Origin of the sequence: Mucilaginibacter hurinus (genome assembly GCF_003324525.1) — a bacterium.
Classification (GTDB): Bacteria; Bacteroidota; Bacteroidia; order Sphingobacteriales; family Sphingobacteriaceae; genus Mucilaginibacter; species Mucilaginibacter hurinus.
In genome coordinates, this window is record NZ_QGDC01000005.1 from 287,405 (window position 1) to 345,075 (window position 57,671).

Sequence of the window (57,671 nt, forward strand, 5' to 3'; positions counted from 1 at the left end):
CTACCGCCGTAAACGCGCTTGCGCTTACCAAGCTTGACGGTACTGCTAAGGGTGGCGTAGTTATAGGTATATCAGACCAGTTTAAAATACCGGTAAAATATATTGGCGTTGGCGAGGGGGTTGACCATTTGCAACTCTTTGATAGGAAAGGGTTTGTAGACTCGCTCTTTAAAAACTAAAGTAATAAGAATCGTCATTGCGAACGATAGTGCGGCAATCTCTTTAGTAAGGTCGAATACGCTTAGCTTAAAAACTTGTCTCGTGCCTTCGCAATGACTTTGGGGAAATAATAGATGCGTACAAAAGAAGTTGATATTATCAAAAAAACGGTAAAACCACGTGTTAACGTGGTAACCCTTGGCTGCTCAAAAAACGTTTATGATTCAGAGGTTTTGGCGGGCCAGCTAAAAGGGAATTTTTTTGATGTTGTGCACGAGAGCGACAAGGTAAAAAGTGATGATATCATTGTAATAAATACCTGTGGGTTTATTGATAACGCCAAGCAGGAATCCATAGACACCATATTGCAATATAGTGAACTAAAGGAACAGGGTAAGGTAGGCAAGGTGATTGTTACAGGTTGCCTGTCTGAACGCTATAAGCCCGAACTTGAAGCAGAGATTACCAACGTTGATGCTTATTTTGGAACTAACGAGCTGCAAAACGTACTAACCAGCATTGGTGCTAACTACCGGCATGAATTGTTGGGCGAACGATTGCTGACCACACCTACCCATTTCGCTTATTTTAAAATAGCCGAGGGGTGCAATCGGCCGTGTTCATTCTGTGCCATACCGCTTATGCGTGGTAAGCATTTAAGCGAACCCATGGAGCAGTTGGTAAAAAACGCTCAAAATCTGGCAAAAAACGGCACAAAGGAGTTGATACTGGTAGCCCAGGATCTCACTTATTACGGACTTGACCTATACGGTAAACGTAACCTGGATGAATTGCTGCGCCGTTTGAGCGATGTACAGGGGATTGAGTGGATTCGTCTGCAATACGCTTATCCATCGGGTTTCCCCATGGAAATACTTGACGTGATGAACGAGCGGGACAATATTTGTAAATATATGGATATGCCGCTGCAACATATAACAGACAATATGCTGAAATCAATGCGCCGCGGCATCACCAAGCAAAAAACTATCGACGTGGTGAACGAGATACGTGATAGGGTGCCGGGTATAGCTATGCGCACAACGCTTATTACTGGTTACCCGGGCGAAACTGAGCAGGATTTTTACGAGATGCAGCGTTGGGTTGAGGATACACGTTTTGATCGTTTAGGTTGTTTCACATATTCGCACGAAGAAAAAACGCACGCGCATACCTTAGTAGACAGTGTGCCTGAAGAGGTAAAGCAGGCACGTGCCGATGCTATTATGGAAATTCAACAGGGTATATCATTTGAAAAGAACCAGGAAAAGATAGGCAACACCTATAAAGTACTGATTGACAAAAACGATGGCGAATACTTTGTGGGCCGTACCGAATATGATTCGCCGGAAGTTGACAACGAGGTGTTAATAGACGCAAGCCTTAACTATGCCGCCATTGGCCGTTTTGTTGACGTAAAAATTGACAATGCCGAAGACTTTGACCTTTATGGACGGATTGTAAAATAATTGAAACCTGCCAAACTTTTAGGTTAATGCTTTACTTTTGAGCAGATGGAAGTCAATTGTATAAGCTACAAGGATACCGGATTTTTCAGTGAAACGGTTAGCAATTACCTGGACGACGCGCCGGGTCTACGCCCTTTTTATAGCTACCGCCCCACTATCGAAGGCTTCAGGCAGATCCTTCAAACCAAAAATGTTATTGCCGATCGCAAGCTATTGGTTGATATTTTGATTGAGCAGTACGAGCGTAATGGAATAGCCTTTGATCAACTGCCGCTTCAGGGTGCCCGGGGGCTTGGTGAAGCAAACACTTATACCATAACTACAGGCCACCAACTTAATATTTTTGCCGGCCCGCTTTACTTCATTTATAAAATTGTAACCGCAATTAAGTTATCGCGGCAATTGAAGGAAGAATTCCCTGATAAAAATTTTGTACCCGTTTATTGGATGGCCAGTGAAGACCATGACTTTGCTGAAATAAACTATACCAATATAGGGGGTAAAAAAGTGCATTGGTGGTATGAAGCACAAGGGGCTACCGGCCGCATCAATCCGGACAGTATGCGCCAGGCGCTAAACCAGTATAAAGGGGTGCTGGGTATGGAAGGGCACGCTAATGAGTTGGCCGAAATTGTAGAAACAGCCTATACCAAATTTGACAAGCTTGCAGATGCTACGCGTTACCTTGTAAACGCCTTGTTTGGCCAGTATGGGTTAATAGTAATTGATGCCGATGACAAACGTTTTAAAAAACACTTTGCTAAAATAATTGAGCAGGATATTATTGAACAGCAAAGTTTTAAAAATATTGAGGCTACCAATAAGAAGCTACAGCATCAGGGCGTTGATATACAGGTAAATCCACGAGAAATAAACTTTTTTTACTTATTGGATGGTTTGCGTGAGCGAATAACATTTGATGGAGGCCGGTACAAGGTGCTCAACACTGAAATTGATTTTTCGGAAGAAGAGATTAAGCAGGAAATAATGGCCAACCCCGAGCGGTTTAGCCCCAACGTAGTAATGAGGCCGGTATACCAGGAGTGCATTTTGCCCAATATAGCGTACGTAGGCGGCGGCGCCGAGATTGTATATTGGCTTGAACTAAAATCGACATTTGACCACTACCATGTTGATTTTCCGATTTTGATACTTCGGAATTCGGCACTTATAATTCCTGAAAGAACGGCCGGTAAAATAGGGCGGATGAAACTAAGCCCTGTCAACTTGTTTAGGAGTACCGATGAGATAAAAAAATTATGGGTAAAAGCCCATAGCGAACACCGGCTGTCGCTTAATGACGAATGGCAGGAACTGCAAAGTGTATTTGAAAAGATAAAATCGCGTTTAGGTAATATAGATCCCACGCTAAAGCCCTCTGCCGAAGCTGCACAAGCACGGTTAAAACATGCTATTGATAACCTGGAAAAGAAACTTGTTAAGGCGGAAAAATTGAACTATAAGACGCGCCTTGAACAAATAGAGCAGATTAAGGCTGAACTTTTTCCGAAAAATAGTTTACAGGAACGTGCCGAGAATTTTGGCTTATTTTATGTTAAATGGGGACACGTTTTTATCGGCGAGTTGGTTAAACATTTTGAACCGCTCGACTTTAAATTCACGGTGCTCACCGAAAGTAATTAAAAGAAATTACTTATGCCATATACCCTCCAACAACTTACCGAGTTTACGCGGGATATTTTTAAAGCAATCGGCTGTAACCAAAAAGACGCCGCGTTGGCAGCTGATGTATTACTTAGATCAGATCTGCGTGGTATTGATTCGCATGGGATTGCACGGCTAAGCGGTTATGTGCGGTTATGGGAAAAAGGCCGTATTAATGTAATGCCGAATATTAAAATTGTGCATGAAACCCCTACTACGGCCACGGTTGACGGCGATGCAGGCCTTGGGCTGGTGGTTGCTCCTTTTGCCATGCAGGTAGCTATAGATAAAGCTGAAAAATACGGTTCGGGCTGGGTATCGGTACGCAACTCAAATCATTTTGGTATTGCAGGCTACCATGCATTGATGGCTGTGGAAAAAGACATGATAGGCTTCGCGATGACCAATGCCAGCCCGCTGGTTGCACCAACATATTCAAGTGAGCGCTTGTTGGGAACAAACCCCATGTGCTACGCATTTCCGGCGGGCGACTATCCACCGGTGGTAGTGGATATGGCAACGTCTGCAGCAGCTAACGGCAAACTGGAAATAGCGCAGCGGTTAGGCAAACAGGTGCCCGAAGGCTGGATACAGGATAAAACAGGCGCTATTACAACTGATCCGCATGCGTTAAAAAGCGGCGGTTCGTTATTACCCCTTGGGAGTGATGCAGAACACGGCAGCCACAAAGGTTTTGCGTTAAGTGCAACCGTTGATATCTTATCGGCGGTGCTGTCGGGCGCTAATTACGGGCCATGGGTGCCTCCATTTGTAGCCTTCCTGGAACCCCCGTCTGACCCCGTTGGTTTAGGTATCGGTCATTTTGTAGGCGCTATGCGTGTAGACGGTTTCAGGCCGGTAAATGAATTTAAAGCCGATATGGATAACTGGATAAAACGCTTTAAGACTTCGCAAACAATCAACCCTTTACAAAAGGTTATCATACCCGGCGAACCTGAACTTGCTGCGGAAATCGACAGAACAAAAAACGGCATCCCGTTAGTGGACGCCGTTGTGAAAGATTTAAATGATTTAGCTTTAAAGTTTAAAATCAACCCTCTGCGGTAGCATTAGTCTATTCCCTGGAATAACCTGCTCCATCGTATTTTGTTAAAGAACGAGCCATTGGTGTCCCAACTCATCCAGATGAAAAGGGCTTTACCTACTATATGGTCTTCAGGCACAAAACCCCAGTAACGGGAGTCGGCTGAATCATGACGGTTATCGCCCATCATCCAATAGTAGTTCATTTTAAACGTATAAGTGTCAGCTTTTTTACCATTGATAGTTATTTGATTGCCGGTAACCTGTACCTGGTTGTTTTCATACACGGCTATTGCACGCTGATAAATAAGTATATTGGTGCTGTCTAACTTAACAGTCCATCCCTTTTTCGGTATAATAACCGGGCCGTAATTATCAGCGTTCCACGGGAAATTGTTATCGTCAGGAAAAAGGGTATAATAAGGCTCTACCAACCCTTTTGGCGCGATAACCTCACTTACAGATTTTATACCGGTATATCCACGGAGCTTTTTTGCGCTAGCAGCTGTCATGGCCAGATAACCATTTTCTTTAACGGTTATATTTAATTCATCAATTATCTTAGGATTGAACGGCCCGCCGTCATCTGTGGTAACCACATAGTCCGTTTGCGCTTCAGGCGGGTTCTCAGCAGCTTTTCCATTGATAAACACCTGTGCATCAATTACGCTGAGCGTGTCGCCAGGCTCGCCCTGGCAGCGTTTAATGTAGTTTTCACGTTTATCTACCGGCCGGTAATAAGGTGAGTCGGCCTCAATAGGATAGTTAAACACCACCACATCACCCCGCTTAACATCCTGGAAACCCGGCAAACGGTAATAAGGAAGCTTAATCAGTTCTGAATAAGCTTTAGTACCTATAACCGGCATGGTATGATGCGCGAAGGGGAAGGCTAACGGCGTCATAGGCATCCTCGGCCCATAATTAACTTTACTCACAAACAAGAAGTCGCCAACCAGCAATGAGCGTTCCATTGATGGAGTTGGTATGGTGTAGGCTTCAATAAAAAGCGTGCGTATTAACGTAGCCGCTATAACCGCAAAAATAATGGCATCAGTCCACTCGCGGGCGGCGCTTTTCTTTGTCTTTTTTGTATTTCTTTTCTTCCAGAATCTCCAGTTCATTCTATGTAATATAACTGTTTAGATATCAAAGTTAAACATGTCGGCTGCCGTATAAAACCCCTTTTTATCTTTTATCCACTCGGCAGCCAGCACAGCACCTAAGGCAAAGCCGTTGCGGTTATGGGCGGTGTGCTTAAACTCAATAGTATCAATTTCTGAATCGTAAATTACGGTGTGCGTACCGGGTATGCTATCTATCCTCAACGATTCTATTAATAACTGATCTTTTTTTATCGTGTCGTTATCGGGTGTCCCGTCTGTTACAAGCACGTTGGCCCATTCTTTTTTTGAGTCAAGATTATCAATAATTCCCTCCGCAATAGTAATGGCAGTGCCACTTGGCGAATCCAGTTTTTGAGTATGGTGAATTTCTTCAACCTGCACGTCATAGTAAGGATACCTGTTCATCACCTTAGCCAGCAACTGGTTTATTTTAAAAAATACATTTACGCCAACACTGTAGTTTGATGCATAAAGCAAGGTGTTGCCACCTTCTTCGCATTGTTGTTTTATCCTTGGGATTTCGTCATACCAGCCCGTTGTGCCAACTACAATTGGTATGCCCGCTTTAAAGCACGCGTTAATATTACCCAGTACCGATGCAGGCATGGTGAAATCAATGGCCACGTCAGCTTTTTGCAGGTTTTCGGCAGTAAGGTCGTGCAGGTTATCGTAATCTATGGTCAATACAATTTCGTGTTTACGGTCAATGGCGATTTTTTCAATAATCTTGCCCATTTTACCGTAACCTAATAATGCAATCTTCATCAAGTGTATATTTGTGTTAGCTGATAGAAGTTATACTCTTATCAAAACGTAAAGGTAAGCTTTATGCCCGGAATATAGGCATTGTTAAAATTGCCCGCATACATAGGCTGGCTGATTAGTCCCGGGTCTATTCTGAAAGACAGGTCGTCATCCATCGTGTAAGAGTGTATAAACTTGGCGTCAATATAAGCATCTATCATTTGTATGCCCCAGGCTCCTAAAACCCCCAAAATACTCAGGTCGCGGTTGCGCCTGTAGCCGTTTACCGAGTTTTCAATAAAGTCTGTCGGTGCCTCGGCATATTCCTGAAACTCTTTATAATACTTAGCTGTAGGAGCAGGCACCTGTCCTTTGCGCCTGTATTGGGCTATAGCCAAAAACTGGTTATAATACTTTTGGTTAAACACAATAGCCGAACCCAAAAGGCCTAACCCGGTGTAAATAATCGGAACCTTCCACCATTTTTTGTTATAAACCTGCCCCCAGCCGGGTATCATAAGCGAACGCATAACCGCTTTATGCGGACTATGCAGGCTGTCGGGGTAGTACCTTTTTTCTTTGGTTATTTTGGGAACAAACGCGGGCGATGTAACGGCGTCTTCTTTTATAGTAGCGCTGTCAATAGCTGGTTTTACGGTTGTAGTATCCGGATCCTGCGCTTTTGCAGCAAAGCCGAAAAGTACAAGCAGGGTTACAAAAAATACAAAGTGTTTATACATGTTACCAATCAAGCATTTCGAGAATGCGGTTCAGGTCATCCTCAGACAGAAACGGTATTTCAATTGTCCCCTTGCCCTGGCTGTTCATTTTTAACTTTACTTGCGTGCTAAATTTAGTTGCCAGCTCATCCTGTACCTTTTGTACCTGGTAGCTTAATGGTTCGGGTTGCTTGCCTTCCTTTTTAACAGGATTGCGCTGCATGTCTCTCACCATCTCTTCCGTTTTACGAACGGAAAGATCATGCTGAATAATATAATTATGGAAAAATAATTGTTGTGCGGCATCTTCAATGCCTATAAGTGCCTTGGCATGCCCCATTGTAATTTCCCCGTCGCGCAGCGATGCTTGTATAGAAGGCGGCAGCTTTAACAACCTGAGGTAATTGGTAACGGTTGAACGGTTTTTGCTTACCCGGTCGCCCAGTTCTTCCTGCTTCAGGCTGCACTCATCTATCATCCGCTGAAAACTTAATGCTACCTCAATAGCATTGAGGTTTTCGCGCTGTATGTTTTCAATCAGCGCCATCTCCAGCATCTGCTGGTCATTAGCCGTACGTATGTAAGCCGGCACTTCAGTTAATCCGGCCAGTTTTGAAGCGCGGAGGCGCCGCTCTCCTGATATAAGCTGGTACTTACCGGCAGCAACACGCCTAACCGTAATAGGCTGTATAAGCCCCTGCTTTTTAATTGAGTCAGAAAGTTCGGCCAGTGCCTGTTCTTCAAACTCGGTACGGGGCTGAAAAGGGTTAACTTCTACCTGCTCTATCTTTATATCATTAACAGAACCCAGCTTGTTTACTTCGGCAGGTTGGGCAGGGGCATTTTTTTTATTAGGAAGAACGTTTTCAGAATCATTTAGCAGCGCGCTAAGTCCTTTACCCAGGGCTTTTCGTTTTTCAGCACTCATCTATCTATACAGTTTCTGTTGTTTCCTGGAGTTCATTTTTAACCAGCCCGTTTTTGCGTACTATTTCGCGGGCAAGATTCAGATAATTAATAGCGCCTTTGCAATTTGCATCATGCATAATTACAGAAATACCAAAGCTTGGCGCTTCGCTTAACCGGGTGTTCCGCTGAATAATGGTATCAAAAACCATATCTTCAAAATGCGTGCGAACTTCTTCAACGACCTGGTTTGACAGGCGGAGCCTTACATCGTACATGGTTAACAATATACCCTCAATTTCAAGTTCGGTATTAAGACGCGATTGTACGATTTTAATGGTGTTAAGCAATTTGCCCAAGCCTTCCAAAGCGAAATATTCACATTGTACAGGTATAATTACTGAATCGGCTGCAGTTAAAGCGTTGATGGTGATAAGCCCTAATGACGGAGAGCAGTCGATGATAATAAAATCATATTCATCGCGTACGCTGTCAAGCACCAGCTTCATTTTATACTCGCGCCCGCTCAGATTTATCATCTCTATTTCGGCACCTACAAGATCGATGTGCGCAGGCAGCAGGTCTAAAAAAGGAGTATCAGTTTTTTGAATTGCCTCGTGCGGATCTATCTGGTTTATAATGCATTCATAAATGCTGTTTTTTATGTTGCGAGGATCAAAACCAATACCTGAAGTTGAGTTCGCCTGGGGGTCAGCGTCAACCAGCAATGTACGGTACTCCAGCACAGCTAAACTTGCCGCCAGGTTAATTGATGAAGTAGTTTTACCCACACCACCCTTTTGATTGGCCAATGCAATTATTTTACTCATTATATATTTTTACTTTACAATAGATTAGAATAACGAATAATAGGAATGGAAATTTCTACCTTCGTACAATTTACCGGATGCTAAGATAAACAATAAAACCGTTGAAAAATCCACAGTAAAGGGCAACTTACAAACATATTTGCGAATTATTTGGTGAATGAGTGTTTTACAAAGGGAGTTGTTATTGTTAACACTTCAATGGCATTTATTGATTGATTATAAATACAAATTATGCATTCACCCAGCTTACAGCCACTATAAAAATGATCACTATTATATCTGCAACAAACCGTGCCGGAAGTTCAACATTAAAATTATCGCAGTATTACCAGAAACGGTTAACTGAAAAAGGCGAGCAGGCGCAAGTACTATCCTTAGAAGATTTGCCCGCGACGTTAATAGCTACCGACTTGTATGGTGCGCGAAGCGAGGCCTTTTTGCCGATACAGCGTGTTGTTACCGATACATTGAAATTCATTTTTATCATACCCGAATATAACGGCAGTTTCCCTGGCGTACTTAAAGTATTTATGGATGCCTGTGCTTTCCCGGAGAGTTTTTATGAAAAAAAAGCGGCCCTGGTGGGCGTGTCATCGGGTAAATACGGTAATATCCGTGGGGTTGACCATTTTACAGGTGTTTGTAATTACATGCACCTGCATGTGATGCCGCTTAAAATTCATATACCTGCTATCCACAAAGAAATTGATAATGAGGGCAATATTTTTAACGCCGATACATTACGCTACACCGAGGAGCAGATAGATAAATTCATCAGGTTTTGATAGCTGCCGGAAGCGATGGCGTTACACTGCGGCCAACACGGTTGGTAAATCCTTGCCGGCAATAGTGTATTTCATGTGATCAACCAGGTATAAAATGTTATGCTCACGCATAAACAAACTGCGGTACCCGGGGTTTATTAGGTATATAAAACAACCATGAAAAAGACTTTCTTTGTTTTTGTTACCGTAGCCGGATTATTTGTGGCAGGTTGCTCGGGAGATAAAAAAGCCAATCATAACCAGGCAGACACTACTGTAAGTGCCAGCAGTCAGCAGGTGAAGTTACCAGCACCTTATGCTACAAAATCAACCACAAAATACAGTAATGTAATAGGGTGGCCGCAAGGTAAAATGCCCATAGCGCCGGAGGGTTTTATGGTGAGTTTGTTTGCCGATAGCCTGCGTAACCCACGCAATATTTATGTAGCCCGTAATGGCGATATATTTGTATCAGAGGCGAATACCGAAGCCAAAGGCATAAAAAAGGTAGGTGCCGCAATAAAAGGTGTTGCTAAGTCACAAAACCTTGGCGAAAGTGCTAATGATATACTTTTGTTCAGGGATGTTAACGGAGATGGAAAGCCTGACCTGAAAACGGTTTTTTTAACCGGACTTAACCAACCATATGGTATGCTTGTGCTGGGTAACTGGTTTTACGTAGCCAATACAGATGGTATCTGGCGCTATTCATATAAAAAAGGACAAACCAAAATAAATGAACCCGGCGAAATGATATTGTCGCTGCCTGCCGGCGGCTACAACAACCATTGGACACGCAACCTGATAGCTAACAGAGACGGCAGCAAAATATACATAGCCGTAGGCTCGGGCAGTAACGTGGGCGAGCATGGTATGGAAAACGAAAAACGCAGAGCCAATATACTGGAGATAAATCCGGATGGTACCGGCGAGATTATTTTTGCGGCCGGTTTGCGTAACCCGGTAGGTATGGATTGGGAACCGGGAACGCAAAAGCTTTATACAGTGGTTAACGAGCGTGATAAACTGGGTGACGGTTTAGTGCCTGACTACCTGACCGGAGTTCAAAAAAATGGCTTTTACGGGTGGCCTTACGCTTACTTCGGTACCCATGAAGATCCATCCTTTAAAGGAAAAAAAGACACTGAATTGATCAGGAATACCATTACGCCCGACCTTGCTCTGGGTTCACATACAGCGTCATTGGGAATGGCCTTTTATACCGGCAACAAATTTCCTGCAAAATACCAGGGCGGTGCATTTATCAGCCAGCATGGCTCATGGAACAGTTCGCAGCTGGTAGGATACAAGGTGCTTTACGTACCATTTAAATCTGGTAAGCCGCTGGGTGACACTGAAGATTTTTTAACAGGCTTTATAGCAGACCCTGAAAAAGGGGAAGTATACGGTAGGCCGGTAGATGTAGCCATTTTAAAAGATGGCAGCATACTGGTAACTGACGATACATCTAATAGGATTTGGCGGGTATCAGCTAAATAATTATCACCAGAAGAGAGCCCCTGATGGCATTAACCGCACCCGTCTTGTCCGTTTGTTTATTTGTGCGAAAAATAGGTTTGACGGCTATTATAGTTCTTTACGCCATCGTTAATGCAAGTGCTCAGGATAATAATGAAATGCTTGCAGACACTACTAGAGGTTTGCTCAATGAAGTTACCATAAAGGGCTACCTATCTGAGCAGCCCGTTTTAAATACCCCATCTTCAGTAAGTGTAATAAATTCTTCGCAACTGGCGTTACAACCATCTACCTCCTTTGTCGCTGCCCTGAATACAGTTCCGGGCATCCGGGCCGAAGAACGATCACCGGGGAGTTATCGACTTTCTATACGCGGAAGTTTATTGCGTTCACCATTTGGCATACGTAACATAAAAGTTTATTATGATGAGCTGCCGTTTACTGACGCCGGCGGTAACACATACCTGAATGCTATTGATGTTAACAGCATTAATAATATTGAGGTACTAAAAGGGCCCGATGGCAGTTTATTCGGTGCCAACTCGGGTGGTGTAGTTATACTTAACCCTTATGCCGGAGCCGACAATAGCTACGTAGCTGCCGGGGTAAATGCAGGATCGTACGGCCTGTTTCATCAAAAAAGCGCTGTACAGCAACAATGGCACAATAATACGCTAACAATTAAACAGGCTTATCAAAGCTATGGCGGTTACCGTCAAAACAGTTATATGTACCGGCACTTTATAAATGTTGCTAACCGGTTTACATACGGCAAAAATGAATTGAAGGCACTCGGGTATTATTCAGACCTGAATTACCAGACGCCGGGGGGGCTTACATTAACGCAAATGGAAGCAGATCCGCGTTCCGCCCGGCCGCAAGCGATAGCGCAGCGAATAGGCATCAGGCAAAAAATGTTGTATGGAGGTTTGGTAAATAACTGGCATATAAGCCGGCGGTTAAAAAATGTAGCAGCCGTTTATGGCAGCCGGGTTGATTTTGTAAATCCGTTTATAACTAACTATGAGGAGCGCGATGAAAATACGTATGGCTTACGTACTTATTTTGAGTGGACGGCTGTGCCCCGTCCTAACTTCGACTGGCAGGTGAATGCCGGTGTTGAGTGGCAGCAAACCAATGCCCTTATCAGCAACTACGATAATAACGCAGGTATTAAAGGTGATGCACAAGCGATAGACTGGGTAAACAGCAATCAGCATTTTATATTTACGCGTTACGTAGCTACATTTTATAAACGCCTGCATATTGAGGCCTCACTTAGTTTAAATTATTTTAGCTACAGGTTTAAAAATGCCTTTCCCTTAGCGCAAAAGGCCTTTGATACCCGCGATTTCAAGCCCCAATTAATGCCTCGCCTTGCTATGTCGTACAAACTAACTAATAATTTTGTGTGGCGTGCAACGGTTAGCCGGGGCTATTCAACGCCAACTATAGCAGAAGTACGGACGAACAATAACATGGTGAACACGGCGCTTAATGCCGAGCTTGGCTGGAATTACGAAACAGGCTTCAGGTTACGCAACAGCGACGAAAGTACTTTTCTTGACTTTTCAGTTTTTTACTACCGTCTTCAAAGCGCCATAGTTCGCAGGCTTCAGGACGAAACGGAGTATTACATCAATTCGGGAAGTATTAAGCAACCCGGTGCCGAGGTGTATTTTAGCAGCTGGTTATACAGGCAAGGTGCCGGCCTGTTTAAAGCAGTGCAGTTTAACACCGCTTATACGTTGAGTAGATATACTTTTGAGAATTATACGGCAGGCGCCACGGATTATTCAGGCAATAAACTTACGGGTGTGCCCGGCCATGTGCTGGTAAGCAGCGTGCAGGTTTTGCTGCCCCTGGGTTTTGCAGTTTTTATTCAGCATAATTTTACCGACCGCATCCCGCTTAACGACGCTAACACATATTACGCTAGTAAGTATCATTTGCTGCAAGCGCGCGCAACTTGGCGACAGCTTATTGGTAAAGCCCGGTTAGAGATATACGCCGGTGCCGATAACCTTCTCAACCAGCGATATAGCCTGGGTAACGACTTAAATGCATTTGGTAACCGCTATTATAACCCGGCCGCCTTACGAAATTACAACGTGGGGATTAACGTTGTTTTATAATGCTTTATAAATTGAACAGTGATATATGATGTAAAAAGCTGTTAGCAACATGCAATAAGAGTATGCTGGCTGTGCCTAAAAAAATTATCTTCGTGGCTGCATCGCAATTATAACCCATGATTTTGCTGACTTTTTTTATCGGCCTGATAGCCAACTTTATTGGTTACATACCTCCCGGGAATATTAATCTCACGCTGGTGCAAATAACTATAAACAGGGGTTTTAAGCATGCTATACAGTTTATCACGGCATTTTCCATCATTGAGTTCTTTTTTACCTTCTGTATTATGCACGCGGCTAAGTGGCTGTCGGCGCAGGCGCGGCTTGATACAATAATTGATTGGGTAATGACGGTTCTCTTTGGCACGCTGGCCGTTGTAACCTGGATAAACAGGAATAAGCCACCCAAAACCAAATATTCCGGAGCGGCCAGCATAAGGTTGGGTATACTGCTCGGGGTTTTCAATCCGATGCAAGTGCCGTTTTGGATGGTAACAGGCACTTACCTTATCACCCATCAATGGATATTGGATGGCAATACTGCGCTTGTTATTTTTAGTTTAGGATCTGCGGCAGGTTCTTTTCTGTGCCTTTACCTGTACGCCCGGTTCGCGCAATACATACAAAGTAAATTCGCGTTAAGCACCCGGCTCATCAATATAAGTATAGCCGCACTTTTTGCAACTTTCGCGTTGTATCATATTTTTAAGCAGGTCTATGTAGTTTATTTTAAGTAAAGAAGGTCACTTTAACGCAGGAGCAGACGCAGCTCTAAGACCTTTATTTAGCACTGCCTTTCAAATTCCATATTTTTTCTGCTTTACGCCCTATAAACCAAAAAGACATCGCCAGTATCGTAAAAAACAGCGTGTGGTTCACATGCTCCCACAGGTATTCAAAATACTTGGTGTAAATGAGTATTAACAAAAACGTGATGCCAAATTCGCGCGCGATAGCGTCCTTACTTTTTAAGCCAAACCATAAAAAGCCACCGGCAACGGCTGCCGCAATAACACCCCAATAGAACAAGCTGATCTGCTTAATCTTCCACCAGGTATCCATATTGCCTAAATTGCCGAATATACTGAGCAGCCACAATGAAAGAAACAGATACAGCATCCCTGCAACGTAGGTAAGTTCCCAAAAACGTTCAAACCACTTTTTATTTTTAAGCGCCTGGCATGCCGCAACCAGCAGTGCGCCAAAAGCAACAAAACGCAAGGGATAATTCATGCCCAGGAAGTAGTCGGCCCACCGGGTTTGGTAACCGGTTTCGGTACCGAACCAGCTACCCAATGATATAAGCGCAAAAAGCCATATCAGGCCCGAATCCATACGCCATGCAAGCACACCGTATACCAATACTGATAAAAGGAATAACAGCGAATAGTGGCCGGAACCGTTATCAAACGTTTTACCCAAATAAGCAACGCAGCACGCGGTAAACAACACACCGGTAAATACCAGTGCTTCATTGCTGAACACCTGCTCTGGATAAAGCCGCTCGCGCCTGCGACCGAAGTAATAAAACAACGCAGCACTAATGCCAGACAGGATGCTGATAACTATATCGGGCGTATTATATAATTTTTTTAACCAGTTTATAACCGCATCATCGATAATGAGGGAGCCGACGGCGATCATGCCGCATACCAGCGCTATCCAAAACGAATACTTGGCCAGCCGCATCCAGTCGAAGCCCTTAACCTCATATGATGCACGCAGTTTAGCAGCCTGTTCAGTGTCAACCAGACCACCCTTTTCCCAATGGCTGATGGTCTCATCCAAAAAGGTGCTTTCCTGTTTATCAAGGTTGAGCTTAGGCATAAGGTTTCAATTGAACGCTGTTGTTTATAACTTAGTATAAATGCAATGCAAGCCTAAAAATCCAACTCCAAAACCGCCTGCCTGTCTTTGGCTAATTGCGTGGTAAGATCATCAAGCGAGTTAAATTTTATATCGCCGCGTACAAAGTGATAAAAATCCATGCGGATCCGCTTACCATATACTTCTGCATCGAACTCAAAAATATTAACCTCGATATTGCGGGTTACACCGTTAACCGTAGGCCGGTGGCCTATATAAGCCATGCCTTTATATTCCCGTCCATCGATGTGCACTTTTACAGCGAATATACCGTCGGCCGGTATGAGTTTATAACGCTCTTCAATTAAAATATTCGCCGTTGGATAGCCAATCTTTCTTCCAATTTGATCTCCCCGTATGACAATGCCGGTAATAAAAAAAGGATAACCGAGGAATGCGTTAGCATGTTCAATGTCGTTATTCAATAAAGCGTTACGTACGCGTGTTGAGCTTACGGCTATTTCATTAATATCCTGTTCCGGTATCTCCACTACCTCAAAACCGTACAACGGCCCCAGGCGCAGCAAATCGGCCAGGCTGCCCGCGCGGTCCTTGCCAAAGTGATGATCGTACCCAATCACTATCTTTTTGGTGCCTATTTTGCTTACCAGCACATCCCGGATATAATCTTCTGGAGATTGATTAGAGAAGTCGCGCGAAAAGGGAGTGATTATCAAATGATCTACGCCAAGCTGCTCAAGTAATGTGGCCTTTTCATCAATGGTGTTGATAAGCTTAAGGCTATCATCCTCAGGGTATAATATCATTCGCGGGTGCGGAAAAAAAGTCAATATTACTGTTTCGCCACCCGTAGCAGCCGCAAGTTCTTTTATGCCTGAAATAATTTTACGGTGACCAAAATGTACGCCATCAAACGTGCCTATGGTAACAACGGCGTTGTTTACCGCTTCAAACTCATCTATATGATGGTATATCTTCATTAGTGCACAAAGTTATGCTTTTTGAATGTCGGAATTTGGATGTACAATTCGATTTTGTATCCCGATTGTAACTACTTACCAATTTTCAGCTCCCTGATAATAGTTACCATTTCCATGACTTCCCGGGCATCTTCAATTTTAAAGTTGCCGCTGCGTGTGCGTCGCAGGCGTGACAGATAGGCACCATTATTAAGTGCGGCACCAAAATCATGCACAAGCGACCGGATATAAGTGCCTTTGCTGCATACAACCCTAAAGTCAATTTCAGGTAACTCGATACGGGTTATTTCAAATTCGGTGATAGATACAAAGCGCGGGCGTCGTTCTACCTCCTCGCCGCGGCGCGCCTTTTCATACAGCCGTTCACCATCTATTTTTATGGCTGAGTGTGCGGGCGGATATTGCTGTATGTCGCCGGTGAATTGTTTTGTAGCAGCGTGTACCTGCTCGGGTGTAACGGCGCTGATATCAAATCTTTGGTCCGCTTCGGTTTCCATGTCATATGACGGAGTTGTAGCCCCAAGAGTCATGGTACCGGTATATTCCTTTTCTTCGGCCTGAAAGGTGTCTATCTGTTTAGTCATTTTACCGGTACAGATGATAAGCAGCCCGGTAGCCAGCGGATCAAGTGTGCCGGCGTGGCCAACCTTTAGCTTTAGCGGCTTAAAAGCGTTGCGGATTTTACCTACCACATCAAAACTTGTCCATTTGTAGGGCTTATTGATGAGTAGCAGCTGTCCTTCGGCAAATTCTTGTATATCGGTATAATGTTCCTTCAAAATGTGTATTTAAATGCAAATAGCGATAGAAGTTCGTATCTATCGCTATTCGTTATCCGTGTAAATGCGACTTAAATTACCTCCAGCGGTACTTTAGCTATGTACAAACCGATAATAATAGCACCTACAATAATGCGGTACCAGCCGAATAGCTTAAAGCCTTTTTTCTCTAAAAATGTAATAAATGTGCGTATGGCCAGCATGGCTACAATAAATGCAACCACGTTGCCAATAATAAGTAATTGTATCTGGTCGCCGGTAAAGCTGTTCCCGTCTTTAAAGAAGTCCAGCATTTTTTTTGCGGTTGCAGCAAACATGGTTGGTACTGCTAAAAAGAAAGAAAATTCCGCAGCCGCGGTACGTGTTAGTTTTTGAGACATGCCGCCAATAATAGTTGCAGCAGAGCGCGAAACACCCGGCACCATTGCTATACATTGAAAGAAGCCGATTTTAAGCGCCGTAACGAATGTAATATCCTCTTCTTTCTCAACCATTGGCTGGTTAAACAGCTTGTCTACAAATAAGAGAAAAATGCCGCCGATAAACAGCGTTATACCTACGGTTAAAGCGCTTTCCAGCAGTGCATCAATTGTATCGCTTAATAGCAAACCAAATATCGCGGCGGGTATAAAGGCCACAAATAACTTAAGGTAAAACCGGGTAGATTGAAAAAAGCGTTTAAAGTATAATACAACCACCGAAAGGATGGCGCCAAATTGAATAGCTATAGTAAACAATTTTATAAACGGATCTGAAGCGATGCCCATTGCAGATGAAGCAATGATCATGTGTCCTGTTGATGATACCGGCAAAAATTCTGTTAATCCCTCTATAATGGCCAGGATGATAACATGAATAATATCTGTCATGCTTTACGCCTTCGGTTTTCTTAATATGGCTACAAAGCCCAGCCCGAAACCTGCAAGTACCACTATGGGTGCTATTACAATTTTAGTTGTGCTGTAAATATCAGTTGTGCCCGACATTAGAAAAAACCCCAAAGCCACAACAACGATGCTTATAATAAATAACTTATAATTGTTTTTATCAAAAATAAACTGTGCCGGCGTTTCGGGAGAGGTTGTATTTTTTGCTGCCGGAGTTGCTCTGTAAGCAGAGGTTGTTTTTTGTGCCATGCGTATAATTACTGATTATTAAATGTAAGGATAGTTAAGCGCGAAGATTTAATCGATGACTTATCCGCGGAATTCTATCACCTGTACAGATCGTATATTTTTAATTTTAAAAATTTATTTACTGCCAAAGAGGTGCTGATGCCCGATATTAATACCCCTATACCTATAACTATCAAAAACACCAACCCAAATTCGGTATAGCTTTGCAGCACCACAAGATCAGGTATTTGAGTTTGAGCAAAATAAAGGGTGCCCATTAATATAATAATGGCTATTAAGCCACCTAACAAGCCATGCCATATACCATAAGCGATAAACGGACCACGAATGAATGACTTGGTAGCGCCCACCAGCTGCATTGATTTTATCAGGAATCTTTGCGAGTAAATAGCCAGGCGGATAGTGTTATTAATCAGCGCTACGGATACAACTACAAATATCCCGGCAAACGCAAGTATTACCAGGCTTATTGATGCCAGATTTTGGTTCATCTGGTCAACTAATGATTGCTGGTACTTTACTTCCTTAACCATTGGGTTTTTCAACAGTTGGGCTTTAAACTTTTCAATACCTGCATTAGTGGTATAATCAGCTTTCAAATAAACATCAAGTGATTGCGAAAGCGGGTTATAGCCTAAAAATTTAACGAAGTCTTCACCCAGATCTTTTTGCAGGTTACGGGCCGCCAGCTCTTTACTTACATATTGCGTTTGCTTCACCATAACGTTGGCGTCGAGCTGTTTTTGCAACTCAAGTACGTCAGGTTCATGCGCAGCATCATCAACAAAAATATTAAGTACTATATTTTCTTTTACATAGCGCGACAGGTTGTTGGCATGTACCAATATAAGGCCAAGCAGCCCTATCATAAGCAATACCATAGCCAGGCCAAATACAGTTGATATGTATATTGATTTGGTTTTTTTTGCTGCCGTACTTACTTCAAATTCTTCCATTAAACTCCAGATTTCGGGATGTTAGATATGCAATCTGAAATAACATGTTTATTTCAAGACTCATGCGAAGTTAACAAACGCGGCATAAAGGTAAAAGTTTATTCTGTTATTAAATGCCTTTAGCAAGCCGATACATGCACGTTTAACAAAAATTAACGGTTGAGGCTTGTACACCTCACACGAACAATCTTAAAAAGCCCTTGTTATACCAGTATGACAAAGCCAGCAAATTCAACTGACAAACCATCGCCATCTGATACACCTACAAAAAGACCTGACGATGATGGCGGCGAAAGCAAAGTGCGCAAGGAAGATAAACAATACCACGCCGATGAGCCGCATGATGAAAACGTTGCCAAAAAACGGGAAAGAGAAGAGCAACCCGTTGAGGCGATAAAGAACCCACCCAATGAAAAGGGTATGGATGAAGGTAAAGTTCAGCCAGATTAATTTCCCCCTTGCGGTGGTATGCCCTTAGGTGTCATTGGCATATCGCGAATCTCTTTTCCGGATCAATTTTGATAAAAAATAATTTTATCACCATGAAAAGGAAATTTGTACTGTTTTGCCTGCTTTGCACATTTGCTGCCAAAAGCCTGATAGCGAAAAACGACCCCGGGAACACCGCCGCCTACAATACGGTAATTAATGATTATATAAGCTGCCACATGAGCGCCGACGGTAAAAAACTGAACCGCCTGCTGCACGATGATGCCAGTTTTAAAATTCCACGCGGCGAAAAGGTAATGGTCCAAAATAAATCAAACCTTGTTGCCCAAATGCGTAGGGAAGCCGGTATACAACAAAACTGTGCTTCTGATTACGAGTTGTTGGCCGAAAGTGATGCGCTGGTAATTGCCAGGGTTGATTTTACATACGGCAGTACTACCCAAAGTAATTACTTAATTATTGAAAAAAATGCGGACAAGGAATGGAAGATAACACAGGTATGCAAGTTTTTTAAGGATCCGCAAAAGAACAGTTCGCCTGTTACGGCCAACAATCCGTTGTAAAGTGAGGCTGCAAATACCCCCTCCCGCATACTAGTATAAAAAACTATAATCACCCTGTAAGGGTGATTTTTTTTATATTGAATAACTTTACTTTAATGGACTATTACCGGCTAACGCCGTCAGTATTTAACGGGAAAAGAATATTGGATACATTTTATAGTAAAACGAAGTATTGGCTTATTGCAGCTTTTAGCATACTTGTCATCGTATCAACTAATTGTACAAGCACTTATGCTCAAAAATACAATTTTACACATTATGACATTGAAGATGGCCTTATACAATCGCAGGTAAATACACTGTCGGAGGATAGTGAAAACAGGTTATGGATAGGCACATTAGGCGGCGTGTGCCGTTTTGACGGAAGTGGCTATTTCACCTTTTCAAAAGCCTCCGGCCTGCCTAATAATTTTGTTTATTCTGTTTTTAATGATGCCGCGGGCAACTTGTGGGTTGGTACGCACAGCGGGTTGTCGAGGTATAAAAATGGCAAGGTTTACAACTATCCTGTCCCGCCCGAATTTAAAAGCGCCTGGGTAACTCAAATTGTACAAGATGGTAAAGGCGCTATCTGGTTGCTCATGGACAGGCGGCTTTTCCGCATACACGGAAAAAAAATGATCCATGTAAATATAACCGGAAAAGATGAATCAGTAAATGCGCTTACTGTTACCAGGCAAGGCGTACTGCACGCGGCGGTATATAAAGCAGGGGTTTACACTTTACAGGATAAAAAGTGGGCGGCGTACCTGCCTGCTACCGGCGTTTATAACGACATTCAAATAACGCGCATGTTATTTGACCGTAAAGACTCACGCACACTCTACTTGCTCACGCCTAAAGGTGTGCTTGTTGCAAAAGCAGGGCTGTTAAGGCAAATGGTACCCAGCCCGGGTTTAGGCGGTGAAAAAAAGAACCTGCTTTTTAATGCATACTGCCTTAGCCTTGAGCAGGATGCCGATAACAATATTTGGGTGGGTACGGATAAGGGGGCATATTATTTTAAAAATGGCACTTATACACACTTTACGGCCGAAAATGGCTTGTCTGACAATCCGGTAACTTACATCTATAAAGACAAAAGCGATAACTTATGGTTGGCGACTTCAGGCAGCGGCATATTTAAGTATGAGGGCGATGCATATGTTACTTATAATGACATTAATGCCATCAACAACCCGGTAATAATGGGCATTGCCCGGGGAAAAAATAACGGCATTGTATTGGGTACGGATATTGGCTTACTTAAGTATTCTGCCAACGAATTTAAACCTGTGGTAAAGCCGGGGTTAGAGCGGGTGCAAAACCTATTCAGAGACAGTAAAGGAAATGTTTGGGTAGGATCGCGCGGGGCATGGAGATATGACGGCGAAACGGCTGAACTTATAAAAGGTACCGAAAGGCACACTGTACTTAATTTTGCTGAGGATAGCAACGGTGTGATATGGATGGCTACCTCTATGGGCTGCCTTTATTACAAGAATAATGTAATAAAAGCGCTTGAGAACAACCACATATTTATTTCGTCATTACTGCACCTGGGTAACGACTCCGTACTTGTTGGCATGCAGGAGGGCGTGACGCTGATTGTTAATAAGCAGTTTGTTAAGGATTTTAAATTGCCGGCCGTATCCAATTCGTCTATATTTTCAATGATAAAGAGCAGGAATGCCATTATAATTGGTACAGATGATAAAGGGCTTTTTGTATGGGATAGAAAGAAAAACATCGTAAAAAATTATACTGATAGAAACGGCCTCAAATCAAATGCAGTGTACTCGCTTGCGGTTGATGATAACGACGTTATTTGGGCGGGTACAGGCAGAGGCGTTAACCGCCTGGCGATAAACTATCAAACCATGGACTGTAAGGTCTTATCAAACCAATATGCCAATGATTTGGTATATGAATCCAATCAAAACGCGATATTATATCATAACAACAAGGTTTACATAGGAACCGCTAAAGGGCTGTCGGTTTATAATACAAAAACTGTGGCAGCCAAAGAAACCGCTCCGTATATATTAATAAAGCAGGTAAATCTTTTCAAAAACGGTAAAGGCGAAAAGGGCGTGTTAACCCCGGCAACTACCGGCCTTAAATTAAACGCCGATCAGAACCACCTTTCTATTTCGTTTTTGGGAGTTTATTTACGGGACCCTTCAAAAGTATCTTATCAGTACAGGCTAACCGGCCTCGAAGAAAAATTTTCGCAGCCGGTAAAAACCAATGCTGTTGATTACCCGGCGTTGCCACCGGGTAAATACACGTTTGAGGTTCGTGCAGTAAGTCCGGAGGGTGTACTTTCGGCCAATACCGCGCGTTTTAGTTTTGAAATTGTACCTCCATTTTACCGAACCACCTGGTTTACCATACTTGCCGTTGCACTGGTAATATTGCTAATTATTGGCTTGCAAAACCTTTGGCATCATAACAAAAAACAACGTGAACGAACCATCGAAGCTATAAAGCACGAAGAAAAGCTAAAAATAAGGCAGCAAACAGCTGAGGATTTCCATGACGATTTGGGCAACAAGCTTACCCGGATCACTGTATTGTCTGAAATGCTGGATGTACAAATAGCTAAAGATAAGCCGGAACAACAGAAGTTAGTAGAACAGATACGCCAGAATGCGATATCGTTATACAACGGAACAAAAGATATTTTATGGGCGCTTGATCCTAAAAGCGATAACCTTTATGAAACCTTAAAATATATTGAAGAACTGGGCATAGAGCAGTTCAGGGATATAGGTATAAACTTTAAGTGTGAAGGGGTAGATGATGAATTTAAGCATGTAAAACTCACTATGGAGTACAACCGCAACATCACCATGATATTTAAAGAATTGATGAATAATGTGCTTAAACATGCAGACGCCAGGCTGGTAACCCTTAAAGCCAGCCGGCGGAATAAAAGTGAAATGGTTATAAGCTTGTCTGACGATGGAAAAGGATTTGACTGTAAACAGGCGTCAAAGGGACATGGCCTTAAAAATATAAAAACCAGGGCCGCCAGGATAAACGGCGAGCTAATGGTTTATTCAATAATAAACGGCGGTACCAATATATCGCTGCATTTTAGCATAAACACTAACACACTATCATGAGCCGCGATATACGTGTAACTATAATTGAAGATGACGAGACGATAAGACAGGGCTATTCATTTTTAATTGGCACCACTGATGGTTATGAAGTAGTGAGTGCATACGGATCATATGACGATGCAGCAAAGAAACTTGCCGGCGATAAACCTGACGTTATCTTGCTGGATATTGAGATGCCGGGGACAAACGGAATTGACGCTATCCCTAAAATAAAGAAACAGCTGCCCCAATGCTTTGTATTGTTATTAACTGTTTATGAATCAGAACAGCAGATATTTAACGCGCTTGCCAATGGGGCGTCAGGTTATCTTACTAAAAATACGGCCTCGGCACGCATCATCGAATCTATTAGGGAGGTAAAAGATGGCGGCGGACCAATGAGTGTAAACATAGCAAAGTTGGTGATCAGGTCGTTTCAAAAAAACCAGGAATCGCCCCTTTCAAAACGCGAAACGCAAATACTTGAATTAATAGCCGAAGGCAAGAACCGTACGCAAATAGCCAGGGATTTGTTTATCGACCCTGAAACCGTACGCAGCCATGTGAAAAATATTTACGTTAAGTTAGATGTGAACTCACGCGCTGACGCCATAAAGACTGCACGCAAAAATAAACTCATATAATCAGTATCGAACCCGGGCACAAGTATCCGGCTTTGAAATCCAATGGTTATGGCAGTAGTATGTTTGTTATAGCCTCTACTTCCTTATTTGCTCGCTTTAATTTTAACTACAAATTTTCGTTAAAATCCCCCTGCGTGGGGGATACCCATTGCATAAGCACCATTTATCTTTGATACATCAGAAGTTATTACTGACCGGCTTCTGTATCCAATCAACCCACCTGAATTTCAAACAACACTTTTATTGGCGAAACTCTGGTGTTTTTTAACAAGCCGGCAATGATGTAACAGATGAGACTAAAATATATCCCGGTATACGCGGGAAGTTTTGAAGAACAATTAAGTTTTTACACAGACAAATTGGGTTTTAAAATAGTTAGTAAAATTCCTTTTTATGAAGGTGCTGAATGCACTTTACTTGAAACAGGTAATTATGACGTATTATTAGCTATTTCAAAGCGTAACCTGCACACCAATTTAAAAAGTTGCATTATACTTAATACTGATGATTGCCTTAGCGACCACCATACATTGAAAGCTTTGGGGGTGGAGTTTTTTACTGAACCGCAATACCAGCCTATTGGCTTGGTAGCAGAATTTACCGATCCGTGCGGAAACAAGTTTGTATTACTGGAAGAACGGGACTATAACAATTAATGGTTTATGGATTACTCGCGTACACTACGTAATAACAATAAAATATACTGCCGTACTACCAGCAAGCAAAATGAATTGCAATGCTGCGACGACTTTAATATTAGGTTTGTGTTGAGTGGCAGCGAAAGTTATCACCTGGGCAGGCGCCACCTATCAATTCACCCCGACTCATTTTTAATACTAAATAAGGGCACGCAGTATGCCAGCAGCGTATTATCAAATGATCCGGCACGTACCTTCTCAATAAACTTCGACCAGAAATTTCTTGTTGACTTTAAGAACTGCTGGCTGCAGAAGCATGACCGGCTTTTGAACAGGCAATGTTTTTCTCAAAAAATAGAGGAGGAGTTTAACGAAACCATCTATCCCTTCAGAGGCGATATAAAGTACAATATTTTTCACCTTAAAAGCCATTTGGATAATGGTGTGCAGGATGAGTTGCTTATCAATGAATATTTGCATCACTGTCTTATAAATTACTATAAGATTTATAATGACGAGATATTTGAAAAGGCCGAAAAACTGAACTTTTTGAACAGTAGTACACGTGTTGAAATTTTGCGCAGGCTTAATCTGGCCAAAGAGTACCTGTACAGCAACTTTAACACCAATGTAACCTTAGAGGATTTGGCCGAACATGCTTGCCTGTCTGTAAATCATTTACTGCGAACGTTTAAACAAGCCTTTAACTTAACCCCACATCAATTTTTAATTCAATTGCGTTTGCAACGGGCACAATTACTGCTTAAAACTACTCCTTACTCTATAAACGAAATAGTAGGCATGGTGGGTTTTGAATGCCCCAGCTCATTCATACGCCTGTTTCGTACACATTACAAGGTAACCCCACTAAAGTTCAGGAAAAATGCCTGAACATGATTTGTAATCCATCCTTCGGTCTAACCCATCGCAGCAGATAAGCTACTTACACCAGCCCTGATTTACTGCAACTTCTATGATATGCGAAAATTATCATAATGGTGATTATCGCATATCCCGGTATGCAGGTATTTCCGAAAATTACATTGAGCATTTACCACTAATATGCTTCCGGGGACGGTCTACGTCCGCATACGCTAACAAAATGCATATGGAAAAAAATCATCCTACATAACTAAGCTTCATTTAACCAAGCGCAGCCCGGGGCTGCGTTTAAAAATATTAATTGACCAAATAAAAATAATATGAAACAAAAGTTACTCTCAATTTTATTGCTGAGCTTATTCTCGTTTTCTGTTGCCAAAGCTCAAAGCAAAACCATTACCGGCACTATAACCGGTAAAGCCGACGGAATACCATTACCGGGTGTAACCGTATTGGTTAAAGGTACCAATACCGGTACCCAAACAGATACTAAGGGAAATTACAGCATTGATGTATCCGGCAACACAGCCACGCTTATTTTCTCATACATCGGTTTTAAAACGGTTGAAATAGCCGTCGGCGATAACGTTAATATTAACGTTATGCTTGAAGATGACAGCCGCCAGTTATCTGAAGTGATTGTTACCGGTTATCAAACCAAAACCCGCACGGACCTGTCTTCGTCAATTGCGGTTGTAAGCGGCAAAGAAATCGCCGATAAGCCCATACCCGGCATTGACAACCTGCTGCAGGGTAAGGCCGCGGGTGTGCAAATCACTGCCGAAAATGGCCGGCCGGGTGCCAACGCTTTTATTCGTATACGCGGTGTAGGGTCAATCAGTGCAGGCCAGCAGCCCCTTTTGGTGGTTGACGGGATACAGATCCCTGACGATGTATCGCCACAGTTTTACAACACGCTGAATGCCAACGACGTCGAAAATATTTCGGTATTAAAAGATGCGGCAGCGGTATCGCTATATGGCGCGCGCGGTTCAAACGGCGTTATTGTTATTACTACAAAAACCGGTGCCAACACGCCAAGCCAGATTACCTACAGTTTTCAGTACGGTACCAACGCTAAATTGCCTGATAATTTTAAACTGATGTCCACAGCGCAAAAGCTGCAATATGAGTATGATCTGGGTTATGAAAATTATGAGTTCTCTACCTGGCTGCAGCAAAGTGGATTTCCTGAGGGCACAACTATTTTTGATATTACTGATGCCGAACGGCAGGCTGGCTGGAATAGCTTGATAGCCAACTCTCACAATTGGTTTGATGATATCTTGCGTACCGGCAAAATTCGGCAGCACCAGGTTAGCGTAAGCGGCAGTGATGCCAAAACCAACTACTATGTATCATTGCAAAAATATGACGCGGACGGCATCACCCAGGGGTCAGACTTTAAACGTTATGCAGGGAAAATAAATTTAGGTACGCAGATAAGGCCCTGGTTATCATTAAGCAATAATTTAAGTGTTGGCCAGCGCACCACCAAGGAACTAAGGGATACCTATAATTCGCAAAACCCGTTTTATGCTATTTACGGCTATAACAGCTACGAACCTGTGCGTAATCCGGATGGTAGCTATAATATAACCAGTCAGGGTCTTAACGTGCTGGAAGGTATTGAGAACCAGCCCGAAACAAAAAGATTTTTAAATGGATACAACAGTACTACCCTTGATTTTCATCCTGTTAAAGGCCTAAATATATCAACCCAATTAGGTTTAACTTATGAAGATTACAAGCAGGAGTATTTTGTAAAACCCAACTCAATACTTGACGAATACATTGGCGACCCATCGGCGCGTGGTTCAAAACGCGACCTCGGCATAACCGAATTTGCATATGATTGGATAAACAAGATCATTTACAAGTTTGATGCAGGAAGCGACCATCATTTTAATGTATTAGCTGTTCAGGAATTCCAAAAAGATATAACTACCGGGTATACCCTGGAGAAAAAGGGTTTCGCCCGAGGCGACCTGAGTACCCAGGATAACGGCGCAAGTAACACCGGTAACAATACTACAACCAGGACAATCTGGACACTGGCGTCGTTATTAGGCGAGATAGATTATAATTATAAAGGAAAGTATTACTTAACCGGTATTATCCGCCGGGATGGTTCGTCAAGATTTGGTGCTAACAATAAGTATGGTACTTTTTACGCCGCGAGCCTATCATGGCTGCTTACGCAGGAGGATTTTCTGAAATCGGCCGACTGGCTTAACGTGTTGAAGTTACGGGCATCAATAGGTACCGCCGGTAACTTTAGCGGGATCAACAATTATCAATCGTTAGATATATATAAGTTCGGCAGGTATAATAACCAGTCTACATCATTCCGTTTCCAGATACCTAACCCGGACCTGACGTGGGAAAAAAAGCTGAAGCGCAACATCGGGGTTGATTTTGAATTATTTAACTCACGCCTCACCGGTTCGTTTGAATATTATAATGAAGCTACCAGCGCTTTGTTGCTTGAGCTTCCTGTATCGCAAACCACAGGCTTTAGCTCGGTAGTAAAAAATGTAGGTGCAATGAACAATAGCGGAATTGACGTTGCGCTTAGCTGCGACATAATTCGTAGCAAAAACTGGAAGTGGAGCGCGTACGGTAACTTTAATTATAACCGAAACCGTGTTACTGAGCTTTATAATGGCGCAACGCAGATAGATGATAACAACTTGTTAGGCACCACTAAGCCAAGCTACGCAATTAATACTTTTAAGCTTGTTAGGTACGCGGGTGTTAATCCCGAAACAGGTGCCGCCCGTTATTACACTAAGGACGGTGAAATAACTGAACAGTACTCAAGCGATGATGCTGTACTACTGGAGGGCAAAACACCGGCACCAAAATTCTTTGGCGGTTTTGGCACCAGTGTGAGTTATAAGGGTATTGACCTCTCTGCCGATTTTACATATACCCTGGGCAACTATGTGTTTAATTATAACAAAGAAATACTGGTATCATGGGGCGACCAGGTGTACTATCCGCAGGCAACCGAAGCCTTGAATTACTGGAAGAAACCGGGTGACGTTAATGTACTGCCAAAAGCTGATCCGAATAACTTTACTTACGACACCGACCTATACCTGCAAAACGCTTCGTTTGTAAGGCTGCGCAATGTCACCCTTGCGTACACCATACCGCAGGCTATTACTAAAAAGTATAAAGTGCAATCGCTCAGGGTGTTTGTTACAGGCCAAAACCTGCTGACTTTTAACCCGCATAAATTCTTTGGCGATCCTGAAGTGGGTTTAGGGAATGAAGAAGATTTTGTGGATGACATACGCGGGCAAACAACCCTGTTTACTTATCCTACCACCAGGCAGTTCACTTTTGGTGTTAATCTAACCTTTTAATAACAGCAAAGCATAAAAAGATGAAAAAGATATATTTATACACATCACTTATCCTGTTGTTAGCTGCAGGCGGATGTAAAAAGGAACTTACTCAAAATCCATATGATGGTGTACCCACCGATCAGGCTTTTAATACGCCGGCTGATTTTACTAATGCTATACGCGGGGCTTATGTAGCCCTCCGCGGAGCGTCGTACTACGGCGGACAGGATAATGGTGCTATGGTAAGCACGCCTGATGTACTTTCAGACAATCTGGTGCTTAACCAGGCCGGCCGCAAATCACAATTAAAGTTTTACGTTTACAACTATGTGGGCAATGATACCTGGGAGCTATGGGGAAATGCCTACAACGCAATATCACGGGTAAACCTTTTATTACAAAACCTAAGTAAGTTACCGGATGGTGAATTTAAAGACAATGTTCACGGCGAAGCCTTGGCTATACGCGCGTTAGCACATTTCGACTTATTAAGGGTGTATGCCAAATCTTATACGTCTGCAAATGACAACGATTTGGGTGTGCCTTTCGTAACTTCAGTAGATCCTACTTTACTACCAGCGCGCACTCCGCTTAAACAAGCTTACAGTTTAGTTGTAACGGATTTTGAAGACGCTATTGAACTGTTAGCCCAGGATAATGACGTTGGTCGTATTCATAAAGCAGCCGCGGAAGGCCTCTTATCACGTGTATATTTATATATGGGTGAGTGGCAAAAGAGCGCTGACGCGGCCACCGCGGCAATTGCCGATGTGCCTGCTGCTAATGACCTGGCAAGTCCGGATGAATTTGACGATATATGGGTGGATGCGACAGAAAAAGACGTGCTTTTTAAGATCAAGAACCTTGATGCTGATATCACTCCGGTAGGAGTAGGCTATAAACAAAGTACCTCGCAAGGGGTAATTCCTGAATATAGTGTCGACTTTGCATTTTATCAGCTATTTACTGATAACGATGTTCGCAAAAACGCTTACATCGGCGAAACAGAATACAATGGTATAGACTATCTTTATGTTAAAAAATATAGCGGGAAACGAACAGGCGATGCAGATGTGGTTGATATAAAGGTGATACGTATGGGTGAGGTATACCTTAACCGTGCCGAAGCATATTACAACCTTAACAACGAGGCGGGCGCGCTTGAGGACCTGAATACACTGCGTAGCAGCCGCTACACCGGCTTTGTTGACGGCGCCGAAACCGGTACCGCATTAGGCGAGGCCATACAGCAGCAGCGGCGCCTTGAGCTGGCTTTTGAAGGTTCGCGCTTTTTTGATCTTAAGCGCCTGAATAAAGCTATAGAGCGGTCAGACTTTGGAGACCGGGCAGACGGATCAGGCATACCGGCATCAGTAAAAACTTTGCCGGCTAATGATTTGTACTTCCTGCTTCCAATACCACAGGCTGAGATAAACGTTAACCCGAACATGAAACAAAATCCCTACTAATTATAAAATACCCCCGGCGGTGGGATAACCATTACCAACGCCAGGGGTATCTTTGGAAAGGTGATTTTTGCATATTACATGGGCAAATCACTCATTATGTTTGTAACAACCAGATAGTTTGTCGTTAAAATATTTGGTCAGTTAATAGTTTACGAAAAGTCAGATACGCGAGGTATCTGACTTTTTGCTTTATCGGTTAGGTGACTGATAGGGCAATAACATGGATGAGTAATCTATATCACAATGGTTATAATGTGCGAAAATCACTTTTATTACCCGGACCCTGTAACGTATTCAAATAATATACGTCCCTTGTTTAAACCTATTAATAAATATGAAAAAGATAATTTTACTAGTTTTTACAGTAGCCGGTGGCTTATACGTGCAAACTTTAGGGGCCGAGCGGCATGAACGTGATAACAGGCATGACCAGCGGACGGCTAAGTATGGCTGTAGGAAATCCATAAATGCCAATTCCGCGCAATTTTCTTCATCAAGAGTGTAATTTTTGTTTATCCGGTTTTCTTATTTGATATTGCGGCTGTTAACACAATATGCAGAAGCGAAGAAAACGGATTTTACTTTATACGGTATCATTAATCACTCTTGGGTTTATTTTGCTGTCTGTATTTGTCTCTCTTTTTCCGGACAGTACGATTGACAGGCAATTTTCTGAAGAAGTACAGGAGCACAGGTTCCCCTTGCTTGATATTGCCATGAAAATTGTTAGCTATCCCGGGTATGTTTATGTAGCAGCACCCATGGCGTTGGTAACAGCAATGGTGTTTTTTGTTTTCAGATTTAAAAAGGAAGCCCTGTTTTTTGTACTCACGCTGTCGTCCGGCGCGGTGAGTTCTGCCGTAAAAATGCTGATAAACCGACCCCGGCCACATGCTGATGTGGTAAGGGTTATTGAAGAAACCCGCCAGCAAAGCTTTCCGAGTGGACACACCCAATTTTACGTTATATTTTTCGGACTGATGGTTATAGTGATGTATAACCTGAAAACGGTGCCGTTGTGGCTTCGGCTCAGTGCTGCCCTTGTATCATTGGGTATGATTTTCACCATACCCTTTTCACGTATATACCTTGGCGCACATTGGTTTACCGACGTGCTCGGCGGATTTTTATTAGGGTTGTTATGCCTGTTGGCATTGGCTTATTTTTATTTGAGGAAAACAGGGGAGCAAATCTAACGCTGTGTTTTCTATTTCTATCAGCCCAAAATCTCTTTGATGTCCTCTGCGGACAGAGATTTAATAAAGCTTTCTTCGGTAGTAATGAGCGCGCGTGCTACGCTGAGCTTGCGTTGCTGCAAAGCCAGTATCTTTTCTTCAACCGTGTCTTTGGTGATGAATTTATAGATAAATACATTTTTAGTTTGGCCTATACGGTGTGTACGGTCAATAGCTTGTTGTTCAACCGCCGGGTTCCACCATGGATCCAAAATAAATACATAATCGGCCTGGGTAAGGTTTAGGCCCACCCCGCCGGCCTTTATTGATATCAAGAATACCCGTGTAGTTTCATCCTCCTGGAAACGTTTCACCACATCGCCGCGGTTTTGGGTACTGCCGTCAAGATATACATAAGGTATTCCCTCCGTATCAAAATGATTGCGATAAATACCGAGTTGCTTTACAAACTGCGAGAATATAAGCACCTTATGCCCGCCATCAAGTACATTAGCCAATGTGTGTATTACGTTCTCAAACTTGCCCGAATCACCTTCGTAATCGGCGTCTATCATACTCGGGTGATTGGCTATCTGGCGCAATTTAATAAGCCCTTGTAATACTTGTATATGCTGTTTAGCATAGGTTCCGTCTTCCAGGCTCCGTAACAGTTCATTTCGATATTCTGATTTTACTTTTTCATACACTTCAGATTGCTCTTCACTCATCTGGCAGTAAAACAGGTTTTCGGTTTTAGGCGGCAGTTCCGTAGCCACCTGTTCTTTGGTGCGCCGCAGTACAAAAGGCTTTATCAGTGCCTGCAAGCGGCGCGCCTTTTCCTCATCTTTCTTTTTTTCTATGGGTGTTACAAATTCGTTAAGGAAGAACTGCTGGGCACCCAATAAACCTGGGTTTATGAATGACATCTGCGTCCACAAGTCGTTAACCGAATTTTCTACCGGCGTACCGCTCAATATCAGTTTATACCGCGACTTTAACTGTTTAACTGCCTGGTATGATTTTGATGAAGGATTTTTTATGTTTTGGCTTTCGTCCAATATTACATAATCAAAAAAATATCCCTTAAACAAGTCTATATCTATCCGGCTGATGCCGTATGTTGTTATAATAACATCGTAATTTTTAAATACATCCGGCGACTTGTACCTGAAAGTGCCGGTATGGACCATCATTCTTAAACGGGGCGCAAATTTTTTTGCTTCATTTTGCCAGTTGTATATCAGCGAGGTTGGCATGATCAGCAGTGAAGTACTGCCGGCACCTTCGGCTTCGGCATCTTCTTTATGTTTTTGCAGCAAGGCCAGGGTCTGTACCGTTTTTCCCAGGCCCATGTCGTCTGCCAGGCACCCGCCAAAATGATAATTCTTTAAAAAATGAAACCAGTTATAGCCCGCTTTTTGATAGGGCCTTAACATGCCCGCAAAATTTACCGGCATTTCAACTTCTTCCAACTCTTCAAAATCGCTTAGCTTTTGCAGTCTCCGCGTCATGGTAATACCGGCCAGCTCACCATCTGTTAGCTCGTTGATTAATCCGATATGGTGGCGTCGCAGTTTGAGTTCGTTGGCACCCTCGCTAAAATGCAGCAGATTGCCATATTGTGAAAACCATTTTTCCGGTATTACCGCTATCTCGCCCGACGGGAGCAGGAACTCCTTTTTGTGGTTAAGTATATGATTTTTTAGCTCGATAAATGGTATACGATAAGGGCCGAAGTATACCACCGCATTGATATCAAACCAATCGTTGTTCTCTTTTACTTCTAGGTCTATTTTACTGGTACCAAAAACATAGCGCTTTTGGCCTTCAGGCTGTTCAATTTCAAAGCCCTCATTTACCAGCGCATCATGATGCTGGTTAAGCCACTCAAAAACCGAGAATGAATTATCAGCATCTTCATCCCCACCGGCTACTTCTAAATTTTGAAATAATGACGAAGCAGTTTTGAGGCCCAGATTCTCCAGCAGGGCCATTTTGTTTTTCTCCCAGGTAATCGAACGCTTTATGCGATGGAATAGATAGTCATTTCCGTTACGCTCAATGCGTACCGACACATGCCGGCCGTCGCCATACGGAAATACATATCCCGCATATTTAAAATACAGCTGTAACTGTGAGGTGCCGCCTTCTATGTAAATAGGTTTTAAAACAGGTTTTGCATCATGTTTTTCGGTATTTATAGTAAAGCCCTCGGCATATACGTTATGTTTCTCTATCAGCGGGGCAACAAATTTTTCAAAGTAAGATTGCTCTGACGCACGCGGGATGGCGATGAAGCGTTTATTTAAAAAAGGTATAAGTTTTTTACCTTCAATTTCCTTGTCAAAATAATACAGTGTATCGTCCAACAACATCCAGGCCGGATGGTTGCAAATAACCTCGGCGTTTTTAAACATAAACTCGATACGCATCCCCTGGTATTTAATAGTAGGGAAATATCTTATCTCGGTATCGTCACGCCTGAAATGGAACAGCACAGATGCCGGTTCAGCAGCAATATGCAGTTTACGCTCCGCCGGATAGCCCTCCTTGCTCATCAGGTAAATCTCTTTTTCTGCAAGTAGTGGCAGCGCCTCGGCCATTCGCTTTTCAATTTTTGGACGGATGACGTCGAAAAGCTGTTCGTTAAAAACCCTGGCGAAAAATTCAAAGGGCCGGATTGGCTTTTTGTAGTATCGTTTTATCACATTGCCCTGCTCAATTTCTTCAAGAAGTTTTATCAACCGCATATCAGTATGCTCAATGCAATGATTAAATTCCTGTGCAGTATTACTGAATAAACGCTGGTGAGTTAATGAAAATTCGCCGTTGGGGTTAAGCTGAACAATGTGTGGCTCAATAACAAAGCCCAAATACTCATGCTTTGCAATCGCATAGATAATTTGGCAGGGTTTCGAGCTGTCGACGCGTAACATTAATATTTGTTAAAAATTAATGTAAGCTACATCAACAAAAAATTCAAACGTAAACAGAATTTAGGGGATTACGAAGTGTTTTACGGAAAAGTTTTTAACAGGCATGGAGGATTATGTCCTAAACGCGTCGTTACGAGCAATAGCGTGGCCATCTCTTTAAGCTTAGACCATTAAAAGTGAATTATGTAGTTCAGTTCTTCCTTACGGCAACGACGTGCTGAGAAAACTATTTACTCAACTTTTCAACTATCTGCCCTGTAGTTAACTTCTCCTGCAACCCGCTTGTCATATCTTTAAACGCCAACAGGCCGCTGGCCATTTCTTCGCTGCCTATCAGGATGGTATAAGGTACCTGTTTGCTGTTGGCATACTCCATCTGTTTTTTGATCTTAGCCCCGGCAGGATATAGTTCAGTGTTGATTTCGAGTCCGCGCAAGCGCTGCAATAGTGGTAAAGCATAGCTTTCAGCATCTTTATCAAAACAGCATATTAATACTTGAGTACCCTGTACAGCTGATGACGGGAAAAGATCGAGCTCTTCCATCACATCGTATATCCTGTCGGCACCAAACGATATGCCGGCACCCGTCAGGCCTTTTAAACCAAACATGCCGGTCAGATCATCATAGCGGCCACCTCCGCCAATGCTGCCCATTTGCACTTCGTTAGTCTTCACTTCGAATATTGCGCCGGTGTAGTAGTTGAGTCCGCGGGCCAGGGTAATGTCCAATTCAAGCAAACCTTTTTGCAAAGGCGTAGCCTTAATGTAATTAAGCACCGTTTCTAACTCATCACATCCCTGTAACCCAATAGGTGAGTTAGCCAATGCTTTACGCAGGCTTTCCAGCTTTTCGGTATTTGATCCCTCAAGTAATATCACTGGTTTTAATTTGTTGATATCCTCTATCGTAAAGCCTTTATTACTTAATTCCGCAATTACGCCGTCCAGTCCAATTTTATCCAATTTGTCAATAGCGACAGTCAAGTCAATAATGTTATCGCTCTTATCTATAACCTGTGCTATTCCGGATAGAATTTTTCTATTATTGATTTTTATGGTAAAATCACGGAGACCCAATTTGCTTAATGCCTCATCATAGATCAGTATAAATTCCGCTTCATTTAACAGGGAATCAGAGCCTACCACATCGGCATCACATTGATAAAATTCTCGATAACGGCCTTTTTGCGGCCGGTCTGCACGCCATACCGGTTGAACCTGGAAGCGTTTGAAAGGGAAGGTTATTTCGTTTTGGTGCTGCACTACATAACGCGCGAAAGGTACGGTAAGGTCATAGCGTAATGCCTTTTCTGAAATTTCTGAGATTAAAAGGTTCGAATCTTTAAAAGCTAACTTATCAGCATCCACTTTAGCGAGGTAATCCCCGCTGTTTAGTATTTTAAATATTAATTTATCGCCTTCGTCGCCATATTTTCCTGTCAAGGTGCTTAAATTCTCCATGCTTGGCGTTTCAATTTGCTGATAGCCATACTTACGGAATACGGATTTAATAGTATCAAAGATAAAATTGCGTCGAGCCATTTCAGCCGGAGAAAAATCGCGTGTGCCCTTTGGAACAGATGGTTTGATGGATGCCATGCGGCAAAGGTAAAAAATTGCAAGGGAACAGCGAATTAATAGAATGCCCCAAGTTACGGTGCACCTATGTTGAAATTAACAGTTCGATGTTAAAAATTCACAACTTTAGTACCCCATGTTAATCATTCAATTATAAGTAATTTTGCAGCATGACAAAAGCAAAGCCAACTATACTGGTTGTAAATGACGACGGTATCACAGCGCCGGGTATAAAGGCCTTAATATACGCCATGAATGATATAGGCCGCGTGGTGGTAGTGGCGCCAGACAGTCCGCAATCCGGCATGGGGCATGCCATAACCATTGGCAAGCCGTTGCGGTTTGATAAAGAAGAGATATACGAAGGCATTGAAATGTACAAGTGCTCGGGCACACCTGTAGATTGTGTTAAGCTGGCTGTAAACCTGGTGTTTAAAGGAAAGAAGCCCGACTTGTGCGTCTCGGGGATAAACCATGGATTAAATAACTCCATTAATGTATTATATTCCGGTACCATGTCAGCAGCGGTTGAAGGTGCTATAGAAGGTATACCCTCCATTGGTTTTTCATTGGATGATTACACATTGCAGGCGGATTTTAAGCCCTGCATCAAATACGTTAAGGACATTGCCTTGCAGGTACTGGAGCACGGCCTGCCGCCTGCCACCCTGTTAAATGTTAATTTCCCGATAGCCGAAAAGTTAATGGGAATAAAAATTTGCCGTCAGGCCAATGCTAAATGGGCCGAAGAATTTGACGAGCGTATAGACCCCCACAAACGCCCGTATTATTGGCTCACCGGTGTATTCCAGTTAAATGACCAGGGTGAGGATACTGATGTGTGGGCGTTGGCAAATGGATACGTCTCAGTAGTGCCTGTGCAGTTTGACATGACAGCACATCATGCTATACCTGTATTGAATACCTGGAAATTTAACGATTGAGTAGTGGTTACATCTAAACACATGTTTGCAGAATGAAGTACTACCTGGTAGCCGGCGAAGCATCAGGCGACCTGCACGGCGCTAACCTGATAAGGGCGCTGAAACAGCAGGATGCCGATGCAGAGTTCCGTTTTTTTGGCGGTGACCAGATGCAGGCGGAAGGCGGTACGCTGGTGAAGCATTATGCCGATATGGCTTACATGGGCATAATAGAGGTAATAGCGAACCTTCGTACTATTTTAAAAAATATGCGGCAGTGCAAAAAGGATATACTAGCCTGGCAGCCGGATGTATTAGTGCTTATTGATTTTCCGGGTTTTAACCTTAAAATAGCCGATTTTGCAAAGGCAAATGGCATTTTGGTGTGCTACTATATATCTCCTAAGGTTTGGGCATGGAACCAAAAGCGCGTGTTAAAGATCAAAAAGGTGGTTGATCACATGTTTTGTATACTACCGTTTGAAGTAGATTTTTACAAACGATGGGATATGTATGTTGATTATATAGGTAACCCTTTATTTGACGCCATATCGGCCTTTACGCCCGATCCTGATTTTTTACGCAACAACCGTCTGGAAGGCAAAAGCATCATAGCCTTGTTACCGGGCAGCCGAAAACAGGAATTGCGATATCTGCTTGCTGATATGGTAGCCGTCCAGGACAAATTTCCAAGTCATCAGCTGGTGATAGCCGGGGCACCGTCTTTTACTGCTGCGGATTATACATTTTATTTAAATGGGCGCAACGTCCCGGTGGTATTTAATGCTACGTATGATTTGCTTACACATGCTCAAGCGGCTGTGGTAACATCAGGTACGGCCACCCTTGAAACAGCCTTATTCAATGTGCCTGAGGTAGTGGTATACAAAGCAAATGCACTCATGATAGCTGCTGGCCGTTTACTGGTTAAACTAAAATACATATCGCTAGTAAACCTGATAGCCAATAAGCCGATTGTGACCGAATTGATACAGGAGGAGTGCACGCCGGCAAATATTGCCAAAGAGCTAGACTTGATATTGAACGATGATAGTTACAGGAGGGTAATGCTGGATGGTTATGATGACTTAGATACCAAAATGGGCAGCCCCGGTGCTTCATCCAGGGCGGCAAGTCTTATAATAAACTACGCAAATAAAAAGTAACCGTGGTAAAACGCTCAGTGAGCCACCTTTGCCAGCACCCGCATCAGTGAGGCGTCCAGGATAGCGCTGAAAATACTTACTTTATCAGTGCTACTGTCACTCACCAGGTCTCCAGGATAAATGAAATAATTAACACCAATGGCTTTTAAAAAGTCGTCTGTATCCCGGTTAGGTTTAACTTTATAGCAGCAGATTTTTGTTTTGTTATAAAAAGGATTCATTCTTAACCTGCGAACAATTCGTTCAAGATCGCACTTAACGTATTCATAGTCGAACAGGACAAGATCGGGTTTAAAATCAAAAATAACAGGGAATAAACGGTCAATTTCAGGCACGTGTTTAACATAGTCATATTCGGCAGCCAGGCGGCGCGGGCAGTTATCAGGAGCAACCAGTAATACTTTGTTAAATCTTCGTCGTATCATGCTAAGTAAATTAAGGGATTTAAAAATAAAATGTAAATTCCACAATGTCAAGCATTTATTGACTAAATTGCTATAATTAGTCTGCTAAGTCATAAAAAAACTAATTATATATAACCAAAAACGCCCTTGACTTATTGTCAAGGGCGTTCTTTTTTAAGTATGGCGCCTTATTTTATTTCAAAAACGGCCTGTATCTGGAAACTCAGCTTTATTTTTTTAAAATCAATGTCAGACTCGGGTGCGCTGGCATCGGCAGCCTGTTCCCTCACCATCATGTTGGCAGCTTTATACATCAGCGGTTGCGGATAGTTGCTGTTATCATTTTCAACTATATTAATGGCGCCGCCTAATTTATCTCCCAGGCTGGTTAACAAATAGGTAGCCTTGTCACGAGCTGCCAGTAATGCCTGTATCTTTAATTCTTTTTTTACTTCGGCCATCTTTGAATAGTCATAACTATCAATGTTGGTGTACTGGATGCCTTTCGCATCTATTTTACTAAGTATCTGGTTATATTTATTTAAATCACGTACGCGTAAGCCGTACTGTTTGCTGGCTAAAAATTCAGGGTTTTTCTTTTTTTGTATGATGTAGTTCCAGCTCGAAACGTTCATCACGGTAAAGTCTTCTTTAGGGATACCGGCTTCCTGCACAGCTTTTTCCAGTTGCTGCTCTAACTGGCTGATGGTAATCTTTTTCTTCCCGTCCATATACTCTTTAAGAGATATGGATACATTCAATATATCGGGAGTAACCTCTTTTTCGGCAATGCCGGTAACCTCAATTTTACGACGAAGATCTACTGATTGTGCAAATGTGGTCGTGGTGGCGGCTACCAGGGCAGCCATTATAAATAGTTTTTTCATGATCTGAATAATATGTTTATAAGCTATAGACGTTTTCAAACTGCAAAGTGCAACATGCAACAAAAACATTACACAAGCATGTGTAGCAACAATAGAGGGAAATGAATGTTTTAGGCTGCTATTTCTTCTTTTTGGCGTCGTGCTCAAAAATCTCTGTGCGGGTAACAACCGAGTCGGCATTAAAGTGGATATAAAGCCGTTTAATGTAACTTGGCGGCATCGTATCAAGTTTCATAGCTATGTCGTAATACATAATTTGTTTCTTAAACCCCTGTGGCCGGCCAAGCGTATCAGTCACCCGCTTTAGCTTCATACCCTTAAAGTTATGCGTTTGCAACAGGTTGTCAAGCATATTAGCACGATAGGTAAATTCAATTCCGTCCTTGGTTTCACTCCAGCGTTTACGGTCAAACTTGTCAAAGTTGTTGCAGCCCGCAATTATTACGAGGAATGCCAAACAAATGAAAGTAATAAACCGTCTCATGCTACGAATTTACACGTTTTTAAGCAGGTATGCTTTAAAGGCCTCAAAATCGGCGGGTAATTGTACAGCTTGCTTTTCCTTACCTTCCAATTCTTTAACAGATGCAGGAATGGTGATATTTGAAGCAATATCTGCAGGTATAACATCAGGAAATTTGCAGGGATGCGCAGTTGAAAGGAACACGCCGGTTACTTCTTTGTGGTCTGCATGCCATTCTTTCAATGCTTTCCAGGCAATAGCAGTATGCGGGCAAACTACATAATTATAATCGGCAAATACCTGCTTAAGTGCTTCAAGGGTCTCATCGTCATTGTAGCTATAGCCTTCAATTAGCTTATTCAGTTTTGCAGTATCCTCTTTAAACAGGTCGGCAATACGCACCCAATTGCTTGGGTTACCCACATCCATAGCATTTGATATGGTTGCTACCGATGGCTTGGCATTGTAAATGCCGGTTTTTAAAAAGGCCGGTACGGTATCGTTAGCATTGGTTGCCGCTATAAACTGCTCAACCGGCAACCCCATTTTCCACGCCAGCAAACCGGCACCTATATTGCCGAAATTGCCGCTGGGCACACAAAAGGCTACTTTACTTTTCCCCTGCCTTAAAAGCTGGGCGTAAGCGTTAAAGTAATAAAACGTTTGCGGTACCAGTCTTGCTATATTAATGGAATTAGCTGATGTTAAGCGATATTCACTATTTAGCTCAGCATCAGTAAAAGCTTGTTTAACCAGTGCCTGGCAATCGTCAAAAGTGCCGTCAACTTCTAACGCGCGGATGTTTTGGCCATTGGTTGTTAGTTGCTGCTCCTGAACGCCGCTTACCTTGCCCTTAGGATATAGGATAGTTACGCGGGTGTTGGGCACGCCTAAAAAACCTAGCGCTACAGCGCCGCCGGTATCGCCGGAGGTAGCTACCAATACATCAAGCTGCTTTTCGCCTTTTTCAAGGAAGTAGCTCATTACACGGCTCATAAAGCGCGCGCCAAAATCCTTAAACGCCAGGGATGGACCATGGAAAAGCTCCAGTACATATACGTCCTCTTCCAGTTTTATTACAGGTGCATCAAAGTTGATGGCATCTTCTATTAAAGCCTTCAAGTCGGCCACCGGGATTGTGTCTCCTAATAACGTTTTGGCTACTTCAAAAGCAATCTCAGGCAAAGTGTACTTATCCAGGTTGTTGATAAACTCGTCGCTCAAACGCGGGATAGTCACTGGCATATATAAGCCCCTGTCCTGCGGCATACTGTTAAAAACTGCTTCTTTGAATGATACGCTTGACGATGTATTGTTGGTACTGTATAGTTTCATGGTATTTTTGGAGTGTTTTATTTCGTCATTGGCAGGTACTAAGCATTCTCTTTAGATGTTCACGGTGCTAAGCCTATAGAGATTGCCACGCTGTCGCCCGCAATGACGGGTGGGCCGTTACCCTATTACTTTTGGCCCGCCATCATTTATTGGCGATACATAGCCGTTTGATCCAATTTTAATATTAGTTAGGTGTTGCTGTAATTTTTGGGTGATCAGTTTAGCGGTCTCCTCATCGCGTGTAAAAGCGAATACCGACGGACCTGACCCGGATATACCAAAGCTAACCGCGCCGTTCTCCATCGCTATTTCACGCATCTTATAAAAATCAGGAATAAGCATTGAACGTACAGGTTCAACCAGTACATCCTGCATGCTGCGGCCTATCAGGTCAACATCCTGCATAAACAAACCGCTTACCAGGCCGGCAATATTGCCCCATTGGGTTACGGCGTCTTTCATTTGTATTTTATTGCGGATGATCTGCCTGGCCTCGCGGGTAGGCACATCTACGTCAGGGAAAACAATAGCACAATACAAGCCTTTAGGGCTTGGCAGGCGCACTACATCAAGCGGGTCATAACTGCGTATTAGCACAAAACCACCTAAAAGGGCAGGTGCAACGTTGTCCGCATGTCCATGGCCGCAGGCCATTTCTTCACCCTTCATAGCAAAAGGAAGCAGTTTCATCGGGTCGGTATCGTCACCCAGTAAAGTTTTGATAGCAAATAAACCTGCTACCGTACTGGCCGAACTTGAACCCAAACCGCTGCCAATCGGCATTTTTTTGTGCAGTTCAATATCTAAACCTATATCGCTGCTGCCAATGCTGTCAAGATAATGCTGTACGCTTACGCTCACCGTATTTTTTGCCGGATCAAGCGGTAAACGGCCGTCGTCACCTGTTATTTTGCTGATAGTAATGCCCGGTTTATCTTTCCGGCGCATAATTACTTCATCGCCCGGTTCATTCACTGCGAAACCCAGCACGTCGAAACCGCATACTACGTTAGCCACTGTGGCTGGTGCAAAAACATGAACACTTTCCAAACTTCCCAACCCGGTAGCATAGGATGAGGATTCTTTTTTTACTTCTTGTATATCGTTGCTCATTACTTTCTATTCGTTAACATACCCCGCCGGTTCAAAAGCGGAGATAGCTGTATACTGCTATTCTTCATGCTTAACTCTTGAATCTCAGTTAGCACCTACATTTATCAAATCGGCAAATACGCCAGCAGCCGTCACTTCAGCGCCTGCGCCGGGTCCTTTTACTACCAGCGGGCGCTCTTTATACCTGTCGGTAGTAAATGATATGATATTGTCGCTGCCTGACAGCATGTAAAACGGATGGTTCTCATCAACCATTTGCAGCGTGATGGAAGCCTTGCCATCTTCAAGTTTACCTATATACCTTAATACCTTACCTTCAGCTTCCGCCTTATCTTTTATGGCTGCAAAATAAGCATCTTCCTGTTTAAGGCAGGCATAAAAATCCTCAACGGTGGCAGCTTCTAAACATGATTTCGGCAGCATGCTCTCTATCTCCACGTCAGCAGCCTCCAATGTATGGCCGGCATCACGTGCCAAAATCAATATTTTACGCATAAAGTCGGTGCCGCGAAGGTCGTCGCGCGGGTCGGGTTCGGTATAGCCTTTTTCCTGTGCCAGCTTCACCACGTCATGAAAGTTGGCATCGCCTTTAAACTGGTTAAAAATAAACGAGATAGTGCCTGACAATATCGCCTCAATGCGCTGCACACGGTCGCCGCTGTTCATCAAATCCTTTAGCGTGCGGATGATTGGCAAGCCGGCGCCAACATTTGTTTCATAGAAGAAATCAACGCCATGCTGCCTCGCGGCGTCGCGGAACCGTTTGTATTGGTCGTACGAACCTGAATTTCCTATTTTGTTGCAGGTAACCACTGATATGGTTGAGTTTAATACTTCCTCGTAAAATTCAATTGGTTTCGGACTGGCTGTGTTATCAATAAACACGCAGTTAGGCAGGTTCATATCCTTCATTACATCAATAAACGCGCGCAGGTCAGCCTGTTTGTTGGAAGCCTCCAGTTTTTCTTCCCAGTTATCCAGATTTATGCCGTCGCTGTTAAAGATCATTTTGCGTGTATTGCTAATGCCCACAATCTTCACTTGTATGCCGTTCTCTTTACGTAAAAATTCGGTGTGTGCGTTAAGTTGTTTAAACAGCGTTTTACCAATGTTGCCGGTGCCAAGGCAAAAAGCATAAAGCGTTTTATACAGGTCGACAAAAAAAGCGTCATGCACGGCGTTAAGCGCCTTTGCCAGGTCGTGCTCGCCAATAATAACAGATATATTGTACTCAGATGAGCCCTGCGCTATAGCGCGTACGTTAACACCGTTGCGGCCAAGGGCATGAAATAATTTGCCTGAAACACCCGGTGTTTGTTTCATGTTTTCGCCAACTACAGCCAGTATGGCCAGGTTATCCTCAATAACAACCGCATCAAGCTTATTGGCAAGCAGTTCAAGTTCAAACTCCTGCTCAATAAGTGCTTTTGCCCTAAGTGCATTGTCAGGCTGCACCGCAAAGGTTATGCTATGCTCTGACGACGATTGGGTAATTAATATCACATTGATCTGCTCGCGCGCCAACAGAGAAAATAGTCGGCCACTAAAGCCCGACTTGCCCACCATGCCGCTACCCTGCAGGTTTAATATGCTGATGTTATTGATAGATGAAATGCCCTTAATTGCCAGGTTTGATTCGCGGCAGTCGTGTTTTATTACTGTGCCTGCAAATTCCGTATCAAAAGTGTTTTTGATAACAATAGGGATTTTTTTTAAAAATGCCGGTATCATTGTAGGCGGGTATATTACTTTCGCGCCAAAGTACGACAGCTCCATCGCTTCGGTATATGTAAGCTCAGGTAGCGGAAATGCTTTTTTTACCATTCGCGGGTCGGCTGTCATCATACCGTTAACGTCAGTCCATATTTGTATTTCCTCAGCGTTTAGCGCCGCGCCAAATATCGCCGCGGTGTAATCACTGCCGCCACGGCCCAGCGTAGTTATTTGCCCCTCCCCGTTACTGGCAATAAAACCGGTTACAAACAAAACCTTGTCAGTATTAGCCTGGTGCAGGTCACGAATCAGCAATTCAGTGAGTTCTGTATCCACCTTGGCATTGCCATACGCACTATCGGTCTTTATTACGTCAGATGCATCTACAAAAAACGCATTTTTAAAGTGCTGCGCTGCAATTTTGCTAACCATGATTGTTGAGCACCTTTCGCCAAAGCTAACTATCAAGGCACGCGTTTTAGGAGTAAGTTCGCGCAAGGTCAATACCCCCTGCAGCAGTTCTTCCAACTGGTTAAATTGTATTTTAAGGCGTGTAAATGCCGGGTTCTGGTTTGATATTTCCAGAAGGCTCTTTACTACGTCAAAATGACGTTTTTCCAGTTCGGCCAGCTGTGCCGTAAATTCATTGCCTTTAGCAGCTTCTTCAGCCATATTAATCAGCAGGTTGGTAACACCACCCATTGCCGATAAAACAACAACCGGCTTTTCGCCGTTATCCACTTCCTTTTTTACGATATCAAGCAAGGTGGTTATGCTGTTAACCGAGCCTACGGAAGTACCGCCAAATTTTAAAACTTTCATCTTCAGTATAAATTAAACAAAAACGCCTTCCTCTTGGCGGAGGAAGGCGTCAGTTGGTTCTTATATTTTTACACCATACGATTATCTTCCTCCGAAATATACCCCGGTGGTAATAATAGTTGTAATTATGGTGTTGCTGGTAAACATTTTTGTAAGCGTCTTATTAAAAAGACGCCGCAAATAAAGCAGTAAATTTTTAAAATTGCAAACTCAATCGCGTTTTATTTCAATTTTCAGCGTAAATGTTGGGTTTAAATCTTTTCGCCAGTAATGCGGTAGCCAGCGAGGTGTCAATCTCAGTAACCAAAACTCCCGGCTCGCCGTATGGCTGCCAACCTAAACACACACCATTGGGGGCTATAATGGCTGATGCGGATTCGGGATAGCGCGATGCATAGTTAATGCCGGCAACATATATCGTATTCTCAATAGCACGCATCATGGTTGCCTTTTCATAATACGGATTATCTTTGTGTCCCCATTCAACTAACTCTACCCCGGTTGTATCGCTGCCGTTACAGTGCGGATGAAAAACAATTTGTGCACCCTGCCGTGCCGCCCATCTTACAGTTTCACCGTAGCGGAAACCTTCATGGCAAATTACTATACCAAACTTTACGCCGTTAACCTCAAAAATTTGACGTCCCTGACCAGCGTCCCACAACTCGTCTTCTGATGGATCCAACTGATTTTTGGCTTGGTAACCAAGTAGTTCACCTTTAGCAGATACAACCTGTGCCACGTTAAGATATTTACCATCATCGTACCAGTCCATCGGTATAATAATGGCTATATTATTTTCAGCAGCAATGGTTTGTACCGTTGCCAGGGCGTTTTGCATCTTTTCAGGAGAAGGCGACTCAACCTCAAAACCCATCAACGGATAACCCGGCAGGTACGATTCAGGAAAGCAAACAATATCGGCTCCTTTATTAGCGGCTTCGCGGGTTTGTTTTTTTACCCATTCTAAGGCTTCAGCTAAGGTTTTTACAAATGGTGGTGTAGCAAGCGCTATTTTCATGGTCGTGAACAGTTGATACGGTATTAAGTTAGTTAGTAAAACACATGCTCGCAAGGGCGTTGTCTTTTATTCTTCGGCCTTTGTTTAATTTTTACCTTTGTGTTACTAATGCAGGGATTAATCACAAAATCAACAGGTAGCTGGTACCAGGCCCAAACAGCCAACGGACAAGTATATAGCTGCCGCATAAAAGGTAAGTTCCGCATAAAGGGGCTTACAACAACCAACCCTATTGCGGTAGGCGATGTAGTTGATTTTGAATTGGAGCCCGACCAGGATACGGCAGTTATCACCAACCTGCATCCGCGCAAAAATTACATTATTCGTAAATCCATCAACCTCTCAAAGCAAGCGCAGATACTGGCTGCTAATCTTGACCAGGCTTTGTTAGTGGTTACGCTGGCCTCACCTCGCACTTCGCTTGGGTTTATTGACCGTTTTTTAGTAACGGCGGAAGCCTATGATATACCGGCCCGATTAATATTTAACAAGCTTGACCTTTTTAGCGATGAAGGCCTTGAAATATTACAGGACTATAAAGCCATTTATGAAAACATTGGTTACCCCTGCCATGAAGTATCAGCGCTTGAAGGAACGAATATTGACGAAGTGAAAGCTGTTTTACAAAACAAGGTAACCCTTATTTCCGGACATTCCGGCGTAGGTAAATCCAGCCTGATAAACCGCTTGTTGCCTGAATTGGAACTGCGCACGCACCAGATATCTGACTGGAGCGATAAAGGTATGCATACCACCACCTTTGCCGAAATGTTTGAGTTACCCCAAGGCGGATTTATTATTGATACCCCGGGTATACGCGAACTTGGGGTGATCGATATTGAAAAGCAGGAACTCAATCATTTTTTTCCTGAAATGCGTGAGCGTATGCATGATTGCCGGTTTAATAACTGCCGCCATATTAATGAACCCGGCTGTGCGGTTTTACAAGCACTGGAGGATGGCGAAATAGAGATGTCGCGTTATGATAGCTATTTGAGCATTTATAACGGGAACGATACCCGAAATTAGAGGCAGGAATTAAGAAGCAAGAATTAGGAACATATGCGTGTTATGCTTGCGTTTATAGTCGATACGCTCTTCATCGTGGTTTAAGATGATGATGATTGGGCGCTTTTCATAACTCGCGGCTGTTTAAAAAAAGCCTATCTTGCTTCCTTATTTTAGCCGTGATCATCATAAAATGCGTGCAGTATTACAACGGGTATTACAAGCTGATTGCAAAGTTGACGGCACTATAACCGGCAAAATAGGCAAAGGCTTTTTAGTGTTACTAGGGATTGAACACGATGACGCCGTACAGGATGTTGATTGGCTGGCAGCCAAAATTATTAACATGCGTGTATTTAGCGATGACGATGGTTTAATGAACAAAGCACTTTCTGATATAGGCGGGGAAATATTAATTATATCTCAATTTACTTTATATGCCCAAACCAAAAAAGGTAACCGGCCTTCTTTTATTCGTGCTGCGAAACCTGAGAAAGCGGTCAGTTTATATGAGTACATGATTGCCGAACTCACCAGGTTATCAGGAAAGCCAATAGCTACCGGAATATTTGGTGCCGATATGAAAATAAGTTTGATAAACGATGGGCCGGTAACTATAATAATGGATACAAAGGATAAAGAAAATCATTAACAGGCTATGAAAATTGAGGACGCACAGCATCTTGTAGACAGCTGGATAAAAACAACCGGGATACGCTATTTTAACGAGTTAACCAACACCGCTATTTTAATGGAAGAAGTTGGCGAAGTCGCCCGTATTATGGCGAGACAATACGGGGAACAGTCTTTTAAAAAATCAGATGAAGAAGTTAACCTGGCTGACGAGATGGCTGATGTGCTTTTTGTGCTGATATGCCTTGCGAACCAAACAGGTGTGAACCTGACAACGGCACTTGAAAAGAATCTTGAAAAGAAAAGCATACGCGATGCCGACAGGCACCGTAATAACGACAAGCTATTTTAAGAGAGCAAAGCGGCTTGTTCTTTGCCCAGCCATTTATCAATAAATGCGCTTTGGGTTTCCAGCTCATTAGCTTGTCTTGTAATAAAGTTGCGGTTGTCGCGCGGGTCGTTGCCTACGCCGGCTACAAAAGCCCAGTTGCCCCAGTTGCTGGCCGGCGAATAATCAATCAGTTTTTCGGCAAAATAGGCGGCGCCTTTGGTCCAGTCAACTTTAAGATCGCGCACCAGGTAACCGGCAACTACCTGGCGACTGTAATTATTAATGTAACCCGTAGCATTAAGTTGATGCATAACTGCATCAATATACGGCACGCCTGTTTTTCCACTCTTCCATTTTTCTAACAAATCATCCTGGTCAGTTACCATTTCAGGTGCTGTTTTTTTGAAGCCTTCCACGCTAAAAAACTTTAGTCCGTGCTTCTTAAACATAAACCTGAAATAGTCGCGCCAAAGCAGTTCAAGTATAAGCGGACTATTACCCGCATGCTTTTCATGCCGCATAAGTTCCCAATAAACCCGGCGCGGTGATATACAGCCAAGTGCCAGCCAAGGCGACAGCTTTGACGAGTTTTCGGCTACAGCCTGGGGGTTGCGGGCCGCTTTCGCATTTAAAGGGGTGTTATTGGCGAGATATTCATGCAGCATTTGCCGGGCAGCAGTTTCTCCACCGGTAAAATGTAAGGTAGCCCGCGGGTCGTCCAAAGGTTTGTCAAGTCCTAAATCGGCTAATGCTGGTATCGGGCCCGCATCGCTTATTTGCGGCGTAACAATTCGTTCGGGCCCGCCCGTAACAGGCCGAACGGTGCTATCGCGCTCAACCTTTTTTCTAAAGGCAGCAAAGCTATCGGGTATATCTCTTATAGGGAAAGGCAGGTCTTCCTTATGATATAGGGTATGCCCTATAAAATGTTTAAGATTCAGTTTTATCTTCCATAGCGCAGTTTCAACGTTTTCAGATATTGTAGTTTCTTCAAACGCTACCTCGCGGTGATGGTAAACCTCATTCACCTGGTACTCCATAGCAAGCTGCGGCAATACTTCAGCCGGGTTACCTATGCGGATGATGAGTTCGCCGCCTAACAAACGGAGATTTTCGCGTAAGTTGACAACCGATTCAATGAGAAAGCGCGCCCTGAAATTGCCTGTTTTGGAAACCCCTGTATCTGCGGTTTTAAAATAGAAAGGATCGAAACAATAAACGGGCAATATTTTATCGGCCTTGCGGGTTGCCTCTAACAATATTTCGTTATCGTCGATACGCAAATCATTTCTAAACCAAACCAGGATAGTTCTTTCACTCATAGTTAACTGGAAGATTAACTTATCGCAGTTTACAAAAATGCGATTTTATTAGCAGTTTGATAATGCCGTAATAATTATTTGACATCTTATAAACATTGCATAAATCATATTTCGCGCAAGTTTAGAAATGAAAGACGAACATTTTAAGAATTCGTCCATTCTGCAATTCTGAGTCAGACAGATAATGCCCGGCGTTGTGCCATTATATATCCTGTATGCAGGCCATCATGAAAAGGCAGAAAACTTATCGCATCGTCAATGTTCCGCAACTCAACACCATAACGGGTTGTCCATGGCACATATTGGTTGAACAGGCCGGCTGAATAATCTGCATCCAACTGCTCAAGGGTTGATATAGATAATTGTTTAATGTGGTCAAACTCATCCGCGTCAACGTACTTCTCCGGTTTGGTTTCGGGCTTGTAAGCCAGGTATAGATCTTGGGTAATAATAGTTTTCAGGCCTGCACGCAAGTAACAAACGCCCTGTTGTGCAGCCACCATATGTGCAAAATTCCAGATGATATTATTATTAAAACCAGCTGGTACTGTATTTAATTGTTCAATAGTGAGGCTATCCAATAACTTAAAAAGGGCTACACGGGGTTTTTGTATTATTTCTATTGACTTTAGCATATTGTTTAGTTGATTATCCGAAGTTAGCAGAAATGATAGTGCTGTAAAGGGTCGGCTTGCTAAAATGACAAACACTTAACGTAAGCGTTACAAACAGCTATACGCCTTTTATTATACCTTTACGCTTCATTTTATATACATGCACCAGGATACGATAAATAAGTTTACTGGCTCTGAAAAACCTATTTGGTGGTTTTTGATATTGTGGACAGCCCTTAACACCATTCAGGCCTGCACGTTAGGCTTGCATGCTGATGAGGCTTATTACTGGCTGTATTCGCGGTTGCTTGATTGGGGCTACTTTGACCATCCGCCTATGGTGGCCTTATTTATACGAATTGGAGACAGCGTAGTGCATAGCGAACTTGGCTTGCGGCTTGTTAACATCTTATCAAGTACCGCATCGCTATACTTGTTGTGGCGTATTGTAAAAAATTACAATGCCAATACCCATTGGTTTATACTGGTGGCCGGCGGGATGTTTACACTTCACATTTATGGCTTTGTAACCACACCTGATGGGCCGTTGTTGTTTTTTACTGTGCTTTTCTTTTATGTATACGGCGTGTATCTGTTACAAAACACATGGTGGCAGGCAGTGGTGTTGGGTGCTATAGTAGCTTGCCTGCTTTATAGTAAATATCACGCCGTATTACTTATCGGTTTTACCGTTTTATCAAATCCTAAACTATTAGTGCGGCGGTCGTTCTGGCTGGTAACGGTGATTGCTGTTATGCTGTATTTGCCGCATATTTTATGGCAGATACGACATGATTATCCATCATTGGCCTATCACCTTTCCGACAGATCAGAGAAAATATACCGCTTTGATTACAGTCTTAATTACATTATCTCCCAAATAGCTGTTGCCGGGCCGCTAATAGGCTGGATGTTTTTTTATAAAGGAATGATTTATAATACTGCCGATGCGTTTACGCGCTGTTTAAAAGTGAATTTTATCGGCATAATGCTATTTTTTTTCCTTACATCTTTCAGGGGAGAGGTGCAATCACAGTGGACTATTATCGCATTGCCGGCTTTAGCGGTATTGGTACTTGCAGGCTTTGCCGAAAAAGGGTTTCCCCCCGCTTGGTTTAGACGCCTGGCCGTAGCAAATATTTGCTTGATTTTAATCGTGAGGCTAGTTTTGGTAGCCCAGCCGCCATTTGTTAAAAATATACAAGCTGTAAAGGGCTTTTTTAATCACGACAAATGGGCGCGTACTATAAAAAGTAAAGTGGGTGATAACTGGCTGGTAATGAACGATGGTTTCCAGATGCCCGCACGGTATTGCTTTTATAACAACACGCTAAAATGTTTCTCTTATGATTCGCGCTATTACAGGCTCACCCAGTATAATATATGGCCCATGGAAGATAGTGTTCAGGGTAAAAAAGTGTATTATTTGTTGCATAACCCAACCCCGGGTTTTGATACTATACAAACCGCAACCGGGCCATGGTATGGCACCTGGCTTGATGAAATGCGCAGTTACCAAAAGGTGAAGATAAAGACGACTGTAAAAAGCATTGTATCAACCCCGGAAAAGAGACATAAAGTGGTATTGATGATAGCTAATCCTTACGCTTTTCCTATTAGCTTCAGTAATTCCGGTTATAAGCACAGCGTTAGCCTTGAAGCGTGCTTTTTTGAATTAAAAAACGAGATAAATGTACAGCAGGCCGGAAGTGATTTTAATACTATTAATATTAAACCCGGCGGTTTTGCCCGTTATTACTTTAACGTTAACGCACCGGCGAAAAAGGGAAAGTATGACCTGTTCTTTTCCCTGCACACCCAACCTTTCAATGGCACTAAAAACAGCAATGTTATAAGTTTTACGGTGGAATAAATACCTTTGCGCATGTTTAAAAAGCTATACCTACTTTTAATTTTAAGCACAACAGCCGTTTCGGCCCTGGCGCAAAGCCTTGATGTAAATTTTAATGGTTTCGGCTTTTTAGATAACCGCGAATATAAAGCTTTTATACCACGCTCACGCACCTACTCAGGCACGCGATTGGCGCTTGATATTGGCCTCAACCTTGACAGTGTGAACCGTTTTGTAGTGGGTGCTAATGGTATACATGAGTTTGGCGGGAAACCTTATTTTTTAAAGGTTGACCCGGTGGCTTATTATAATTATCACGCCAAACAATGGCAGTTTTACGCTGGGATGTTCCCGCGCGAAGGGCTGCTCACCGATTATCCGCGTTCGTTATTGAATGACACGCTGCGCTATTACCGGCCCAACGTTGAAGGATTATTAACGCGCTTTACCAATGAGCATTTTACCGAAACGGTTTGGCTTGACTGGGTAAGCCGTCAAACAGCCTCAGATCGCGAGCAATTTATTTTTGGATTTTCAGGGAAATATAAACCGGCGGTTAACGGTATATTTTATGTTTCGCATTATTTTATGCTGCTGCATGATGCCGGCGCGGAAATACCAGACCCTAACTATCCCTTGGGTGATAATGGCGCCGGACAGATACGGCTGGGACTTAACCTAACCGGCAAAACCTCGCTTGACTCTTTGTCTATTGAAGCAGGTGGTATGATGTCATTTGAGCGAAGGCAGCGAATAAGTGGTTTTAAAACGCCTGCCGGCTTTGTAGCTGCGGCGCATTTAAAGTATAAGCGATTTGAATTGCATGATGAGTTTTATGCAGGGCAGGGGCATCATGTAATTTACGGGGACTCGTATTATCTTAAAAAAATATACAACCGCCTGGATATCATATACACACCGTTTCTGTTTAAGAATATTAAGGGACAGTTTATTTTCAGTTTTCACCAGTCGCCGGCACACCTTAATGATAACCAGCAGGCATTTCGGATTGTAGCCGACCTGGGGCGCAAAACCCTTGTAAAATTTAAAAACTAATATAGCCTTACTTATGAAAAAAATTTATGTATTACTGTTAGTGTTATGCTTAAGCGCGGGCAGGCTTGCCGCTCAAAGTTCACAGCAATCCCTTTGGGGCGGGTTGTTTCATACCCATAAGCTTTCTAAACATTGGGGATATGCCTTTGACGGGCAGTTTCGTTCAGCAGATGACGTAAAATACCTGCGTAATATTTTATTAAGACCATCAGTAGCTTATTATATTGATAATAACCATGTGTTTAACCTGGGGTATGCATATATAGGTACTAACAGCCGCGATATTTCAGGCTCAAAAAGCTTTCGTGCCGAAAGCCGTACTTTCCAGCAATTTACGTTAACCCACAAAGTGTGTCCGGGCACTAATCTTTCACATCGCTTCAGGCTTGAACAGCGATACATGGGCGAGTCGGCCGACGGAGCTGATGATAATTATTTTTCACAGCGCTTCCGTTATTTCATTCGCGCTGTAGTTCCCTTAAAAAAAGACTCGGTTTTCAGCAAAGGTTTGTTTTTGGGGCTGCAGAATGAAGTTTTCGTCAACATTCAAAATAAAGACAAGGTAAACGATAGTTTTTTTGATCAAAATCGTGCGTACATAGCTTTAGGTTACCGGTTCAGCAAAAAGTTCGACATCGAAGCAGGGTACATGAACCAGTTCAGTAAGACATTCGGCGGTAATGTCACCAATAATATTTTGCAAGTGGCTTTGTACACAAGGTTGTGATGTAACCAGTGTCGCCGGTTATCGTGGAATAGTTATTCGTCGGGTCATAAGTCACTATTAACACCGGCCTATTCATATTTTAACAATAACAATTGCGGGCTGTGTCATAGTTTATCAACGCTTTACCTTCGGTTGTAAAAGCGTTGGGTATATATGCTACTAATACTTTTAAATATATAAAACCAATTGCTGACAAAACACGCGACAAAAAGCTAATTATCAGTAATGTTTTATAGATTTATTGTAACTTTAAAGATAGAAGCGTGCTTATCGCTTAACAACCGTATAAACCCTAAACCTGCACATATGAAATGCCTACTAACCTTCGTTTTTATCCTGTTAAGTTTATCAGCTTTTACGCAAAAACCCATTATTACATCTTTTAGTCCAGCATCCGGGCCGGTTGGTACCCTTATTACTGCAACAGGTAAAGGTTTAGCCAATCCCACATCAGTGGTTGTCGGCGGTAAACCAGCAATTGTCGTTTCATCGGCTGCTACTAAACTTGTTGTAATGGTAATGCCGGGGGCCGTAACCGGTGCCGAATCAATTACCACATCGGGAGGAAAATTATCAACTTCAGGCAATTTTAAAGTGACAGCCACACCATATCCGGGCAAACAACAGGGAGATAGGTTATTGGGCACAGGGAATATAGGGGCCGCCCGGCAGGGCAGTAGTGTTGACATTAGTGCCGATGGAAATACGGCTGTAGTAGGTGGTGCCGATGATGATAATGGTAACGGGGCTGTATGGATGTACACTCGAATAAATGGCGGGTGGACGCAACAGGGACCAAAACTGGTGGGTAGTGGTGCTATTGGCGCGGCGCGGCAGGGTACTTCAGTCGCAATAAGTGCTGATGGTAATTTGGCTGTAGCCGGGGGCTCTGGAGACAATAAATTTCAAGGTGCTTTATGGCTGTTTGCCAGAAAAAACGGTGTCTGGTCACAACAGGGAACTAAATTAGTTCCACCTGCAGGTAGTTCAATTGGTTATGCTGTTGATATTAGCGCAGATGGACGTACAATTGTTACGGGTAAGAGTGGTAGTGCATGTATTTTTAACTATATCAACGGCGCATGGAGTACCGGATTTAAATTAACCCCGACTGACTTACCATATACACAATTTGATGCTAACCCTGAATTTGGTTGCGCGGTAGCAATCAGCGCCGACGGTACGACAGTAGCTGTTGGCGCACGCAAGTATGGACGAAATTACAACTGGGAGGGGGCAGCTTGTATTTTTGTACGCGATGGCAATGTTTGGGCACAACAAGGCCCCAGGTTGACAGCCGTAGGAGCTTTTGAAGAATCCGGCTTGGGCTCAGCTGTAGCGTTGAGCGCTGATGGTAATACAGTTGTAGTGGGCGCCTGGTATTATCTGAACCCTCATGGCGCTGCCTGGGTTTTCTCACGTACCGGTACTATTTGGTCGCCGAAAGGTCCTAAGCTAATTGCCGCCGAACAAGGTGATAGCCATATGGGTGCGTCGGTAGCAATAAGTGCTGATGGCAATACCATTGCGGCTGGTGGACCCAGTGAGAAAGGTGAAAGTGGGGTATGGATTTTCACTAAAAGCAACAATGGCTGGGTGCGTCAAAGTAACTACCTCACAAAGGCACTTAGTAAACTGTATCAGGAAACCAGCCAGGCCTTAGCATTAAGTGCTACAGGACACACGCTAATTGCGGGACTGCCAAACGACTTTAACCTGCAGGGCGGGGCCAAGGTGTTTACACCGTTTCCGCCAAAGCGGAACCAAACTATTGCCTGGAAAGTAGACAAAACGACATTCACTTATGGCGATAGCAATTTTCCATTCACTGTTACATCAACATCCGGCCTGCCGGTACGCATATTTAGCGATGCATATGAAGCCCCAGCTGTTATCGACATCATAAATAATAAAATGCAAATTAATAGAGCGGGCACAATTACATTTACCGCAATACAGGAGGGTAATGATACTATTAATGCCGCAACACCTGCAACATTAACTTTTACTGTACAGAAGCTTCCCGTAGTGGCAAAAATCAATAATGTTTACGGGGTTGAAGGTGATGTTTTACCGCAATTCTCGGTCACCGCTACAGACCTGGTTAATGGTGACAAGCAGATTGATAAAATGTATATTACAACAACGGCTACCAAAAACTCGCCTCCGGGCAGTTACCCCCTAACAGGCTGGTCGTTATCTGAAAAATATGACGTTACCGTTAAGCCGGGTATTTTAACGATCTTTTCGGCGCAAACAGTTTACGCGCCGGTAGTAAAAACTTATGGCGACGCTGAATTTTATGTATTTGGCGGCCATGTTCCCGAAGTTACTTACGGCACTAACAACGCGGAGATCAGGTTTGAAGGCAGCAAGGCGCGGATACTTAAAGCAACCACTAACGTCAACGAGTCTAAAGTATTTGTATCTTATAAAAACCAAACTATCTCGAAACCACTAACAATAAACAAGGCACCGCTTACAATTGCTGCAATTAATCAAACAAAAACCGAAGGATCAGCCAATCCGCCGCTTTCGGTTAGTTACAATGGTTTTGTATACGGCGAAACCAAAAATAACCTTGGTAGCCAGCCTATCGTCAGTACAACGGCAACCATATCATCGCCTCCCGGTACATACCCTATAAATGTACGTGGGGCAACGTCTGATAATTACAGTTTCAACTATATAGCCGGCACCCTCACCGTTACAGCAGCACCAGGTGCGGTGGCGTTAAACGGGCTCGTTGTAAACCAGGCAGTGTCGCCAAATGGCGATGGGATAAACGATGTGCTCGCCTTTAACGGTATCGAAAAATATAGCGGTAACAGGCTAACGTTGATGAATAGCCGGGGCGCCAAAATATTTGAAACAGCAAATTATGGTATCACCGGACAGGCTTTTAACGGCCGGTCAAATATCACTCAAGCTTTACAGCCCGCGGGTACATATTTTTATGTGCTTGAGTATATTGATAATGGTACTGCAAAAACGCAAAAGGGGTACGTGGTTTTGAAATACGACTAACTAAGTAAGATATGACAATCAGATAGTCATAAATGGATAAGCTGTTCTGCGACTACCTTAACAATAGTATATTGGAGCAATACTAAGCAGGTAGCTATAGCGTTTCCAGGACATCGGGATTCCTGGGCCGCCAGATGAGGTAGTAATAACCTAAAAAGAACATCCCTATAAAGAACGGCACCAGTGCAAGGTGCTTATAGGTAAACCAGTCATAAATTACCAGGTGATCAAACCCTATAAATTCGCTTATCATCCAATATGAATTGGCCGATATCCAAAATGTTATAGCCAGGTTATGGCATAGTTCCGACATCATTTTCCGGGTGCGATATCCTATCACAATGGAAATAATCAGTGTAGGAAATATCATTATTATACCGAGTGGTTTCCATATAAGGCACCAGCCTATATCCTTAAACAGCCAAAAACGATATGGAGATTTTCCATTTTGCGGTATTTAAGGGGAATAATGTATTGTGCCATAATGCAGCTAAAATAATAAGAAGGCCAGAGATTTATATATGTCTGATTGTATTATTCTTTGGGGGCAATGCTCATTTTGAAAAAACCTCTGAGTATATAACCCAAAAGCCAACTACAAACATGCCGGCACATGATATCCATAAAAATACGTCCCAAAGCCTGCCTGGCTTTAAGTCATCAACCATATAGCGGTACCTGAATGTTAAAGCTGCGAAACCCAGCATGGGCAACATCAGCGACTGGGCTACGCCTGACCACAGGACCATTGGCAGCGGTGCTTCAAACCACATATATAAACCTAACGCACTCAGCGGCCATATAGCACTTACAACCCGGGCGCGGTAAGCGTTTTTGTTTTCGTCGGCGGATAATACACCAAACAGCTTAAGCCCGTCTACTACCATCCGCGAGTTGCCTGCACCGGCCAGAAAAAAGGTAGAATAAAGCACAGCGATAGAACCTGTCACAAAAATAGTTTGCGCCCACGAACCAAATACCGGTACGTACATTTCGCTCAGCGTCATAATAAGGTCGGTTTTCTCGGGCATTAACTTAATACGGCCCAGTACTGCCGCCCCCATTACGTAAAAAGCCACCGTAGAAAAAGTATATACAACCATACAAGCCAGCGAGTCAATCCTCATTATTTTTATCCAGCCCTTTGCTCTTTTTATCCATTCAGCACTGCCGTCTTTTTTACCTGTAAACTTAGCATAGCCCTTTTCAATACACCAATAGGGATAGGTCATCAATTCTGACGAACTCATACCGATTAGCCCGAACGTAGCCAGGCCTATGGCAACGCCACTGCCATCAGGAATATTAAACGACAATCCGCTTACCAGCTCATTCCATTTAATTGCCCATTTTTCATATGACTGCAGCATGCCGATATTTATGAACGATGTAACAGTAAACATAAACACCATAATGGTGGAAGCCCACTGAATAATATTAAACCGCCCGAAGTATAAAGTAACTGATGTAATTATGGCGATAATGACCACCCAATATTTTACATCCGGTGGCGACTTAAGATGCATGGCTACAGGGATCTTTTTGTGTCCCTCTATGGTGCCGGTATTTGGTGATGAGTTGCTGTTAAGCGCGTAATTTACTTTGTAACGAATATTGTCGCTCACTTGCTGGTTATACACTTTGCCTTCTGTGGTAAGTGGCGCTATCATGGTCATGGCCTGGCCAACGCCGCCAAGTATGCCACCCTGCTGGGTAATGATAAGACAGGTCATACCTGCCCAATACCACAGTAT

Annotated in this window: 51 protein-coding genes (2 of these 51 running past the window's edge); 27 read left to right on the top strand and 24 right to left on the bottom strand. The window is 43.1% G+C overall.

Translation table 11 applies throughout. The features are described from left to right. From ftsY to DJ568_RS10725, 4 genes are all read left to right on the top strand, one after another. Positions 1 to 179, top strand: the end of a protein-coding gene (gene ftsY / locus DJ568_RS10710; protein ID WP_114005264.1) for a signal recognition particle-docking protein FtsY. The gene continues 787 nt to the left of window position 1, outside the view; 179 of the gene's 966 nt are visible here — the last part of the coding sequence; the start codon falls outside the window, past its left edge; it ends in the stop codon at positions 177 to 179. Between the two features lie 114 nt (positions 180 to 293). Continuing rightward, on the top strand, positions 294 to 1,628 hold the full coding sequence (gene rimO, locus DJ568_RS10715; RefSeq protein ID WP_114005265.1) for a 30S ribosomal protein S12 methylthiotransferase RimO: 1,335 nt from the start codon (positions 294 to 296) through the stop codon (positions 1,626 to 1,628). A 45-nt stretch (positions 1,629 to 1,673) separates the two neighbouring features. Continuing rightward, positions 1,674 to 3,272 (top strand): bacillithiol biosynthesis cysteine-adding enzyme BshC, encoded by a 1,599-nt coding sequence (gene bshC / locus DJ568_RS10720; protein WP_114005266.1) that lies wholly within the window; start codon positions 1,674 to 1,676, stop codon positions 3,270 to 3,272. Positions 3,273 to 3,284: 12 nt separating this feature from the next. Then, positions 3,285 to 4,361 (top strand): Ldh family oxidoreductase, encoded by a 1,077-nt coding sequence (locus tag DJ568_RS10725; RefSeq protein ID WP_114005267.1) that lies wholly within the window; start codon positions 3,285 to 3,287, stop codon positions 4,359 to 4,361. 2 nt (positions 4,362 to 4,363) lie between these two features. Here DJ568_RS10725 and lepB read toward each other — a convergent pair whose 3' ends face one another. From lepB to DJ568_RS10750, 5 genes are read right to left on the bottom strand one after another with little or no spacing between them, the layout of a single operon-like run. After that, entirely contained in the window at positions 4,364 to 5,461 is a 1,098-nt protein-coding gene (gene lepB, locus DJ568_RS10730; protein ID WP_114005268.1) for a signal peptidase I, read from the bottom strand. 18 nt (positions 5,462 to 5,479) lie between these two features. Further along, positions 5,480 to 6,229 (bottom strand): 4-hydroxy-tetrahydrodipicolinate reductase, encoded by a 750-nt coding sequence (gene dapB, locus DJ568_RS10735; protein ID WP_114005269.1) that lies wholly within the window; start codon positions 6,227 to 6,229, stop codon positions 5,480 to 5,482. Positions 6,230 to 6,270: 41 nt separating this feature from the next. Then, a complete protein-coding gene (locus DJ568_RS10740; protein WP_114005270.1) occupies positions 6,271 to 6,948 on the bottom strand; it encodes a DUF5683 domain-containing protein in 678 nt (225 codons plus the stop codon). Between the two features lies 1 nt (position 6,949). Then, positions 6,950 to 7,855: a ParB/RepB/Spo0J family partition protein gene (locus tag DJ568_RS10745; RefSeq protein ID WP_114005271.1), complete on the bottom strand. Its 906-nt coding sequence runs from the start codon at positions 7,853 to 7,855 to the stop codon at positions 6,950 to 6,952. 4 nt (positions 7,856 to 7,859) lie between these two features. Beyond that, on the bottom strand, positions 7,860 to 8,663 hold the full coding sequence (locus DJ568_RS10750) for a ParA family protein (RefSeq protein WP_114005272.1): 804 nt from the start codon (positions 8,661 to 8,663) through the stop codon (positions 7,860 to 7,862). 263 nt (positions 8,664 to 8,926) lie between these two features. On the opposite strand from DJ568_RS10750, the gene DJ568_RS10755 reads away from it, so the two are divergent. The 4 genes from DJ568_RS10755 to DJ568_RS10770 all read left to right on the top strand — a co-directional run bounded on the left by DJ568_RS10755 (position 8,927) and on the right by DJ568_RS10770 (position 13,778). Then, positions 8,927 to 9,448, top strand: a complete 522-nt coding sequence (locus tag DJ568_RS10755) for an NADPH-dependent FMN reductase (protein WP_114005394.1) — start codon at positions 8,927 to 8,929, stop codon at positions 9,446 to 9,448. A 156-nt stretch (positions 9,449 to 9,604) separates the two neighbouring features. Further along, positions 9,605 to 10,927 (top strand): PQQ-dependent sugar dehydrogenase, encoded by a 1,323-nt coding sequence (locus tag DJ568_RS10760; RefSeq protein WP_114005273.1) that lies wholly within the window; start codon positions 9,605 to 9,607, stop codon positions 10,925 to 10,927. A 23-nt stretch (positions 10,928 to 10,950) separates the two neighbouring features. Further along, positions 10,951 to 13,041: a TonB-dependent receptor gene (locus tag DJ568_RS10765; RefSeq protein ID WP_114005274.1), complete on the top strand. Its 2,091-nt coding sequence runs from the start codon at positions 10,951 to 10,953 to the stop codon at positions 13,039 to 13,041. Positions 13,042 to 13,157: 116 nt separating this feature from the next. Further along, a complete protein-coding gene (locus DJ568_RS10770; protein ID WP_114005275.1) occupies positions 13,158 to 13,778 on the top strand; it encodes a LysE family translocator in 621 nt (206 codons plus the stop codon). Between the two features lie 43 nt (positions 13,779 to 13,821). Here DJ568_RS10770 and DJ568_RS10775 read toward each other — a convergent pair whose 3' ends face one another. The 6 genes from DJ568_RS10775 to DJ568_RS10800 all read right to left on the bottom strand — a co-directional run bounded on the left by DJ568_RS10775 (position 13,822) and on the right by DJ568_RS10800 (position 18,719). Continuing rightward, entirely contained in the window at positions 13,822 to 14,868 is a 1,047-nt protein-coding gene (locus tag DJ568_RS10775; protein WP_114005276.1) for a DUF2157 domain-containing protein, read from the bottom strand. A 53-nt stretch (positions 14,869 to 14,921) separates the two neighbouring features. After that, positions 14,922 to 15,848, bottom strand: coding sequence for a bifunctional riboflavin kinase/FAD synthetase (locus DJ568_RS10780; RefSeq protein WP_114005277.1), 927 nt, complete (start codon positions 15,846 to 15,848; stop codon positions 14,922 to 14,924). Between the two features lie 71 nt (positions 15,849 to 15,919). Beyond that, positions 15,920 to 16,627, bottom strand: coding sequence for a tRNA pseudouridine(55) synthase TruB (gene truB, locus DJ568_RS10785; RefSeq protein ID WP_233496676.1), 708 nt, complete (start codon positions 16,625 to 16,627; stop codon positions 15,920 to 15,922). 71 nt (positions 16,628 to 16,698) lie between these two features. Further along, on the bottom strand, positions 16,699 to 17,496 hold the full coding sequence (locus tag DJ568_RS10790) for an undecaprenyl-diphosphate phosphatase (protein WP_114005278.1): 798 nt from the start codon (positions 17,494 to 17,496) through the stop codon (positions 16,699 to 16,701). 3 nt (positions 17,497 to 17,499) lie between these two features. Then, complete coding sequence (locus DJ568_RS10795; RefSeq protein WP_114005279.1) at positions 17,500 to 17,763, bottom strand: DUF3098 domain-containing protein; 264 nt, start codon at positions 17,761 to 17,763, stop codon at positions 17,500 to 17,502. Between the two features lie 77 nt (positions 17,764 to 17,840). Continuing rightward, positions 17,841 to 18,719 (bottom strand): cell division protein FtsX, encoded by an 879-nt coding sequence (locus DJ568_RS10800; RefSeq protein WP_114005280.1) that lies wholly within the window; start codon positions 18,717 to 18,719, stop codon positions 17,841 to 17,843. Positions 18,720 to 18,932: 213 nt separating this feature from the next. Between DJ568_RS10800 and DJ568_RS10805 the strand changes: the two genes are divergently transcribed. The 10 genes from DJ568_RS10805 (at position 18,933) to DJ568_RS10845 (ending at position 31,006) form a co-directional block, all read left to right on the top strand. Next, complete coding sequence (locus DJ568_RS10805; RefSeq protein ID WP_114005281.1) at positions 18,933 to 19,169, top strand: hypothetical protein; 237 nt, start codon at positions 18,933 to 18,935, stop codon at positions 19,167 to 19,169. A 92-nt stretch (positions 19,170 to 19,261) separates the two neighbouring features. Continuing rightward, positions 19,262 to 19,732, top strand: a complete 471-nt coding sequence (locus DJ568_RS10810; RefSeq protein WP_114005282.1) for a nuclear transport factor 2 family protein — start codon at positions 19,262 to 19,264, stop codon at positions 19,730 to 19,732. Between the two features lie 95 nt (positions 19,733 to 19,827). Further along, positions 19,828 to 22,842, top strand: a complete 3,015-nt coding sequence (locus tag DJ568_RS10815; RefSeq protein WP_114005283.1) for a ligand-binding sensor domain-containing protein — start codon at positions 19,828 to 19,830, stop codon at positions 22,840 to 22,842. After that, positions 22,839 to 23,465, top strand: a complete 627-nt coding sequence (locus tag DJ568_RS10820) for a response regulator transcription factor (protein WP_114005284.1) — start codon at positions 22,839 to 22,841, stop codon at positions 23,463 to 23,465. Before DJ568_RS10815 ends, DJ568_RS10820 begins: the two co-directional genes overlap by 4 nt. A gap of 290 nt (positions 23,466 to 23,755) precedes the next feature. Then, a complete protein-coding gene (locus DJ568_RS10825) occupies positions 23,756 to 24,121 on the top strand; it encodes a VOC family protein (RefSeq protein ID WP_114005285.1) in 366 nt (121 codons plus the stop codon). A 6-nt stretch (positions 24,122 to 24,127) separates the two neighbouring features. Beyond that, the gene (locus DJ568_RS10830; RefSeq protein ID WP_114005286.1) at positions 24,128 to 24,994 is read left to right on the top strand and encodes a helix-turn-helix transcriptional regulator; all 867 of its coding nucleotides are present in this window, start codon (positions 24,128 to 24,130) and stop codon (positions 24,992 to 24,994) included. 311 nt (positions 24,995 to 25,305) lie between these two features. Next, a complete protein-coding gene (locus tag DJ568_RS10835; RefSeq protein ID WP_114005287.1) occupies positions 25,306 to 28,359 on the top strand; it encodes a SusC/RagA family TonB-linked outer membrane protein in 3,054 nt (1,017 codons plus the stop codon). 20 nt (positions 28,360 to 28,379) lie between these two features. Next, complete coding sequence (locus tag DJ568_RS10840) at positions 28,380 to 29,810, top strand: RagB/SusD family nutrient uptake outer membrane protein (protein WP_114005288.1); 1,431 nt, start codon at positions 28,380 to 28,382, stop codon at positions 29,808 to 29,810. Positions 29,811 to 30,144: 334 nt separating this feature from the next. Further along, positions 30,145 to 30,315 (top strand): hypothetical protein, encoded by a 171-nt coding sequence (locus tag DJ568_RS17210; RefSeq protein ID WP_158534923.1) that lies wholly within the window; start codon positions 30,145 to 30,147, stop codon positions 30,313 to 30,315. A gap of 49 nt (positions 30,316 to 30,364) precedes the next feature. Next, a complete protein-coding gene (locus DJ568_RS10845; protein WP_114005289.1) occupies positions 30,365 to 31,006 on the top strand; it encodes a phosphatase PAP2 family protein in 642 nt (213 codons plus the stop codon). 20 nt (positions 31,007 to 31,026) lie between these two features. On the opposite strand, the gene DJ568_RS10850 is transcribed toward DJ568_RS10845, so the two are convergent. Together DJ568_RS10850 and hisS are read right to left on the bottom strand one after the other, a co-directional pair. After that, on the bottom strand, positions 31,027 to 33,921 hold the full coding sequence (locus DJ568_RS10850) for a DEAD/DEAH box helicase (RefSeq protein ID WP_114005290.1): 2,895 nt from the start codon (positions 33,919 to 33,921) through the stop codon (positions 31,027 to 31,029). 226 nt (positions 33,922 to 34,147) lie between these two features. Beyond that, the gene (gene hisS, locus DJ568_RS10855) at positions 34,148 to 35,521 is read right to left on the bottom strand and encodes a histidine--tRNA ligase (RefSeq protein ID WP_114005291.1); all 1,374 of its coding nucleotides are present in this window, start codon (positions 35,519 to 35,521) and stop codon (positions 34,148 to 34,150) included. Between the two features lie 149 nt (positions 35,522 to 35,670). Here hisS and surE point away from each other — a divergent pair, with 149 nt between their 5' ends. Further along, positions 35,671 to 36,444, top strand: coding sequence for a 5'/3'-nucleotidase SurE (gene surE, locus DJ568_RS10860; protein ID WP_114005292.1), 774 nt, complete (start codon positions 35,671 to 35,673; stop codon positions 36,442 to 36,444). A gap of 32 nt (positions 36,445 to 36,476) precedes the next feature. Beyond that, positions 36,477 to 37,589: a lipid-A-disaccharide synthase gene (lpxB, locus tag DJ568_RS10865; RefSeq protein ID WP_114005293.1), complete on the top strand. Its 1,113-nt coding sequence runs from the start codon at positions 36,477 to 36,479 to the stop codon at positions 37,587 to 37,589. A gap of 14 nt (positions 37,590 to 37,603) precedes the next feature. On the opposite strand, the gene DJ568_RS10870 is transcribed toward lpxB, so the two are convergent. From DJ568_RS10870 to DJ568_RS10900, 7 genes are all read right to left on the bottom strand, one after another. Further along, positions 37,604 to 38,014: a hypothetical protein gene (locus tag DJ568_RS10870; protein ID WP_114005294.1), complete on the bottom strand. Its 411-nt coding sequence runs from the start codon at positions 38,012 to 38,014 to the stop codon at positions 37,604 to 37,606. A gap of 167 nt (positions 38,015 to 38,181) precedes the next feature. Further along, a complete protein-coding gene (locus tag DJ568_RS10875) occupies positions 38,182 to 38,880 on the bottom strand; it encodes an SIMPL domain-containing protein (protein ID WP_114005295.1) in 699 nt (232 codons plus the stop codon). 118 nt (positions 38,881 to 38,998) lie between these two features. Then, positions 38,999 to 39,337 (bottom strand): hypothetical protein, encoded by a 339-nt coding sequence (locus tag DJ568_RS10880; protein ID WP_147238745.1) that lies wholly within the window; start codon positions 39,335 to 39,337, stop codon positions 38,999 to 39,001. 36 nt (positions 39,338 to 39,373) lie between these two features. Then, positions 39,374 to 40,678 (bottom strand): threonine synthase, encoded by a 1,305-nt coding sequence (gene thrC / locus DJ568_RS10885; RefSeq protein WP_114005297.1) that lies wholly within the window; start codon positions 40,676 to 40,678, stop codon positions 39,374 to 39,376. 117 nt (positions 40,679 to 40,795) lie between these two features. Further along, complete coding sequence (locus DJ568_RS10890) at positions 40,796 to 41,791, bottom strand: homoserine kinase (RefSeq protein WP_114005298.1); 996 nt, start codon at positions 41,789 to 41,791, stop codon at positions 40,796 to 40,798. Between the two features lie 84 nt (positions 41,792 to 41,875). Next, positions 41,876 to 44,326, bottom strand: a complete 2,451-nt coding sequence (gene thrA, locus DJ568_RS10895) for a bifunctional aspartate kinase/homoserine dehydrogenase I (RefSeq protein ID WP_114005299.1) — start codon at positions 44,324 to 44,326, stop codon at positions 41,876 to 41,878. A gap of 226 nt (positions 44,327 to 44,552) precedes the next feature. Next, positions 44,553 to 45,347, bottom strand: a complete 795-nt coding sequence (locus DJ568_RS10900) for a carbon-nitrogen hydrolase family protein (protein ID WP_114005300.1) — start codon at positions 45,345 to 45,347, stop codon at positions 44,553 to 44,555. A gap of 108 nt (positions 45,348 to 45,455) precedes the next feature. On the opposite strand from DJ568_RS10900, the gene rsgA reads away from it, so the two are divergent. The 3 genes from rsgA to DJ568_RS10915 all read left to right on the top strand — a co-directional run bounded on the left by rsgA (position 45,456) and on the right by DJ568_RS10915 (position 47,340). Continuing rightward, on the top strand, positions 45,456 to 46,376 hold the full coding sequence (gene rsgA / locus DJ568_RS10905) for a ribosome small subunit-dependent GTPase A (RefSeq protein WP_114005301.1): 921 nt from the start codon (positions 45,456 to 45,458) through the stop codon (positions 46,374 to 46,376). Positions 46,377 to 46,548: 172 nt separating this feature from the next. Beyond that, positions 46,549 to 47,007: a D-aminoacyl-tRNA deacylase gene (dtd, locus tag DJ568_RS10910; RefSeq protein ID WP_114005302.1), complete on the top strand. Its 459-nt coding sequence runs from the start codon at positions 46,549 to 46,551 to the stop codon at positions 47,005 to 47,007. A gap of 6 nt (positions 47,008 to 47,013) precedes the next feature. Then, positions 47,014 to 47,340: a nucleotide pyrophosphohydrolase gene (locus DJ568_RS10915; protein WP_114005303.1), complete on the top strand. Its 327-nt coding sequence runs from the start codon at positions 47,014 to 47,016 to the stop codon at positions 47,338 to 47,340. Here the strand turns inward: DJ568_RS10915 and DJ568_RS10920 are convergent. Continuing rightward, positions 47,337 to 48,641, bottom strand: a complete 1,305-nt coding sequence (locus DJ568_RS10920) for a DASH family cryptochrome (RefSeq protein WP_114005304.1) — start codon at positions 48,639 to 48,641, stop codon at positions 47,337 to 47,339. The genes DJ568_RS10915 and DJ568_RS10920 overlap by 4 nt on opposite strands. Before the next feature lie 173 nt (positions 48,642 to 48,814). After that, positions 48,815 to 49,276 carry a DinB family protein gene (locus DJ568_RS10925; RefSeq protein ID WP_114005305.1) on the bottom strand — a complete coding sequence of 154 codons (462 nt, stop codon included), beginning with the start codon at positions 49,274 to 49,276 and terminating at the stop codon, positions 48,815 to 48,817. Between the two features lie 139 nt (positions 49,277 to 49,415). Here DJ568_RS10925 and DJ568_RS10930 point away from each other — a divergent pair, with 139 nt between their 5' ends. From DJ568_RS10930 to DJ568_RS10945, 4 genes are all read left to right on the top strand, one after another. Next, the gene (locus tag DJ568_RS10930) at positions 49,416 to 51,128 is read left to right on the top strand and encodes an ArnT family glycosyltransferase (RefSeq protein ID WP_114005306.1); all 1,713 of its coding nucleotides are present in this window, start codon (positions 49,416 to 49,418) and stop codon (positions 51,126 to 51,128) included. 12 nt (positions 51,129 to 51,140) lie between these two features. Beyond that, positions 51,141 to 52,163 carry a hypothetical protein gene (locus tag DJ568_RS10935; RefSeq protein WP_114005307.1) on the top strand — a complete coding sequence of 341 codons (1,023 nt, stop codon included), beginning with the start codon at positions 51,141 to 51,143 and terminating at the stop codon, positions 52,161 to 52,163. Between the two features lie 13 nt (positions 52,164 to 52,176). Next, entirely contained in the window at positions 52,177 to 52,890 is a 714-nt protein-coding gene (locus DJ568_RS10940) for a DUF2490 domain-containing protein (RefSeq protein ID WP_114005308.1), read from the top strand. Positions 52,891 to 53,196: 306 nt separating this feature from the next. Then, positions 53,197 to 55,917: an MBG domain-containing protein gene (locus DJ568_RS10945; protein ID WP_158534924.1), complete on the top strand. Its 2,721-nt coding sequence runs from the start codon at positions 53,197 to 53,199 to the stop codon at positions 55,915 to 55,917. 94 nt (positions 55,918 to 56,011) lie between these two features. Here DJ568_RS10945 and DJ568_RS10950 read toward each other — a convergent pair whose 3' ends face one another. Together DJ568_RS10950 and DJ568_RS10955 are read right to left on the bottom strand one after the other, a co-directional pair. Continuing rightward, the gene (locus tag DJ568_RS10950; protein ID WP_199560957.1) at positions 56,012 to 56,287 is read right to left on the bottom strand and encodes a hypothetical protein; all 276 of its coding nucleotides are present in this window, start codon (positions 56,285 to 56,287) and stop codon (positions 56,012 to 56,014) included. A gap of 184 nt (positions 56,288 to 56,471) precedes the next feature. Next, positions 56,472 to 57,671: the 3' portion of an NRAMP family divalent metal transporter gene (locus DJ568_RS10955; RefSeq protein ID WP_114005310.1), read on the bottom strand. Its footprint extends 312 nt past the window's final position; only the last 1,200 of its 1,512 coding nucleotides appear in the window; its start codon lies beyond the right edge, outside the window — the gene reads right to left on this strand; it ends in the stop codon at positions 56,472 to 56,474.

Coding starts and splice junctions, on each gene's coding strand:
- DJ568_RS10890 (WP_114005298.1), bottom strand. CDS start 41,791: ATGAGCAACGATATACAAGAAGTAAAAAAAGAATCCTCATCCTATGCT.
- rimO (WP_114005265.1), top strand. CDS start 294: ATGCGTACAAAAGAAGTTGATATTATCAAAAAAACGGTAAAACCACGT.
- DJ568_RS10915 (WP_114005303.1), top strand. CDS start 47,014: ATGAAAATTGAGGACGCACAGCATCTTGTAGACAGCTGGATAAAAACA.
- DJ568_RS10835 (WP_114005287.1), top strand. CDS start 25,306: ATGAAACAAAAGTTACTCTCAATTTTATTGCTGAGCTTATTCTCGTTT.
- DJ568_RS10805 (WP_114005281.1), top strand. CDS start 18,933: ATGACAAAGCCAGCAAATTCAACTGACAAACCATCGCCATCTGATACA.
- DJ568_RS10820 (WP_114005284.1), top strand. CDS start 22,839: ATGAGCCGCGATATACGTGTAACTATAATTGAAGATGACGAGACGATA.
- DJ568_RS10755 (WP_114005394.1), top strand. CDS start 8,927: ATGATCACTATTATATCTGCAACAAACCGTGCCGGAAGTTCAACATTA.
- hisS (WP_114005291.1), bottom strand. CDS start 35,521: ATGGCATCCATCAAACCATCTGTTCCAAAGGGCACACGCGATTTTTCT.
- DJ568_RS10825 (WP_114005285.1), top strand. CDS start 23,756: ATGAGACTAAAATATATCCCGGTATACGCGGGAAGTTTTGAAGAACAA.
- DJ568_RS10930 (WP_114005306.1), top strand. CDS start 49,416: ATGCACCAGGATACGATAAATAAGTTTACTGGCTCTGAAAAACCTATT.
- thrC (WP_114005297.1), bottom strand. CDS start 40,678: ATGAAACTATACAGTACCAACAATACATCGTCAAGCGTATCATTCAAA.
- DJ568_RS10875 (WP_114005295.1), bottom strand. CDS start 38,880: ATGAAAAAACTATTTATAATGGCTGCCCTGGTAGCCGCCACCACGACC.
- DJ568_RS10870 (WP_114005294.1), bottom strand. CDS start 38,014: ATGATACGACGAAGATTTAACAAAGTATTACTGGTTGCTCCTGATAAC.
- DJ568_RS10815 (WP_114005283.1), top strand. CDS start 19,828: ATGGACTATTACCGGCTAACGCCGTCAGTATTTAACGGGAAAAGAATA.
- rsgA (WP_114005301.1), top strand. CDS start 45,456: ATGCAGGGATTAATCACAAAATCAACAGGTAGCTGGTACCAGGCCCAA.
- DJ568_RS10795 (WP_114005279.1), bottom strand. CDS start 17,763: ATGGCACAAAAAACAACCTCTGCTTACAGAGCAACTCCGGCAGCAAAA.
- DJ568_RS10840 (WP_114005288.1), top strand. CDS start 28,380: ATGAAAAAGATATATTTATACACATCACTTATCCTGTTGTTAGCTGCA.
- surE (WP_114005292.1), top strand. CDS start 35,671: ATGACAAAAGCAAAGCCAACTATACTGGTTGTAAATGACGACGGTATC.
- DJ568_RS10780 (WP_114005277.1), bottom strand. CDS start 15,848: ATGAAGATATACCATCATATAGATGAGTTTGAAGCGGTAAACAACGCC.
- lepB (WP_114005268.1), bottom strand. CDS start 5,461: ATGAACTGGAGATTCTGGAAGAAAAGAAATACAAAAAAGACAAAGAAA.
- DJ568_RS10810 (WP_114005282.1), top strand. CDS start 19,262: ATGAAAAGGAAATTTGTACTGTTTTGCCTGCTTTGCACATTTGCTGCC.
- DJ568_RS10950 (WP_199560957.1), bottom strand. CDS start 56,287: ATGATATTTCCTACACTGATTATTTCCATTGTGATAGGATATCGCACC.
- DJ568_RS10765 (WP_114005274.1), top strand. CDS start 10,951: ATGGCATTAACCGCACCCGTCTTGTCCGTTTGTTTATTTGTGCGAAAA.
- DJ568_RS10925 (WP_114005305.1), bottom strand. CDS start 49,276: ATGCTAAAGTCAATAGAAATAATACAAAAACCCCGTGTAGCCCTTTTT.
- lpxB (WP_114005293.1), top strand. CDS start 36,477: ATGAAGTACTACCTGGTAGCCGGCGAAGCATCAGGCGACCTGCACGGC.
- DJ568_RS10760 (WP_114005273.1), top strand. CDS start 9,605: ATGAAAAAGACTTTCTTTGTTTTTGTTACCGTAGCCGGATTATTTGTG.
- DJ568_RS10920 (WP_114005304.1), bottom strand. CDS start 48,641: ATGAGTGAAAGAACTATCCTGGTTTGGTTTAGAAATGATTTGCGTATC.
- dtd (WP_114005302.1), top strand. CDS start 46,549: ATGCGTGCAGTATTACAACGGGTATTACAAGCTGATTGCAAAGTTGAC.
- DJ568_RS10845 (WP_114005289.1), top strand. CDS start 30,365: ATGCAGAAGCGAAGAAAACGGATTTTACTTTATACGGTATCATTAATC.
- DJ568_RS10830 (WP_114005286.1), top strand. CDS start 24,128: ATGGATTACTCGCGTACACTACGTAATAACAATAAAATATACTGCCGT.
- DJ568_RS10725 (WP_114005267.1), top strand. CDS start 3,285: ATGCCATATACCCTCCAACAACTTACCGAGTTTACGCGGGATATTTTT.
- DJ568_RS10750 (WP_114005272.1), bottom strand. CDS start 8,663: ATGAGTAAAATAATTGCATTGGCCAATCAAAAGGGTGGTGTGGGTAAA.
- DJ568_RS10850 (WP_114005290.1), bottom strand. CDS start 33,921: ATGTTACGCGTCGACAGCTCGAAACCCTGCCAAATTATCTATGCGATT.
- DJ568_RS17210 (WP_158534923.1), top strand. CDS start 30,145: ATGAAAAAGATAATTTTACTAGTTTTTACAGTAGCCGGTGGCTTATAC.
- DJ568_RS10790 (WP_114005278.1), bottom strand. CDS start 17,496: ATGACAGATATTATTCATGTTATCATCCTGGCCATTATAGAGGGATTA.
- DJ568_RS10740 (WP_114005270.1), bottom strand. CDS start 6,948: ATGTATAAACACTTTGTATTTTTTGTAACCCTGCTTGTACTTTTCGGC.
- DJ568_RS10935 (WP_114005307.1), top strand. CDS start 51,141: ATGTTTAAAAAGCTATACCTACTTTTAATTTTAAGCACAACAGCCGTT.
- DJ568_RS10745 (WP_114005271.1), bottom strand. CDS start 7,855: ATGAGTGCTGAAAAACGAAAAGCCCTGGGTAAAGGACTTAGCGCGCTG.
- DJ568_RS10775 (WP_114005276.1), bottom strand. CDS start 14,868: ATGCCTAAGCTCAACCTTGATAAACAGGAAAGCACCTTTTTGGATGAG.
- DJ568_RS10770 (WP_114005275.1), top strand. CDS start 13,158: ATGATTTTGCTGACTTTTTTTATCGGCCTGATAGCCAACTTTATTGGT.
- bshC (WP_114005266.1), top strand. CDS start 1,674: ATGGAAGTCAATTGTATAAGCTACAAGGATACCGGATTTTTCAGTGAA.
- DJ568_RS10900 (WP_114005300.1), bottom strand. CDS start 45,347: ATGAAAATAGCGCTTGCTACACCACCATTTGTAAAAACCTTAGCTGAA.
- thrA (WP_114005299.1), bottom strand. CDS start 44,326: ATGAAAGTTTTAAAATTTGGCGGTACTTCCGTAGGCTCGGTTAACAGC.
- DJ568_RS10945 (WP_158534924.1), top strand. CDS start 53,197: ATGAAATGCCTACTAACCTTCGTTTTTATCCTGTTAAGTTTATCAGCT.
- DJ568_RS10800 (WP_114005280.1), bottom strand. CDS start 18,719: ATGGAAGAATTTGAAGTAAGTACGGCAGCAAAAAAAACCAAATCAATA.
- DJ568_RS10940 (WP_114005308.1), top strand. CDS start 52,177: ATGAAAAAAATTTATGTATTACTGTTAGTGTTATGCTTAAGCGCGGGC.
- dapB (WP_114005269.1), bottom strand. CDS start 6,229: ATGAAGATTGCATTATTAGGTTACGGTAAAATGGGCAAGATTATTGAA.